This is a genomic window from Nitrososphaera sp. (assembly GCF_036397675.1).
Taxonomy (GTDB): Archaea; Thermoproteota; Nitrososphaeria; order Nitrososphaerales; family Nitrososphaeraceae; genus Nitrososphaera.
Window position 1 is genome coordinate 1 of the sequence record NZ_DASWIL010000032.1, and the last position, 42331, is coordinate 42331.

53 protein-coding genes and 1 tRNA gene are annotated in these 42331 nt (G+C 54.1%); 20 read left to right on the forward strand and 34 right to left on the reverse strand.

The window, feature by feature from the left end:
• The 4 genes from VGA14_RS07390 to VGA14_RS07405 form a co-directional block, all read right to left on the reverse strand.
• Positions 1-267: universal stress protein (locus tag VGA14_RS07390; RefSeq protein WP_331003115.1), on the reverse strand; the 267-nt coding region annotated here is incomplete at its 3' end.
• Between the two features lie 220 nt (positions 268-487).
• A complete protein-coding gene (locus VGA14_RS07395) occupies positions 488-781 on the reverse strand; it encodes a hypothetical protein (RefSeq protein WP_331003116.1) in 294 nt (97 codons plus the stop codon).
• A 360-nt stretch (positions 782-1141) separates the two neighbouring features.
• Positions 1142-2464 carry a serine hydroxymethyltransferase gene (gene glyA / locus VGA14_RS07400; RefSeq protein WP_331003117.1) on the reverse strand — a complete coding sequence of 441 codons (1323 nt, stop codon included), beginning with the start codon at positions 2462-2464 and terminating at the stop codon, positions 1142-1144.
• Positions 2465-2507: 43 nt separating this feature from the next.
• Positions 2508-3470 carry an acetoin utilization protein AcuC gene (locus VGA14_RS07405; RefSeq protein WP_331003118.1) on the reverse strand — a complete coding sequence of 321 codons (963 nt, stop codon included), beginning with the start codon at positions 3468-3470 and terminating at the stop codon, positions 2508-2510.
• A 62-nt stretch (positions 3471-3532) separates the two neighbouring features.
• Between VGA14_RS07405 and VGA14_RS07410 the strand changes: the two genes are divergently transcribed.
• Genes VGA14_RS07410 through VGA14_RS07440 form a run of 7 tightly spaced genes read left to right on the forward strand, consistent with a single transcriptional unit; the run spans position 3533 to position 10523 of the window.
• Entirely contained in the window at positions 3533-4132 is a 600-nt protein-coding gene (locus tag VGA14_RS07410; protein ID WP_331003119.1) for a riboflavin synthase, read from the forward strand.
• 51 nt (positions 4133-4183) lie between these two features.
• On the forward strand, positions 4184-4873 hold the full coding sequence (ribB, locus tag VGA14_RS07415; RefSeq protein WP_349257153.1) for a 3,4-dihydroxy-2-butanone-4-phosphate synthase: 690 nt from the start codon (positions 4184-4186) through the stop codon (positions 4871-4873).
• Positions 4870-5334, forward strand: coding sequence for a 6,7-dimethyl-8-ribityllumazine synthase (gene ribH / locus VGA14_RS07420; protein WP_331003121.1), 465 nt, complete (start codon positions 4870-4872; stop codon positions 5332-5334). The genes ribB and ribH overlap by 4 nt, the downstream gene beginning before the upstream one ends.
• The gene (locus VGA14_RS07425; protein WP_331003122.1) at positions 5312-6061 is read left to right on the forward strand and encodes a GTP cyclohydrolase IIa; all 750 of its coding nucleotides are present in this window, start codon (positions 5312-5314) and stop codon (positions 6059-6061) included. The genes ribH and VGA14_RS07425 overlap by 23 nt, the downstream gene beginning before the upstream one ends.
• Positions 6055-7233 (forward strand): amidohydrolase family protein, encoded by a 1179-nt coding sequence (locus VGA14_RS07430; RefSeq protein WP_331003123.1) that lies wholly within the window; start codon positions 6055-6057, stop codon positions 7231-7233. The genes VGA14_RS07425 and VGA14_RS07430 overlap by 7 nt, the downstream gene beginning before the upstream one ends.
• The gene (locus tag VGA14_RS07435; RefSeq protein WP_331003124.1) at positions 7230-7892 is read left to right on the forward strand and encodes a 2,5-diamino-6-(ribosylamino)-4(3H)-pyrimidinone 5'-phosphate reductase; all 663 of its coding nucleotides are present in this window, start codon (positions 7230-7232) and stop codon (positions 7890-7892) included. Before VGA14_RS07430 ends, VGA14_RS07435 begins: the two co-directional genes overlap by 4 nt.
• 24 nt (positions 7893-7916) lie before the next feature.
• A complete protein-coding gene (locus VGA14_RS07440) occupies positions 7917-10523 on the forward strand; it encodes an ATP-binding protein (RefSeq protein ID WP_331003125.1) in 2607 nt (868 codons plus the stop codon).
• Here the strand turns inward: VGA14_RS07440 and VGA14_RS07445 are convergent.
• On the reverse strand, positions 10512-10712 hold the full coding sequence (locus tag VGA14_RS07445) for a hypothetical protein (protein WP_331003126.1): 201 nt from the start codon (positions 10710-10712) through the stop codon (positions 10512-10514). The genes VGA14_RS07440 and VGA14_RS07445 overlap by 12 nt on opposite strands.
• 75 nt (positions 10713-10787) lie before the next feature.
• Here VGA14_RS07445 and VGA14_RS07450 point away from each other — a divergent pair, with 75 nt between their 5' ends.
• From VGA14_RS07450 to VGA14_RS07460, 3 genes are all read left to right on the forward strand, one after another.
• Entirely contained in the window at positions 10788-12356 is a 1569-nt protein-coding gene (locus tag VGA14_RS07450) for an aldehyde dehydrogenase family protein (protein WP_331003127.1), read from the forward strand.
• Between the two features lie 72 nt (positions 12357-12428).
• The gene (locus VGA14_RS07455) at positions 12429-12785 is read left to right on the forward strand and encodes a cupredoxin domain-containing protein (RefSeq protein WP_331003128.1); all 357 of its coding nucleotides are present in this window, start codon (positions 12429-12431) and stop codon (positions 12783-12785) included.
• A 206-nt stretch (positions 12786-12991) separates the two neighbouring features.
• A complete protein-coding gene (locus VGA14_RS07460; protein ID WP_331003129.1) occupies positions 12992-13843 on the forward strand; it encodes a PHP-associated domain-containing protein in 852 nt (283 codons plus the stop codon).
• A gap of 7 nt (positions 13844-13850) precedes the next feature.
• On the opposite strand, the gene VGA14_RS07465 is transcribed toward VGA14_RS07460, so the two are convergent.
• Together VGA14_RS07465 and VGA14_RS07470 are read right to left on the reverse strand one after the other, a co-directional pair.
• Positions 13851-14168, reverse strand: a complete 318-nt coding sequence (locus VGA14_RS07465; RefSeq protein ID WP_331003130.1) for a hypothetical protein — start codon at positions 14166-14168, stop codon at positions 13851-13853.
• Between the two features lie 55 nt (positions 14169-14223).
• On the reverse strand, positions 14224-15093 hold the full coding sequence (locus VGA14_RS07470) for a proline dehydrogenase family protein (RefSeq protein WP_331003131.1): 870 nt from the start codon (positions 15091-15093) through the stop codon (positions 14224-14226).
• A 64-nt stretch (positions 15094-15157) separates the two neighbouring features.
• On the opposite strand from VGA14_RS07470, the gene VGA14_RS07475 reads away from it, so the two are divergent.
• A complete protein-coding gene (locus VGA14_RS07475) occupies positions 15158-15937 on the forward strand; it encodes an inositol monophosphatase family protein (protein ID WP_331003166.1) in 780 nt (259 codons plus the stop codon).
• An 11-nt stretch (positions 15938-15948) separates the two neighbouring features.
• Here the strand turns inward: VGA14_RS07475 and VGA14_RS07480 are convergent.
• Both VGA14_RS07480 and VGA14_RS07485 read right to left on the reverse strand, forming a co-directional pair.
• Positions 15949-16057: transfer RNA gene (locus VGA14_RS07480), tRNA-Asp, on the reverse strand.
• Positions 16058-16101: 44 nt separating this feature from the next.
• Positions 16102-17094, reverse strand: a complete 993-nt coding sequence (locus VGA14_RS07485) for a hypothetical protein (protein WP_331003132.1) — start codon at positions 17092-17094, stop codon at positions 16102-16104.
• A 159-nt stretch (positions 17095-17253) separates the two neighbouring features.
• Here VGA14_RS07485 and VGA14_RS07490 point away from each other — a divergent pair, with 159 nt between their 5' ends.
• Positions 17254-17544 (forward strand): hypothetical protein, encoded by a 291-nt coding sequence (locus VGA14_RS07490; RefSeq protein ID WP_331003133.1) that lies wholly within the window; start codon positions 17254-17256, stop codon positions 17542-17544.
• A gap of 34 nt (positions 17545-17578) precedes the next feature.
• Positions 17579-17956, forward strand: coding sequence for a helix-turn-helix domain-containing protein (locus tag VGA14_RS07495; protein ID WP_331003134.1), 378 nt, complete (start codon positions 17579-17581; stop codon positions 17954-17956).
• Here the strand turns inward: VGA14_RS07495 and VGA14_RS07500 are convergent.
• The 13 genes from VGA14_RS07500 to VGA14_RS07560 all read right to left on the reverse strand — a co-directional run bounded on the left by VGA14_RS07500 (position 17943) and on the right by VGA14_RS07560 (position 27540).
• Complete coding sequence (locus tag VGA14_RS07500; protein WP_331003135.1) at positions 17943-18593, reverse strand: hypothetical protein; 651 nt, start codon at positions 18591-18593, stop codon at positions 17943-17945. The genes VGA14_RS07495 and VGA14_RS07500 overlap by 14 nt on opposite strands.
• Positions 18594-19169, reverse strand: coding sequence for a proteasome subunit beta (locus VGA14_RS07505; protein ID WP_331003136.1), 576 nt, complete (start codon positions 19167-19169; stop codon positions 18594-18596). It lies immediately after the preceding gene.
• Between the two features lie 59 nt (positions 19170-19228).
• On the reverse strand, positions 19229-19885 hold the full coding sequence (locus VGA14_RS07510) for a helix-turn-helix transcriptional regulator (RefSeq protein ID WP_331003137.1): 657 nt from the start codon (positions 19883-19885) through the stop codon (positions 19229-19231).
• A gap of 75 nt (positions 19886-19960) precedes the next feature.
• Positions 19961-20248 (reverse strand): stress response translation initiation inhibitor YciH, encoded by a 288-nt coding sequence (locus VGA14_RS07515; protein ID WP_331003138.1) that lies wholly within the window; start codon positions 20246-20248, stop codon positions 19961-19963.
• Positions 20249-20291: 43 nt separating this feature from the next.
• Entirely contained in the window at positions 20292-21227 is a 936-nt protein-coding gene (locus VGA14_RS07520) for a S1C family serine protease (RefSeq protein WP_331003139.1), read from the reverse strand.
• 52 nt (positions 21228-21279) lie between these two features.
• Positions 21280-21873, reverse strand: a complete 594-nt coding sequence (locus VGA14_RS07525; RefSeq protein ID WP_331003140.1) for an NAD(P)H-dependent oxidoreductase — start codon at positions 21871-21873, stop codon at positions 21280-21282.
• Entirely contained in the window at positions 21860-22585 is a 726-nt protein-coding gene (locus tag VGA14_RS07530) for a pirin family protein (RefSeq protein ID WP_331003141.1), read from the reverse strand. Before VGA14_RS07530 ends, VGA14_RS07525 begins: the two co-directional genes overlap by 14 nt.
• Before the next feature lie 90 nt (positions 22586-22675).
• A complete protein-coding gene (locus VGA14_RS07535) occupies positions 22676-23353 on the reverse strand; it encodes a hypothetical protein (RefSeq protein WP_331003142.1) in 678 nt (225 codons plus the stop codon).
• Between the two features lie 69 nt (positions 23354-23422).
• The gene (locus VGA14_RS07540) at positions 23423-23557 is read right to left on the reverse strand and encodes a hypothetical protein (protein ID WP_331003143.1); all 135 of its coding nucleotides are present in this window, start codon (positions 23555-23557) and stop codon (positions 23423-23425) included.
• 2 nt (positions 23558-23559) lie between these two features.
• Positions 23560-24099 carry a nicotinamide-nucleotide adenylyltransferase gene (locus VGA14_RS07545; RefSeq protein ID WP_331003144.1) on the reverse strand — a complete coding sequence of 180 codons (540 nt, stop codon included), beginning with the start codon at positions 24097-24099 and terminating at the stop codon, positions 23560-23562.
• Positions 24096-25748, reverse strand: coding sequence for a methionine--tRNA ligase (gene metG, locus VGA14_RS07550; protein WP_331003145.1), 1653 nt, complete (start codon positions 25746-25748; stop codon positions 24096-24098). Before metG ends, VGA14_RS07545 begins: the two co-directional genes overlap by 4 nt.
• Before the next feature lie 34 nt (positions 25749-25782).
• Positions 25783-27000, reverse strand: coding sequence for an adenosylhomocysteinase (locus VGA14_RS07555; protein WP_331003146.1), 1218 nt, complete (start codon positions 26998-27000; stop codon positions 25783-25785).
• A 30-nt stretch (positions 27001-27030) separates the two neighbouring features.
• Positions 27031-27540, reverse strand: a complete 510-nt coding sequence (locus tag VGA14_RS07560) for a hypothetical protein (RefSeq protein WP_331003147.1) — start codon at positions 27538-27540, stop codon at positions 27031-27033.
• Positions 27541-27633: 93 nt separating this feature from the next.
• Here VGA14_RS07560 and VGA14_RS07565 point away from each other — a divergent pair, with 93 nt between their 5' ends.
• The 3 genes from VGA14_RS07565 (at position 27634) to VGA14_RS07575 (ending at position 29760) form a co-directional block, all read left to right on the forward strand.
• Positions 27634-27939 carry a Rieske (2Fe-2S) protein gene (locus tag VGA14_RS07565; protein ID WP_331003148.1) on the forward strand — a complete coding sequence of 102 codons (306 nt, stop codon included), beginning with the start codon at positions 27634-27636 and terminating at the stop codon, positions 27937-27939.
• Positions 27940-27974: 35 nt separating this feature from the next.
• The gene (cysS, locus tag VGA14_RS07570; protein ID WP_331003149.1) at positions 27975-29354 is read left to right on the forward strand and encodes a cysteine--tRNA ligase; all 1380 of its coding nucleotides are present in this window, start codon (positions 27975-27977) and stop codon (positions 29352-29354) included.
• A 79-nt stretch (positions 29355-29433) separates the two neighbouring features.
• Positions 29434-29760: a hypothetical protein gene (locus VGA14_RS07575; protein WP_331003150.1), complete on the forward strand. Its 327-nt coding sequence runs from the start codon at positions 29434-29436 to the stop codon at positions 29758-29760.
• A gap of 184 nt (positions 29761-29944) precedes the next feature.
• On the opposite strand, the gene VGA14_RS07580 is transcribed toward VGA14_RS07575, so the two are convergent.
• Genes VGA14_RS07580 through VGA14_RS07590 form a run of 3 tightly spaced genes read right to left on the reverse strand, consistent with a single transcriptional unit; the run spans position 29945 to position 32857 of the window.
• On the reverse strand, positions 29945-31207 hold the full coding sequence (locus VGA14_RS07580) for an MBL fold metallo-hydrolase (RefSeq protein ID WP_331003151.1): 1263 nt from the start codon (positions 31205-31207) through the stop codon (positions 29945-29947).
• Between the two features lie 43 nt (positions 31208-31250).
• Positions 31251-32051: a hypothetical protein gene (locus tag VGA14_RS07585; RefSeq protein WP_331003152.1), complete on the reverse strand. Its 801-nt coding sequence runs from the start codon at positions 32049-32051 to the stop codon at positions 31251-31253.
• Entirely contained in the window at positions 32051-32857 is an 807-nt protein-coding gene (locus VGA14_RS07590) for a hypothetical protein (RefSeq protein ID WP_331003153.1), read from the reverse strand. The genes VGA14_RS07585 and VGA14_RS07590 overlap by 1 nt, the downstream gene beginning before the upstream one ends.
• A 122-nt stretch (positions 32858-32979) precedes the next feature.
• Here VGA14_RS07590 and VGA14_RS07595 point away from each other — a divergent pair, with 122 nt between their 5' ends.
• Together VGA14_RS07595 and VGA14_RS07600 are read left to right on the forward strand one after the other, a co-directional pair.
• Positions 32980-33213, forward strand: a complete 234-nt coding sequence (locus tag VGA14_RS07595) for a hypothetical protein (protein WP_331003154.1) — start codon at positions 32980-32982, stop codon at positions 33211-33213.
• Positions 33214-33345: 132 nt separating this feature from the next.
• On the forward strand, positions 33346-33639 hold the full coding sequence (locus VGA14_RS07600; RefSeq protein WP_331003155.1) for a 4Fe-4S dicluster domain-containing protein: 294 nt from the start codon (positions 33346-33348) through the stop codon (positions 33637-33639).
• A gap of 172 nt (positions 33640-33811) precedes the next feature.
• Here VGA14_RS07600 and VGA14_RS07605 read toward each other — a convergent pair whose 3' ends face one another.
• The 8 genes from VGA14_RS07605 to VGA14_RS07640 form a co-directional block, all read right to left on the reverse strand.
• Positions 33812-34453 (reverse strand): endonuclease V, encoded by a 642-nt coding sequence (locus tag VGA14_RS07605; RefSeq protein WP_331003156.1) that lies wholly within the window; start codon positions 34451-34453, stop codon positions 33812-33814.
• A complete protein-coding gene (tgtA, locus tag VGA14_RS07610) occupies positions 34407-35927 on the reverse strand; it encodes a tRNA guanosine(15) transglycosylase TgtA (protein ID WP_331003157.1) in 1521 nt (506 codons plus the stop codon). Before tgtA ends, VGA14_RS07605 begins: the two co-directional genes overlap by 47 nt.
• The gene (locus VGA14_RS07615) at positions 35927-36340 is read right to left on the reverse strand and encodes an Lsm family RNA-binding protein (RefSeq protein ID WP_331003158.1); all 414 of its coding nucleotides are present in this window, start codon (positions 36338-36340) and stop codon (positions 35927-35929) included. The genes tgtA and VGA14_RS07615 overlap by 1 nt, the downstream gene beginning before the upstream one ends.
• 42 nt (positions 36341-36382) lie before the next feature.
• Positions 36383-36937: an adenylate kinase family protein gene (locus tag VGA14_RS07620; RefSeq protein ID WP_331003167.1), complete on the reverse strand. Its 555-nt coding sequence runs from the start codon at positions 36935-36937 to the stop codon at positions 36383-36385.
• Between the two features lie 188 nt (positions 36938-37125).
• A complete protein-coding gene (locus tag VGA14_RS07625; protein WP_331003159.1) occupies positions 37126-37542 on the reverse strand; it encodes a zinc ribbon domain-containing protein in 417 nt (138 codons plus the stop codon).
• A 28-nt stretch (positions 37543-37570) separates the two neighbouring features.
• Positions 37571-38062, reverse strand: a complete 492-nt coding sequence (locus tag VGA14_RS07630) for a hypothetical protein (RefSeq protein ID WP_331003160.1) — start codon at positions 38060-38062, stop codon at positions 37571-37573.
• A 39-nt stretch (positions 38063-38101) separates the two neighbouring features.
• Complete coding sequence (locus VGA14_RS07635) at positions 38102-39463, reverse strand: DEAD/DEAH box helicase (RefSeq protein WP_331003161.1); 1362 nt, start codon at positions 39461-39463, stop codon at positions 38102-38104.
• Positions 39464-39742: 279 nt separating this feature from the next.
• A complete protein-coding gene (locus tag VGA14_RS07640) occupies positions 39743-40621 on the reverse strand; it encodes a hypothetical protein (RefSeq protein WP_331003162.1) in 879 nt (292 codons plus the stop codon).
• A gap of 131 nt (positions 40622-40752) precedes the next feature.
• Here VGA14_RS07640 and VGA14_RS07645 point away from each other — a divergent pair, with 131 nt between their 5' ends.
• The gene (locus VGA14_RS07645; RefSeq protein ID WP_331003163.1) at positions 40753-41100 is read left to right on the forward strand and encodes a hypothetical protein; all 348 of its coding nucleotides are present in this window, start codon (positions 40753-40755) and stop codon (positions 41098-41100) included.
• A 4-nt stretch (positions 41101-41104) separates the two neighbouring features.
• Here the strand turns inward: VGA14_RS07645 and VGA14_RS07650 are convergent, their stop codons facing one another.
• The gene (locus VGA14_RS07650) at positions 41105-41281 is read right to left on the reverse strand and encodes a hypothetical protein (protein WP_331003164.1); all 177 of its coding nucleotides are present in this window, start codon (positions 41279-41281) and stop codon (positions 41105-41107) included.
• Positions 41282-41386: 105 nt separating this feature from the next.
• Here VGA14_RS07650 and VGA14_RS07655 point away from each other — a divergent pair.
• Positions 41387-42331, forward strand: a 945-nt coding sequence (locus VGA14_RS07655; RefSeq protein ID WP_331003165.1) for a DDE-type integrase/transposase/recombinase, incomplete at its 3' end; no start/stop codon positions are given.

The window sequence follows — 42331 nt, forward strand, 5'->3', positions numbered from 1 at the left end:
GCCATATTCCTTCTGTGCTCTTTCTGCAAGACTATCAAGGAACTTTCTTGCTTCATCCTCAACTGCTATCTCAAATGCACGAATTGCAGTATGTGTTTCAGGAGCAGATGGCGATGGCTCGACAACATGCAATATTGTTACCTTGGATTCATGTAACTTCGCAAGCTTCAATGTATATTCAAGGGCCCTATTGGAGTTTTCAGAGCGGTCTACAGCAACTAGAATTTTGGAAAAGGGTGGCGATGCTCTCAATGCTAATTCTACCATCAGGTCTAGCTGTCCAGAATGATAAAAAAGCTTTGTTCCATTCTCACGTTGCCATCTTAATCCAGCATCGTCCCTTGGAATTGAACCTAAAAAATAATGAACTTAACGACAAGAAAGAACTTGAAGCTCTGACCGATTATTTGAAGCAAGTTTACTATCAGAATTACAAGTCAGCGTATAACTATGAAGGCATGGACGAACCAAAGTATGATTGCATAATTTAGGGTGCGGCGATCTGTTTTCGTCGATAACGTTGTGAATAAAAGTCAAGTTCTACGCCGCGGGTTTTATCATAGCTAAAGCTGTAGCTTTCATCATTTGAAATAGGGAGTGAAGAAAGCGGTTTGTCACATTCTGGACAGGTAACAGGATCAAAGTAGCGTTGGCATAATGCAGAAGCACACCAATAGCAATCATCGCATATGATGAATAGTCTTTTTTGCTGTTTTACCTGCGGTCTTGCTGTTTCAGTGATCAACAATACGTTAGCGTCAACTTCTACAATAACTGACATCGTTACTAGATGATCTCATCAGATATAACCTTACTGGTGCATGCGGCGGAAATCAGAATCTATCCAACCCAGTGTTCTAAGCGCTGTATTGATTGGTATCGAATATACCATGACAACAATTACAATTATCGGGAAGGCAAGGTGAACAAACAGATAGAAGAGGTAAAGCGAACGCAGCATCATTAATGCCAGTTGCCATTATTTGCGCTTCATATTAAACTCTACCCACGTAATGGTGCTTTAGGGAATCCCACGTTAGTGCCAAATCTATAGTCCTAACTATATCCCCAAGATAGTAGTGGGGCCGTTACAATTTGAACCATGAATTCCGCAGTAAATTCGATAATCTTTGAGTACTCATTACTTACGGCCTGTCAGGCTGATGTACTCGTACGCCTTCACCGCGTTGTCAAACGCATATTGCACCTTCTGGTACTGCTTCCGGAACTCTGCGACGTCTTCCGCTACCTGCGCAGGATCCTTCTTCTCCACCACAACCCTCTTTATGAAATTCGCGATCTCCTTCATCTCGCTTTCCTTCATGCCAAGCCTCGTGACCTCGGGCACGCCTATCCTGACGCCTCCGGGGTGCATGTAGTGCCTGCCGGCCTTGATGTCGCCGGGCAGCAATTGCCTGTTTAGTATGATGCCAGCTTTTTCCAGGTCTTTTTCAATGGTGCCGCCGTCGCCAAACTTTGTCACGTCGACTGCCATCTGGTGCGACATGGTGTAGCCCCTCTTCTCGCCAAGCACGCCAAAGCCGGCCGCTGCAAGCGCCCCGGCAAGCGCCTTGGCGTTTCTTATCACCTGCTTTGCATAGTCCTTGCCAAACTCTAAAGATTCTGCAAGCGCTATCGCCTTTCCTGCGACATGATGCAGGTGATGGCTGGACGTGTTGCCCGGGAATATGCCCTTCTTTATGCCATCGGCGAATTTCTCGTACGATACTATGATGCCCCCCTGCGGTCCCCAGAGCGTCTTGTGCGAGCTCATCGTCATCGTGTCGGCCCCTTCCCTGAGCGGGTCCTGGAACTCGCCTCCGGCTATCAGCCCTGCGACGTGCGCCCCGTCGTAGTTGATGTGGATGTTGTGCCCGTGCATGAACTCTGCCAACTCTTTGACAGGATGCGGGAACAAGAACAGTGAGCCGCCAAACATCGCCAGCGCGGGCGTCTTGCCGTTGCGGGCCATCTCCTCTATCTTTTTCTTTGTGCCGTCGACGTCGATTGTCATCTCCTCCCTCAGGAATGGGTAGTGTTCGATGTTGAGGCCATGCACCAGGCCGGCGGTCCCGGCATGCTCCTTCTTGCCGTGAGAGATGTGGCCGCCAGTCGGTATGGAAGCCGCCATCATCCAATCGCCGGGGTTTGAAAACGCGGAATAAATTGCCAGGTTTGCAACGACGCCCGAAGTCGCGCGGCAGTCGGCAAACTCTGACTTGAATACTTTCCTTGCAAGGTCGTTGCAGATAAGTTCAACCTGGTCAATGTAGATGCAGCCGGCGTAAACGCGCTCGCCCGGCCACCCTTCCGCGTAGCGGTTCGCAAAGTCGGACATGCACGCCTCCCTGACGGCGGGGCTTGGCACGTTCTCGCTTGCGATAAGCGGGATGGAACGGTTGAACCAGTCGTGATGCTCGCGCATCAGCCTAAGAACGTCGTCGTACGCTTTCCTTGCACTCATATGTGTGAGGAGTTTCTAAACCAAGTCCATAATAGTATATCGCTTACCCCAAGTCGGCAAGCTCCTTGACCACTTCTGTCCAAGCATTGCCGATGTTCGTGCGGTTGTAGCCCCCGCCGCCCACCGCTATCATCCTGCCTTTGCAGTGCTTGTCTGCCAGCCTGCGCAACGTTCTGGCAGCGTGTCCGTGGGCTTGTGCAGAATAACGCAGGTCGGTTATTGGGTCGCCGGCAAGGCTATCCGCGCCGCAGTTCAGGAAAATCAGCTCTGGCTTTGCAAAGTCGATGAATTCTTCCACCCTTGCGAACGCGTCGAAAAACTCTTTGTCGCCGGCCTCCGGCATGAGCGGTATGTTCATCTTGGTGCCTTTCGCGTCGCCCACGCCTGTCTCGTCGGCAGAGCCGGTGCCAGGGTACAGGTAACGCCCGTCCTCGTGAATGTCTGCAAAGAACAGCAGCGGGTCGCTTACAAACTCGTAAAACACGCCGTCGCCGTGGTGCGCGTCGATGTCGACATATGCTATCCTCTTTATGTTGTATTTTTTGCGCGCCTGGATTATTGCGACTCCAACGTCGTTGAATACGCAAAAGCCGCCGGCAGAGTTCCTGCGCGCGTGGTGCAGCCCTGCTATGGGCACGAATGCATTCTCTATCTTCCTTCCCGCCCTGTCCACTCCTTTCATGACCATGTCAAGCGCGGCCAACGTCGAGCCTACAACGTAGAGCGTCGCCTCAAATATTCCCCGGAACGACGGCGTGTCTCCCCTGTCAAGCGGGATGCTTCTGCACTGCTTTGACGCCATTTTCACAAGCTCGACATAGTCTCTGTCGTGGAATGAGAGCACCATTTCTTCGTTCGTGATCTCCGGCTGCTCCACCATCACGTTGGCGACGTTTTCGCTCTGCAGCCTGGACCAGAACGCGTATATCCTGTCCCTGCCCAGCGGATGCGAGCCCCCAAATCCGTAACGGGCAAGCTCGTCGCCGAAAAAGACTGCAGTGCCCACGGCGTTTCATCGAAGGCGATGCAAATCAATCTTTTTATCCCGTATGCTGCAATCGCTTTTGCATGTTCACCGGCATCGTGGAGGGGCTCGCAGAGGTGCGTTCGGTAGCCAAAGCAAAAAAGGGGGCCGATACTTTGATGCGCGTAAGACTGGGCAGGATGGCCAGGGGCCTGAAGACAGGCGACAGCGTCTGCATAAACGGCGTTTGCCTCACCGTCACCAAATTGAGCAAGGGCGAGGCTCAGTTCGAGATGGTTGCAGAGACGATGAGGCGCACGTCCCTCGGCTCGGTCAGGCCCGGCGGCATGGTAAACATTGAGAGGAGCATGAAGGTGGGCGACAGGCTCGAGGGGCACTTCGTCCTTGGCCACGTCGACGGCACCGCTACCATAGTCGACAAGATAGAGAGGCAGTCAGAGACCACGATGTGGCTCTCGCTTGACAGCAAGGAGCTTTCAAGCGCGCTGGTCCCAAAGGGCTCCATTGCGGTCGACGGCGTCAGCCTCACAGTCGTCGACGTTGACGGCGAGAAATTCTCGGTGTCCCTGATACCGCGCACGCTAGAGATAACCTCGCTTGGCGCCAAGGACAAGGGCGACAAGGTGAACATCGAGACCGACGTCTTGAGCAAGTACGTCGCCAAGAACCTACCAAAATCCTAGTAATTACCAGCTTTTTAGTAACCTTTTAATAACAATCGCGCGGAGGCACAATTGTTGCTAGGAGACGCCATTTCAGCATTAAAGGCCGGCAGGTTTGTGCTGGTCCACGACGACAAGGGGCGCGAGAATGAAGTGGACATGGTAATCGCCGCCGAGCATGTTAAACCAGAACACGTGGCGACCATGAGAAAGGACGCCGGCGGGCTCCTGTGCCTCGCTATTGCAAATGAAGTGACAAAAAAGCTGGGCCTGGTTTACATGCACGACATGATTGCCGGCATGGGCAAGATAAATCCGCTCTACGCAAGACTTGTTGAAGGAAAGGCGGCGTATGGCGACAAGCCGTCGTTTTCCATTTCAGTCAACCACCGCCAGACTTTCACTGGCATCACCGACAGCGACAGGGCGCTCACAATATCTCTGATGGCACAGGTGTGCAGGAACATCGAAAGCGGCGGCGTCGAGGAATTTGCAAGGGACTTTCGCGCTCCCGGCCACGTTCCGATATTGATTGCGTCAAGGCGCCTGCTCGTAGAGCGCAACGGCCACACAGAACTGTGCGTCTACCTGACAAAACTCGCGGGAATAACGCCGGCGGTCGCGATGTGCGAGATGATGGACAGCGAGACCCACGGGTCGCTCTCGATAGAAAAGGCAAGAGACTACGCAAACAGATCGGGCATCCCGCTTGTCGAGGCAAGCGAACTTAAGGAATCGCACCAGAAGGCCAAGGTAGCATGAGGCTGGCAATCGTCGTTTCAGAATTCAACAGCGAGGTGACCTCCCGGATGCTCGAGAATGCGAAAAGGCACATTGTCAAGATAGGTGCCAAGGCCAGTTACATTTTCTATGTGCCCGGCGTCTATGACATGCCCCTTGCTGTAGAGCAATTATTGAAAAAACGTACGGTCGACGCAATAGTGACCATCGGCGCGGTGATAAAAGGCGACACGCGTCACGACGACATCGTCGCCGAAAACGCGGCGCGGTTGATAGCAGATTTGTCATTAAAGCACGGTAAGCCGGTGGCGCTTGGCATAACCGGGCCTGGCATGACCGACGAGCAAGCAGGGGCGCGCGCAGAGGAAGTCCCGGTGCGCGCGGTCAACGCGGCTGCAAACATGGTTCTCAGGCTTGGAAAGCTAGAAAGAACGGTGAACAAGGAAACAGTGGTAATAGATGATACAGCTGACAATAATTAGGATAGAGGGCTACGGTCCCTGGACGCTCACGCTCGGCTACGACCGGGAGGCGCAGCTCCAGATGCTGCAGGCCAAAATTTACCACGACGTGCAGAGGCTCTTCTCCGAGAAGGACTGCCTTGTGTATTTCAACCGCTTTGACGAGTATTTCGCCATCACAAACGGCCTATCAGTGAAAGAGCACGTTGCCATCCAGCGCGAGCTCGCAGGGCTGTACAAGGACCTCAAGATGTCAATGGCAATAGGCACGGGAGAGACTGCGCTTGCCGCAAGCATGGCCGCATACAGCGCAAGGCAGGAGGCCAAGTTTGCAGACGAGCAGACGCGCATCTTCGGCTCTGCTGCAAATGATGATCTGTCTGCCCAGGTGATGCACATAGATATGGACAGCTCGACCAAGCTATCAGATAGGCTCTCGCCATATGAGGTCACGGCACTTGTCATGAAGGTCTACAGCGTCCTTGCCGAGGAGTTCCTAAAACGCGCTGCGCTCACCTTTTTTCTCGGCGGCGACAACTTTATGGTAATCTCTAACGGCGTGACCGGTGATCAGGTCGACGAGGTAATCAAGAAGGTGACCGCCGGCCTCAAAGTCAAGCTCAACTGCGGCATCGGAATCGGCAGGACGGGCAGGCGCGCCGCCGAAGCCGCGACAAAGGCCCTTGACACCATCCGGGACATGCGGGATGAGGGCAAGATACAGACAATCTATGAAATACGATGCTAGCCATAGAGAACGCGAGCATTCTGATTGGACCCGGTCTAGGGCACGTCGAGCGGGGCTACATAGAAATCGCGGACGGTATTATCAAGGGCGCGGGTAACGGTAATTCAAATGCCCGCAACAAGCTCAACGCAAGTGGGTTTCTCGTCATGCCGGCGTTTGTGAACGCGCATATGCACATCGCGGACTCGATAGGCAAGGACATTGCCGCCGGCGGGCGGCTTGACGACAGGGTGCACCCCGTCTCTGGAGCCAAGAAAAAGATCTTGGAAGGCAGCAGGCCAGAGCACATCAAGGCGCTTGTGCGCAACTCCGCCATCTCAATGCTAAAGAGCGGGATAACCGCGTTTGCCGACTTCCGGGAAGGCGGGCCGGAAGGCGTCCGGCTCTTGCGCGACGCGATTTCGGGCCTGCCAATAAGGTGCGTGGCCCTTGGCAGGGTCGACCACTACGGCGGCCCGTCAGGCGACGGGTTGTCAGAGCAAGAGCTTGCGGCGGCAAAAGACGTACTTGCGATTTCAGAAGGCCTGGGGATAAGCGGCGCGAATGAAAATTCCGACACGGCGCTTGAGCAGTACAGGCAGGTTGCCGGAGAAAAACTGGTCGCCATACACGCCGCCGAGTCAAGAGAGACAGTTGAGTTCTCGCTAAAGAACACAGGCAAGCGGGAGGTCGAGAGGATAATGGCGCACCTGCGCCCGGACATCGTCGTGCACATGACACAGGCCACCAGCGACGAGATAACGCTCGCCTCAAAATCAGGCATAGTCGTGTGCCCCCGCGCGAACGGTGTCCTTGGCGCGGGGCTGCCCCGGGTTGCCGACATGCTGGCGCGGGGCTGCCAAGTCGCCATAGGCACAGACAACGTGATGCTCAACTCGCCCGACATGTTCCGCGAGCTTGATTACGTCTGGAAGGCATCGCACGCCCAGGGCGACTTTATCGAGCCCCGCGAGCTTGTGAAGATGGCTACTGTGAATGGCGCAACGATGCTAAGACTGAACAGCGGCTGCATCGAGCCCGGCAAGAGTGCGGACCTGATATTCATAGACAAACATCATGCCGATCTGTATCCGGTGCACGACCCGTACGCAGCCATCGTGCACAGGGCAAGCAGGGATTCGATAGCGGCGGTAATGGCCGGCGGGCGATTTCTGACGGAGGCCATGCCTTGAGAGTCACGATAAACGCCGCTATGACCCTTGATGGAAAGATAGCGACTGCCGCTGGTGACTCTGCGATATCGTCAAAGGAAGACCTCAAGCGCGTCCACAGGCTGCGCGCGGCCTCGGACGCGGTGATGGTGGGCATCTCGACGGTGCTAGTCGACGACCCCATCCTCTCAGCCAGGCTGGTCAGGGGCAGGAACCCCGCCAGGATTGTGGTAGATAGCCAAGGCCGTATCCCCACAGAGTCGAGGCTGCTGCGCACTGCCTCCGGGACAAGGACTATAGTTGCAGTGACAGAAAAGGCCACAAGCGAGGCCGTCGGGCGGATTAGAGAGTCAGGCGCCGAGGTAATAGTAGCAGGCAAGGAGGCAGTAGACCTTAAAGCGCTCTTTTCTGCGCTGGGGAAAATGGGTTTTCATCGGGTACTGGTGGAAGGCGGGGGCGAGCTGAACTGGTCAGTGCTACGGCTCGGGCTCGCCGACGAGCTGATAGTGACCGTCGCGCCAAGGATAGCAGGTGGTAGGCTTGCGCCCACGCTTGTTGAAGGCGACGGCTTTGACCTGATTTCAAAAGGAATAAAGCTAAGGCTTGCCAGAGTGGAGCACAAAAAGTCAGGCGAGCTCATCCTTCATTACAGGCCGGGGAAAATACACAGCACTTTTTAATATGGAGCTTCACCGTAAAAGCGGATGTCGAGATTGCACGTCGGCAGGGTTGACGACTCGAAGTTCGAGGTTGACCTATCGTCTCTTACCCGCCACACAATAATCCTGGGGGCCACCGGCTCGGGCAAGACCGTGCTCTCAAAGGTGGTGGTAGAAGAGGCAGCACTGCAGGGCATCCCGACGTTTGCCATCGACCCCAAGGGGGACATCGGCAATTTGGCCTTCAAGTCCGCCTCCTTTGACTTTTCAGGATGGTCCGGAAAAGAGGCCGACGCTCTCAGGCTGGACAGGGCAGAATATGCCGCGAGCCTGCGCAAGCTCTACGGCGACAAGATGAAGGAATTTTCAGTCGCGCCGGACGCGCCGGCAAAGTTGGAAAAAATCCTGGTGCGCATATTCACGCCCAAGTCGTCAGCAGGCCTGCCGGTGGGAATATCTCCGGACCTGGCCGCGCCCACGGACTTCGACAAACTTCTTGCAAGCGACGTGTCGTCGGCCGCCGACCTGCTCGACTTGACATCTTACAACCTGCTCAGGCTTGCCGGCTATAGCGAGGGCGACAGGAACGAGATAACCTTCATCTCTGCGCTTCTCGAAAACGCCTGGAAGTCCGGCAAGAGCCTGACTGTCAGGGACCTAATGCGCAGGATAGAGAGCCCTCCGGTGAGCATGATAGGCTCGCTGCACGTGTCAGACGTCCTTGAGGAAAAGGATCGGCGCAAGCTGATAACAAAGCTCAACCTGCTCGTCTCGGACCCGAAGCTCAGGTCGTGGTCGGCCGCGGAGCCGTTCAACTTTACCAAGATTTTCAGTGAGCCTTCGATAAACGTGCTTGACCTGCGCAACATCCAGTCGGAGCAGGAAAAGCACCTCTTTGTAGAATTGACGTTGCAGCGGCTGTTCCAGTGGATGATAAAGCAGGGCAGCGCTCAGACGCTGCGATACCTGCTTTACTTTGACGAGATTGCCGGATACTGCCCGCCCGTGCGCGAGCCGTCGTCAAAAAAACTTCTTTTGCTTCTGATAAAGCAGGCCCGTGCGTTTGGACTCGGCCTGATGCTTGCAAGCCAGAACGCCGTAGACCTAGACTACAAGGTGATATCAAACGCAAACGTGCGCTTTATCGGCAGGTTAGGGGCACAGCGGGACATACAGCGAGTGAGCGTGGGCTTGGAGCTTGGCTCGCACGCGGAAAAAGAGATCGGTCGGCTCCAGGCAGGCGAGTTTTTCTGCAACATATTTGAGCCCAGGTTCCAAGGCGTGATAAAGTCGCGCTGGCCGCTCACTTATCACCGCGGGCCCCTCGAAAACAGCGAGATTGCAGAACTGATGGCGAATTTCAAGCGCGACATGCCCGAGGCTGAAAGCGCCCCCGAGGTTGTACAGGGCCTCAAGGCAGAACCCGAGCCGGATGAGCAGCCCGAACCTGCAAGGCAAAAGGCACGCGCAAGAGAGCCGGACCCTGTCATAGCCGCAAGCTCGCACGACGCGTTCATGGCACTTGAAAAAACATTTGAGCCCAAAGATTTGATGACGTTCATCAGGCTTGGCAGCAATGTCAAAGAGGCAAAGGCAATCTCTGCAGAACCAACGGAAATATTCCATCCGGTGTTCGAGGTCAGCGCGTCGGTATTTGAGAAAAGCTACGCCAAGCAATCGCTTGACAAGGTGGAAGAGCTGGCGGCTTTTGACGGCACCCTTGTGCAGCTGCCGGAGCACAAGCTCACCTCGCAGCGCTTGGTCCCGGCCGAGGTGCGCGCGGATGCAGGCAAGTGGAAGGGCGAGATCGAAAAGAGGGCCGCCGCGCTGAAAAAAGCACTCGTCGCAAAATTCGATGTCGTCATGGAAGACGCCCGGAAAGAGCACCTTGCAGCCAGGACGCAAATACCAAAGGCCAAGATCGCAGGCATCGACGAAAGCATATCAAAGCTGCTGGAAACGCTGGACGCCGAGCACGACGCGCAGAAGCAGCAGGAAAAGCTCTACAAGCAGCTGAAAAAGGAAAAGACCAAAAAATCGCGGTTGATATCTGCAGAGAACAAGATTGACACCAAAAAACACAAGATCCAAACCACGAAGCGCAAGATAGAGCAGCTGCGCACAGACAGGGAGGCGCTGGTGGAAAAGCTGCAAATGATAGAAATAGAGGAGAAAGCGAAATTCCACGAAGCGCTTGCCGAAGTCAAGAGCAAGTCAAGTTTCGAGATAGCCGGATGGCTCGTGGAAACGTTCTACCGTGCCTCGATAACTGTCAACGGCAGAGAGCACTATGGCGACGTAAGGTGGAGCTCCTGGTCGGGCAGGGGCACCTGGGGCAGGTGCTCTGCGTGCTCCGTTCCTCTGGAAGAGGGCTCTGCATGCAGCTGCGGCAACTTGCTGTGCAGCCAACACCTTGCATACTGCAAGATCTGCCTGATGCCGGCCTGCGGCGAGCACAGCGCGCTATGCTACATCTGCAGTTCCACGTTCTGCTCCCGGCACAGCGTCAAGTGCGAGGTGTGCGCCTCGTCTGCATGCTCAAACCACAGCGGCGTGTGCAGCATGTGCAGCAGGAAAGCCTGCGTCAACTGCTCGCAAAAGAAGGGGCTCATCAAGCGCGAGCTTGTCTGCAAGATATGCTCAGGACGCTGAGCAATCTACAAACGCCCGCTCGCCTGTCACGACTGTCATGCAGTTTGTCAGGCCGGCAGGCAGCGTGCCATTGCTGGCAGCCTGCTCGCTTGCTAACGAGGCCGCGACAAAGCTTGCCACAAAGAACACCAGCGAAACGGCTATCATGAGGAATATCAAGAGTTTTGACTTGTTGCTGGTGGCGCTCACGGTACTCATCGCACAAAAGTGGTTACTATTCTTTTCTGATTGATTTTTAAGGTTCTAGAGACAATATCCGGTCGGATGTTCGAAAACGAGCACACGCTGCGCCACTTTATGACCGAAAAGGCGGAAGGGCAGTTCCACGACAGGTACGAAAAGGCACTGGAGCAGGTAAAGCCAGAATTCGGCAGCAAGTACCCGATGATTATCGGAGGAAAAGAGGTAAGGACCGCGCAGGCCTTTTCCCACGCGTCGCCAATCGATACCAGGATTGTGCTCGGCCACTTTCCGGCCGGAACTGCAAGGCATGCCAGGCTTGCGGCAGCGTCTGCGAAAAAGGCGTTTGAGGTGTGGGGCAAGACCGACTGGCGCGAGCGCGTGCGCATCTTTCGCTCCGCTGCAGACCTGATGAGCAGGAAAAAGTTCGAGCTTGCGGCGTGGGTCTCGTACGAGAATGGAAAGAACCGTTACGAGGCGATAGGCGACGTAGACGAGGCCATTGACTTTGTTCGGTATTACGCGGAGGAGATGGAGCGCAACAACGGCTTTGAGACGCCTATGAAAAGCGCCCAGCCAAACGAAAAGAGCAAGAGCGTCATGAAGCCCTACGGGGTGTGGGGAGTTATCGCGCCTTTCAACTTTCCGGCTGCGATTTTGACTGGAATGACCACCGGCGCGCTGATAACCGGCAACACGGTAGTGCTAAAGCCTTCAAGCGACGCGCCTGTGGTTGCGTTCAAGATTGCAGAAATCTTTATCCAGGCCGGCGTGCCTGCAGGCGCGCTCAACGTCGTGTTTGGCTCCGGCAGCAAGGTAGGCGGCGAGCTGGTGGCAAGCAAAGATGTTTCAGGCATAGTCTTCACGGGTTCGCGCGAAGTGGGCTATTCGATGTCAAAGCAGTTCAGCAAGGACGGCCCGCGGCCCCTCATAGCAGAGCTTGGTGGCAAGAACCCCGCAATAGTCACGGACACGGCTGACATCAACAGGGCGGCCGACGGCGTGATCAAGGCAGCATTTGGATACTCGGGGCAAAAGTGCAGCGCCTGCTCGCGGGTATTCGTGCACAAGAAAGTCAGGGACGAGTTTATGCGCCGGCTCGTGGACAAGGCAAAGAGCCTGCCGGTCGGAAACCCGCTCGACCCAAACGTGTTCATGGGGCCTTTGGTGAATGAAGATGCATACAAAAAGTTCCAACAGTACGCCCGGCTTGCCGACAGGGATGGCAAGGTGTTGACAGGCGGCTACGTGCGCAGGGAAGGCGAACTTAAGCACGGCTACTACGTCGAGCCCACTATAGTGGCAGGGCTGCCCAAGAACCACCGGCTGTTCAAAGAGGAGCTGTTCGTGCCAATATTGTGCGTCGCAGACTATGAGAAATTCGATGACGCGGTGAGGATTGCAAACGACGCCGACTACGGCCTTACCGCAGGGATATTCTCCGGCGACAATGGCGAGATAAAGAAGTTCCTCGACCACATAGAGGCTGGCGTCGTCTACGTAAACCGACAGGCAAGCGCTACGACGGGGGCAATGGTGGGTTGCCAGCCATTTGGCGGGTGGAAGGACTCGGGGAATACTGGCAGGGGGACGGGCGGTCCGCACTACCTTACGCAGTTTCTGCGCGAGCAGAGCCAGACGATAGCCGAGTAGTCAGTTACTGCGCGGGTGAGATTTACACTTTCCTGCCAAGGATATTATTTGACTTTGCAGTCACCGCATACATTGAACAAGGTAGTAATCTTAGCAGGCGCAGCGTCGGCGCTTGCAGTCGTCCTTGTGGTTGCGGGTTTAGCGTACATACCGAAGACCGTGACCGTAGAGATTGGCAATGAAGGCACCACCCCTGACGCCGCGCTGTTCAGGCCTGGCACCGTCAACGTGCAACCTCGCACAACTGTGATATGGAAGAACACCGACGCCTCTACGCATACAGTGACATCAACTGTGCCCACAGGGGTCTTTGACTCCGGGGTGATGGGACCAAGAGAGGAATTTGAGTTCATGTTTGCCACCGAGGGCACGTTTGACTATTACTGCAAGGTCCACCCTATAATGCTGGGCAAGGTAGTGGTCCAGTAGAGGAGGGCGCCAGTCTCATGGAGCCAGTCAAGTTGTTCGGCTAGCATCTCAATCGGTACAAGATTTGACAGAACCGCCCATACATCAGTATTTATGCCTGAAGCGCTGACCAAATGCAGAACAGGAGAAGCATCACGACCAGTTTTCTAAACGCCGAACTCCATTGCCATAATACCTTCTCAAATCATCATAATGGCTCGGTCCGGATGCCGTTTGATTGCGGCGTAGAAATGGTAGGCCAGCTGCACAAGGCACTCGAGAAAGAGATCGACATCCTTTTTGTAACAAACCACAACACGCTTGACGGCTACCGCCAGATAATTGACTATCAGAAGCACCACGACAAATTCTCCAGCATCAAGATCTACCCTGCGGAAGAGATCACCATAGAGGGCGGCGGCCATGTCTTGGCGTACGGCATTTACGAGACCATAAAGGCCGGAATGCCCCTCGAAGAAACGCTGGACGAGATCAGGCGCCAGAACGCAGTTTCCTGCGCGGCGCATCCCTTTGCAGTTACAAACGGCATAAGGGAAAAGGCCGCAATGTGCGATATGATTGAATCTTTTAACAGCAACAACGTCGACCGCTATTCAAACGTCGTCGCCAGCGTATTTGCAATAGAAAAAAAGATGCCGGAAATAGCCGGCAGCGACTCGCATGTGCTGGCTACCATCGGCAGGTGCATGAACGCTGTCGAAGCCGACAACAACCTAGACTCCATCCTTCCCGTCATGAGAAGGGGTACAAAAGTTGACGTCAAGGGCTATGCCTCGCGAGCCGAGGTCTACGAGCATGCCCATTACATCATAAACAGCTCGAGGGAGCTGCTACTGGACTACGCTTCAAAGTACCACCCGCGATCTTACCCACTGGCAAAATGGGCCCTGGACTCGTACGCAAGAAACCCGAAGGGTTTCTGGTGGAGGTCGGTCGGCACCTTTGCGCTTTACCTTGCAGAACGCGTATCAGAAAAAGTGAACGTCAGAGGGCACAACCCCGAAGTGCTGGCGAAAAGATCGTGGGCAAAGCTCATTCCGATGGGTCTGATGCCCTAGCTCATTCTCAGGAGGGTTTCAGGGCTACAAGGGCGCGCCTTGCCAACTCCTCCCAATTCTTGCTCTCAGAGTACGGAACGCAGAACCAGCCGGCCATGGGCGGCCTGTTCTTGAACGGGTTGAGAAGATGCCAGTCTTTGACGCCAAAAGCCTTTGCATCAAAGTCCTTGCCGAGCCTGAATATCATCTCTTTTTTGCAGTAGAACGCAAACACTTTTCCATTGCAGGTGACGCCGGGGGCAGACATCATCCTGCCCGGCTTTACTCCCTTTTGCCTTGACAGCTTTTTTGTAATGGCCTCGAAGAGCTCCTGCTCCTTTTCCATGAACATTGTTCGTACGGGCCGGTTAAAAGCAGCAGGTGAAAGAAATGTAAGTAAGTCATTGCTGTACAAGCGAGCGGGCAAGCAGGAGCAGGTTGCGCTTGCGTTCCCTTAACCTGCGAACGGAATAGGGGAGCCACTGGCTGCCGTAGGGGATGTACTCCGCGACGCGCAGGTTCTTGCTCACAAGCTCGCATTTTAGTTCATCACGGATTCCCATGAGCATCTGGAACTCGAAATTGCCTCCCATCTTCACGGTTTTTTCTATCAGGTCAGAGTCGTGGGTTGCGACTGCAAAAAAGTTGTTGCTGTTGGCAAGCATCTCAAGCAGGCGGGCATAGTTCTGGTCGACTTCTTCCTTTGAGGAAAACACGTGTTCCTCGCCTTCGTGGTAAGCGCCCTTCACCAGTCTCACTTTGCCGCCGCGTTCCAGGATGTGCAATAAATCACTGCCGCTGCGCTTCAGGTACGCTTGTATGGCAACGCCCACCTGTTCGTAGTCTTTGAACAGCTCCAAGTAGATTGCGATGGTGTCTTCGGTGAATTTCGCCGACTCCATGTCAAGCCACAGGAATTGTTGAAGCAATTTTGCTCTTGCAGCAAGTGTCTTGTAATTTTGCAGGCACGTATCGTAGTCGATTGCAAGCCCAAGCTGTGTTGGCTTGACAGACACGCAGCCTTTAACGCCTTTAGCTTTCAACAGATCCATGAGGGACAGGTATTCGCCGACTGCTATGTCGACCTGTTTTCTGTCAAGCGTGTCTTCGCCAAGGAAATTGATGATCGCAGACATGCCCCGGCCGTTTGCGTCAAGGGCCGCCTTTGCCGCATCGTCTGCAGAGTAGCCAGCGACCCACTTTTTTGCGACCCGGAAAAGCAGACGCTCCATTAGGCTAGGGTCGTAGCTCTCGGAGTGGACAGTCTGCATGATGTAGTTACGCGTTTCATTGATATAATTATTTAAGAGTAGATGCAGCAGGTAAGTGCCTGCAATGATTGCCGCCCTGAAAGAAGCCTGCCTGCTGGTTCATGCCCGCACGAAGAGGATTGCCGGAACTGTCAGTGGCAACAAACAGATGGGCATGGGGGCAGGAGGCGATATCTCGAGAAGGATAGATCTGCTTGCGGAAAAGACGGTAATTGAAGTCTTGAGAAGGCGCAAGGTGGACGCCACGATAATCGGTGAGGAGTGCGGCAGGATTGAAGGTAAAAACGGGTATGTCGTAATGGACGGCATCGATGGGACCACCAATGCTTCACGCCGGATTCCGTTCTACTGCTGTTCTTTGGCCTATGCGACTAATTTTCAGCTGAGCGCGGTCACCGACGCCGTCGTCATTGATCTTGCTAACGGCGACCTATATCACGCTTCAAAGGGCAAGGGGGCGTTCTGCAACGGCAGGAGGATAAGGGTGAGGGAGGCCGGCGACGACGTCGTGGTGGGGATGAACGTGTCGGGCATAGATCCTGACGTAATCAAGAAACTGTCGCCGGTCATGTCAAAAGCAAATCACGTCCGGCTTTTTGGCGCAGTCGCGCTGGAGATGTGCTTTCTTGCGCGGGGGTGGCTTGACGCGTCTATCGATTTGCGAGGCAAGATAAGGCCGACTGACATCGCCGGCGCATACCTCATCGTGAAAGAGGCGGGTGGAAGAATTCTTGATGGCAATGGGAAAGAACTGGATGCGGATCTTGGCGTGGATACGCGAATCTCGTTTGTTGCAGCAGCGAACAACAAGGCCCAAAAAGAATTATTTTCTGAATTGTTTTGAAATCATGTAAGCGCCCGGGCCGGGATTCGAACCCGGGTCGAAGGAGTGACAGTCCCCCATACTGGACCGGATTGTACGATCCCGACTAGCAGCAGCCGGGAATCACTATACTACCCGGGCGCATGTAATGCAACGCTTGGCAGAACCAATTAAAGTGTTTTGTTTCACTGCGTTTTGTGCCAACAGATGGGGCAAGGCCTGTCGTTATCAACCACCTTTGAGAATACCGCTGTGTCCTCACGTATTTCCAAGAGCGTAAGCGTGACCGTGCATCCGTTGGTCGCCTTGTCGCCAACATGCAGCGTTATAGGCATGCCCTCAGACACGGCAACAGGGTATTCCAAAAAGTTGAGCCCACTGACATAGTCTCTTCCTATCTCCTGCACCAGAAGCGGCCCTTCACGCTGCCCCTCGCCCAGCTCTACAGTTGGCCCCGGCTGCCCGCTTGTCCGGATCCGCTTTATTTCCAGAGTGTAATCAGAGCCACTTGCTGCAAGAAAGAGAGTGTTGCCGGACACCTCGAGGTGGATTGTGTCGCCCTGCCTTATCGCTCCTGTGGCTTGCGCCACCTGACCGTCTATGCATTCCCTTGCCTCCGGGCCGCTGGTGCAAAGCACGGCGGCAGGCGTAAAGCGCGCGACTGACATCCTTATGCCTGCTTCATCGCGGTGCAGCATCACCAATGTCCCTTTTCCCCTCTCAAGGTTCCACCCGGAAATGATGGCCACGCTTCCCGAAACCTGGGCCCCAAATGCCCTGACAAACACGCCGGCCGAGTTTGCACTCACCTTGGAAACGACAAGCGCCGCCACATAGTCGTCCGGCTCGGTCTGCACGCTGCTTTGGGGGTACGGTTCTAGACCGAGCAGCTTTACGGAATACTGACCAAAGGCTGAGGATGGGGATTCGTCTGCCCCAATGGTGAGCATGAACTCCCGCGGGCCGGCCCCGTCCACCTTCACGGAAACGCTGATCGTGGCCTGCCCCTGCCAAATGCACACCACGTCTGACGGACACCTAGAGTCTCCGACAACGTCGGCAAAGCTGACGGCAATATCTTCAGAGTCGATAAGGGCCTGCTGCCCTAGCTTTAGCTCAAAAGGCACCCCAAGTTCTGCCGACACACTCTCCTGTGCGTGGGCCAACGCAGCCGACAAAAGCACAACTGCGGCTAGAACCGATAGGGCGGGCCTTATCAATAGCAGTTACGCGCTGTCCATCCATATAGGCAGTATGGAAAAATACTCTACTCTACCTCTACGCTTCAGGATGATGGAGGAAAAGGTTGACAAGGAGCCTGGAGGCTCTACAGGATAATGTGGCGCCTCGTCAAGTACCTAGAGGAAAACCAGCGGTTGCTTTTTGACACAGTGGACGCAAGAAAGGAAACGCACAGTGAACTTGCGAAAAAGCTGGCCGAATTCCGGCCTAGCGAAGCAAAAGACAACGCAGAGCTGGCAAATGCCGTCATCGTGGCGCTGTGGCTTGGCAGGCGCGCGCAGCAGATAAAAGAAGAATCAGGCGACAAGAGCGCCGAGCAACTCTTCCGCGAGGTGGTTATGGTTGCTTTTGAGACGGGCCGGCGCTCGGCGATAACCGCGCCCTAGCTGTTTATTAGTCGGTAGTTATTTCTTACCAGGTATGACTGAAGCACCACCTGACGGAGGCAAGCAGGTTGTTTCGTGCCCGGTCATCGACATCTGGGGGATACTGGGCAGGCGCTGGTCGCTCCTGATAATAAAGAACCTGAGCACAAAAGATACCATACGCTTCAACGAGCTAAAGCGCGCTCTGTCAGGAATAAGCAGCACCGTCCTTTCAGAGCGACTATTGGAATTAGAGAGGGAAGGCCTTGTCTCGAAAAAGATCTACCCAGAGGTGCCGCCAAGAGTAGAATATAGCCTGACGCCGCAGGCAAAAGAGCTTGAAGTGATAATAAAAGAGCTGGGGCGGTGGGTCAGCCGCTGGAAGAGCCCGGTCGCCCCTGAGGTGAAAAAGGAAGGGGCTACAGCTTCTTGAACTGGCCTTCCGTGACTACGCCCACTTCCACGACCGGTCGCTCGCCAAGCGCTTTTTCTATAGCCCTGTTGCTCAATTGAACCGCCTGCTCAACTGTCATGTCGGCGCTGTACTCGCGCTGAATTACGTCCAGCGCGCTGTCAGCCGACTGCCCTATTGCAAAGCCGGCGCCCCGGAAGTACGTGCCGCTCGGGTCAACCTGGTACATGTGAATGCCCATTTGGTCCGCGCCCGCGATTATGACTGACGCCGCCTGAGGCCTTACCGCGTAGATGGTGTAGTTGTGCAGGTATCCGCCTAGGTGCTTTGCCAATGATCCAACATCGGCAGGGCTCTCAAAGCTCAGCCTGTGCTTTTGTGCCTCCAACCGCAATTCGTCTATGAGCTGCAGTATGTCGCCGATGTAGCCCGAGCCCGTCGCCCCGACGTGGTTGTCGATCGCGAATATCTTCTCCGTCGGCTCCATCAGAGGCCGTATAGGCTTGATGTGGCTTGCGATCAGCGCAAACTTGGGTGTCTTTATACCTATAGTCGTCGAGCCGCGGTTGACTGCTTCGAGCGCGCTGTCTACCAGCACCAGCCTGCCTTCAGGGCCGTAGAACGACGGGTACCTTCCAAATCCTGTGTTCTCTGCCACCTAGACCGCCTCCGCCTTCATGAGCTTTGGAATCACGACGGTGTCGATGCCGTTTCCAGACCCCGGGTCGCGCTCCATTGCCGCCCTTACAGCCTTTGAAGCGACTTCTTTTGCCTCCTCGTTTGTCAGGTCAGCCCTGTACACGCTCTCAAGCACGCCGTACGCTATAGGCGAGCCCGAGCCGGACGATGCAAACTCTTCTTCGATTATTGCGCCGCTCATGTCTGCAGTGTAGATGTGCGCTCCCTCCTCGTCGACTCCTGCCACCAGCAGTTCAACAAAGTACGGCTGGTAGTTCTTCAAGCCCGAGTACGCCAAGTTTGCTATCAGCCTCGCGGATTCCCTGATAGTGAGCGGGAAGCCCCGGCGAAGCTCCATCAGCTTGCGCTCTGCCTTTGCCACTTTTATTAGGTACTCGGCGTCTGACAGTTGTCCGGCGATTGCTATTGCCAGCGTGTCGTCTATTTTTGCGATTTTCTGCGTTATCTTTGACCCGATGAAAAAGCCTTTGCTGGCCCTCTTGTCAGAGCCAAGCACGACCCCCTCACGGGTCTTGATCCCGACTATCGTTGTCATTTGATATATTATACAATAGACCGCATTAATCGACCGGGTTTTTTGAAATCAGGTCACAGCTAGTTGTTGACGGGTGTGCCGAAAACGTAGGCGTTGCCGGGCACGAGCCTGTCCTGCAATGCTCTGGTTATCTGCTCGTATATCGCGTACGAGCCTATCATTGACTGCAGCTTTTGGCGCTCCGTTGACGCGTTTGTCTCTATTACGATGTAGTCGGAGACCATCCAGAGGTTTATCTGGAACGAGCCGTCGTCGCTTGACCACTGCAGCGTAAAGCCTGTGGCGCTTTCTATCAACCCCACCCAGCGAAGGTTCTTGAACCACTTCCCGACAAGCGCATGAACTATCTCAGACGACTTGACGTCCACCGGGATGTAGGTCTGCAAAAGCTGCATGTACTCCTTGCCCTTTGCCTCAACTTTTGCCGTTGCCGCGGTCTCGCCTATCTTGCTCAGGCGATAGCCCACTTTGGATTTCTCTACAAAGCCCATCTCTTCGAGCCGGCGAAGCGCCCTGGCGAGGCTCTGCTGGTGGATGCCCAGCCTGCGCATGATACCCTTGAAGGAGTAGTTCGATCCAGCCTCGTTGAGGAGTGCAAGCACCTTGGTGTCGTTGTTGCGAAGGTCCTCTGCGGAATACTCTTCCTTCTGTATGAGAACGGCCTGTTTACCGCTTGGGATCTCTTTGACCTCCTTTACGGCTCCGTCCTTTTCCACTGGCAAGTATAATGCAGCAACGGGATTTAAACAGTCAAGTTTCCTTCCGGTTAGCAGGTAAGCCGTTTCTTACCACTACATTACTTCGATAGAGTCCTCTGCAAAGCCCATAGAGACGAGCATGCTCTTTGCCATCTGGCGGTGATCTCCTTGCAGCATTATCTGCCCGTCCTTGTAGGTGCCTCCCGTGCCTATCTTCGTTTTTAGCTTTCTTGTAATTTCTGGGGCGTCTTTGTTGTCCTGCAGTCCTGTTATGATTGTGACCGGCTTTTTGAACCTGCGAAAGTCCTTGGAAATTATGATGCGCGCGCTTTCGCGGTCAAGCTCTCTCGTGAGATCGTCCATTGTAAAGTCGTCTGACACTTAGATTGCCTTCACATTCCTATCAAAAAAGTGTTTGGAAAGGTCAGGGGTGCCCGTCCACCTGAATGCCCACCTGGAACTGCCGCCCATACCTGTTGACGGTAACCGTGACCATGTCATCGACCTTCTTTTTCCTCACCGCCCCGGCTATCTGCGACGGGTCCTCTATCCTGTCCCCGTCGACCTGCTCTATCACGTCGCCCCTGCGCAGGCCCGCGTCGTCTGCAGGGCTGTACGGCTCAACCCCCGCTACAAGCGCGCCCTCGGTCCTAGGTAGGCCGTAGTACCTTGCAACTTGTGGGGTCACCTTGACAGACGCAATCCCTATCCATGGCCTGCTAACCTTGCCGTGCTCAACAAGCTCCTTCAGTATCTCTTTTGCAGTGTTGACCGGAACCGCAAAGCCGATGCCCTGTGCGTACGGCATGTTGGCAGTATTGATAGCGACCACCTGACCTTTCGTGTTGACAAGCGGCCCGCCAGAGTTGCCCGGATTTATCGCAGCGTCGGTCTGTATCAGGTCCAAGACGCCGGTCCTTGCCTGAATGCTCCTGTCAAGGGAGCTGACGATGCCTGCGGTGACCGTGGGCCCGCCTGTTAGGCCAAACGGGTTGCCTATCGCTATTACTATCTGGCCCGCCTTCAACGCAGACGAGTCACCAAGCTCTGCGACTGGCAACGAGGCGTCGGATTCCACCTTTATCATGGCAAGGTCCGTCGTCTCGTCGTTGCCGACCACCTTTCCCCTTAGCACCCTGCCATCTGCCAGCGTTACCTTCAACCGCTCCGCGTCGTCGATGACGTGGTTGTTTGTCAGTATGTGGCCCTCTGTATCAATGATGACGCCAGAGCCCACGCCTTCCACGGGAAAGACCCGGAAAAGCTGGTCGTGCATCATGCGCACGCTCGCAATGTTTACAACGCTCTTGCTTACCTTTTCTACCGCGCTTACAAGCACGTCTTCGTCCACCGGTATCATGCCACTTTATACGGCAAGTGAGGCTAAATCGACCAGCTGTACAAAAACCCGGTCACGCCTGCCGGTAGCGCGCCGCAAACGTTTCCTGTTCCTTGCCAGCAAGGTCCTGCGCAAACTGCGTCTTTATCACCCTGCCGTAAACAACAATGTCGCGGGCCATCATCTTTATCCTCTGCTCCATCCTCTCGTTTGTCAGTTTGCCCTGCACAAAGTCCTGCGCGCCGTTTATCGAGACACCATAGGGGAGGCTCCAGCCGTAGCACTGCCTGACAGCTGTCCGCATCTGGTCCATCGCCGTCAATCCTTTTTCGTGCGACGCGACGACGTAGCCAAACAGCTTGCCGGCAAACTCCTCGTAAAAGTGGTCAAGAAAGTTCTTCAATACTCCTGATATCGATCCGTGGTAGTCCGGCGACGCAAGTATAAACGCGTCTGCCCACTCGACGTCCTTTGCGGCTTTTTCAAGCGCCGGCGAACTTGCGTTTGGCGCATACATCGGCAAATCAGCCTCCCTGAGCGCGAGAAGCCGCGTCTGAGCCCCACGTTCTTGAGCTCCCTCAAGCGCCATCTTTAGCACACGCAAGCTGAACGAGTTTTCTCGCATGCTGCCTGCGACACCCAGCACCTTGAGCTCACTGGTTGACACTAAACTCCTCCGGGAGGTCTAGCAATATCAACTCTGATGCTTTGTCTGCCGATATTTCCACTTTGCTTTCGCTCTCTATCATGGCCGCGTCCTTTGTTTCCAGCGGGTGCTCGCCGACTTGCACCGCGCCGTCTATTACAAACAGGTACGCTTTTCTGCCCGGCGCAATCGCGTGGCTCACCTTTACACCTGTTGCAAGCAACGACACGTAAAAGTAGGCATCTTGGTGTATGCGCACAGCTCTGCCGTTCTTGGCATTTTCAGGCACGACGACCGGAAGCAGCTTTCCTTCGCGCTCTTGCTTTCCGAACTTTTGCTGCTCCCACGACGGCTTTAATCCGCGCTTGTCTGCGAGTATCCACATCTGCAACAGCTTTGCCGGCTTGTCCTTTGAATGATTGTACTCCGAGTGCACTATACCCGAGCCGGCAGTCATCCTCTGCACCTCGCCGGCATGGATTACGCCCTGGTTGCCTTGGTCGTCACGGTGCTCAAGCTCGCCTTCCGTGACGTACGTGATTATCTCCATGTCGCGGTGCGGGTGGAAACCAAAGCCCTTGCCCGGCGCTATCACGTCGTCGTTGAATACCCTTAGCGGCCCAAAGTTCATCCTGTCAGGGTCGCGGTAGTGGTCGAATGAAAAATGCCAGTAGGTTGACAGCCAGTCTTCTTCGCGGTGGTAGTGTTCGCCAGACTTTGTTATCTTGATCATGTATTTCTTAACCGCGAAATTCTATTTAAACGTGGTAGCAATTTCTGACTAAGTGGGTTTGTCAAACCTTGCTTGGTAAACCACGGCTAACTAGTCGTCCATTACCTCGGCGTTTGGCAGCGGGATCGCCACTCTCTCTTCTTCGCGCTTCTGCTCCGGTCTTGGCTGCGGCGGCTTGCTCTCCTGCGTGAGGGGGACGGTGCCCGCAGTTATCTGCCTACTCTTTATCAAGAAGTCACGGAGGATCTTGCTGCGTTCGTCGGCCATCTCGCTCGTCTTCACTTCAAACACGCCGTGTATGACGAGCCTGTCATCCTTTTGATACAGCCCGACGTCGATGAGGCCGTGGCCGTGGCTTACGATGGCGTCCTTCATGCTCTCCATCAAGAGTAGCGAATCCGGGTAGGGCCTCGGTATGTACGAAACCACTTCATCGATTATCGTGTCGCCGTACACCATTACAGGGTTGTTGATGAGCATAAAGTTTGGCACCTTTATCAGCCTGCCAGTCCTGACCGAAGGCAGCCTCTCGCCGTCGCCCACTTCCATGAGTGTCGTGCGCAAAAGCCCCATGTGCATCACGTCGCCTTTTGTCGTGATGCCCGCCGCCGTGATCTTGATCCTGCTCCCAATCTTTATGTCCTTGGTCTTTTTCACCACAAAATTGGCGAGGATGTCCGCGATATAGTCCTTGAACACAAATGACATTCCCATCGAGCTGAATAGCACACCCAGCAGTGGGAGGTAGGTAAGTATCTCCTCGGACATCCAATGCTGGTTTGCTGAATTAGGGTTAAGCCGTTGACTTGAAAACTTCTAACAAGCAATGAAAAAGTGTTAGACTGTCATCCTCTTTTTGCATGAGACGCATTCGACCGTCACCCTCGCCTCCTCGTCGTTGCGCCCGATTATCCTGAACTTTTTAGAGCCGCAGGCCGGGCAAATGGGGCACGCTCTCAGGCCCCTGGCCACGCCTACCACCTTGCCGGGTTCGTGTCGGACTTCTCAAGGATCTTAATCCTCTCTATGCCGCCGACTGCTTCAATCACCTTTGCGACCGCGCCGGGCACAAGGCGCTTCCAGGGCCCGCCAGAAGCGATAAGGCGGCGGATGTTGGTGCCGTTGTACTCTTTTTTCTTCTCAAATTTTGGTTTCCTTACAGCAAGCGACTTGTCCAGCGCTGATGCGAGGTGCTCGACAAACTCGTTCCCTGAATAGATGGCGTCAAAGGGCGGGACCTGAGACCTGAGGTACCCAAGCCACCGGGCGTTGTTCTCGTCGTTGTGGTAAGGAATGATGTAGCAATCTGACAGGTCGACGCCGGCCTCTGCGAGAGCGTTGTGGATCATGAGCACGCGCTCGCCGGCCGTGAACGGGTCCTTGCCGATAAAGTTGAACTGCGCGCTTCCAACGACTATGACGAGCTCGTCGCATTCAGAGAGCGCCTGCCTTGCAAGTGCAAGGTGTCCGTTGTGGAACGGCTGGAACCTGCCAGCCATCAAACCGCGTTTCATTTCACACCCAGCTTTGCCTTCTGCTCCTCTATTTCCTTTGCCTCTATCTTCTTGAACAATGGCTCCACTCTGCCCAGTGCATGGCCCGCGGGGATGGCAAACTCGGAAGCAGAATTCCAGCTTTGTTTGTGGACGCTCCCTTCAAGGCTGAGCTGCTCCCACATCTTTTCGCAGGAAAACGGTATGAACGGCTCGAGCATTATCGCAAGCGACCTTGCCGCGTTCACCGCGACATGGAGCGTCGTTCCGGCAGTCTCCTTCTCGCTCCAGGGCTTTTTCTTCTGGAAGTACTGGTTGAGCTGGTTGCTGAGCGCAAGAATCCTCTTGAGTGCCCTGTCGGTCCCGTTCGCAGATAGAAGCTCGCCTGTTTCTTTTACTGCGCTTTGCACCGCTCCCTTGATCTCCTTGTCGTCTGGCGAAAGCTCGCCTGCCTGTGGAACTTTGCCCGCGAATGATTTCTGCGTAAACGACAGGGCGCGGTTGACAAAGTTGCCGACGTTTGCTATCAGCTCGTTGTTTATCTTTTCAGCAAAGCCGTCATAGTCAAAGTTCAAGTCGTCCTGCGAGTACGTCACTATCGACGCGACATAGAACCGCAAATAGTCCGGGTTGAACACTGACACAAAGTCCCTGAGTCCTATGTACCAGTTACGGCTCTTGGATATCTTTTGGTTCTGGAGCATCAGGTGCCCCCGAGTAGGGATGTAGTCGGGAAGCTTGTACTCCTCGTTTATGCCCATCCTCATTGCTGGCAAAAACAAGTAGTGATGATAAACAATATCTTTGCCAATAAAGTGGTAGATTTCTGAGCCATTCCAGAATTTCCTGCCGTCGCCGCCCTTTTCTTCCACGAACTTGGACGCGGTGGATATGTAGCACAGGTGGTTGTCAAACCAGCCATAAAACACCTTGCCCTTTGCCTCGTCGAGCGGTATGGGCACGCCCCACGCAAGGTCGCGGGTGATGTCCCAGTCCCGCAGCCCCTCGTTTATCCAGTTGACAACATAGTTCCTGACATCAGCCTGCAGGTTCTCATTCCGCAGGAGCCACTCTTTCAGTTGCTGTGAAAAGTTGGATAGCTTGAAGAAATAGTGCGTGCTTTGCTTTTTCACCGGCGGCCTGTTGCATATGGCGCACTTGGGCTCCAGTATCTCGTCGGGCACCCTACCGCACTTTTCGCACAGGTCGGAATACTGGTTCTCTGTGCCGCAGAATGGGCACTTGCCGACGACGTACCTGTCGGGCAGAAACTTGTCGTCAAACACGCAGTAGAACTGGACGATGTCCTGTTCGTATATGTGGCCGTTTTCCCTGAGCTTTTTGAAAACGTGCTGCACGAACCTGACGTTTTCAGGCGAGCTCGTGCGGTAAAAGAGGTCAAACGAGATCCCAAGCGACGCAAAATCTTCCGCGTCGCGCGTGTTCCAGTGGGCGACGTAATCCTGCGGCGTCTTGCCTTCCTTTTCCGCCTTTATCAGGATGGGCGTGCCAAAGTCGTCGCTTGCACAGATGTGATACGCATCACGCCCTTTCAGCCGCAGAAAGCGCGTGAATATGTCTGCCGGCAGATATGTCGAGGCGATGTGGCCCAAGTGTATCTCGCCGTTTGCGTACGGGAGGGCGCTTGTTACTATCGCGCTTGCCGGCATCGGCTTTCCAAACAGCGCACCAGATTTTAAGGTATTACCCGCGCTGGTATTTTTTCTGCTTCGCAGTCGGCTTGTCGATCTCGACGCTCATCGCCACAAGCGCGAGGCGTGCAACAGCGTCGTCGATGCTCTCTGGAACGGGATGCACCTTTTTCTCCATACTTGCGTGGTTCTTGGCCACGTGCAAAATGGAGGCGAGTTGGTTTGCAAACGAGAGCGCCATCACCTCAGGAGGGTGGCCTTCTGCAGCAACCAGATTGACGACCCTGCCCTTCGACAGCAGATACAGCTTTTTGCCTCCAAACTTAAAGCACTCGACGTTTGGCTTGACCTCGACCGACCTGCCGTTTCTGTAGAGGAACGACGCGTCTATCTCTACGTCAAAGTGGCCGGTGTTTGCCAAGATCGCGCCATCCTTCATTTTCGCAAAATGCTCCTTTCTGATGACGCCCGTCTGCCCGGTGCACGTGATAAAGACGTCGCCCTGCTCTGCGGCCTTTTCAAGTGGCGCGACCGCAAAGCCGTCCATCTTGGCCTCCAGCGCTTTTATAGGATCAACCTCCGTAACGGTCACCGCCGCGCCCATTCCATGCGCCATTGCGGCCACGCCTTTGCCCACCCAGCCGTAGCCGCAAACCACGACGCGAGAACCGGCAAGGAACATCCCCGTTGCCCTGAGGATGCCGTCAAGCGTGCTCTGGCCCGTGCCATACCGGTTGTCAAAGAGGTATTTCGTGCGCGCGTTGTTTACCGCAATGACTGGGTAGCGCAGCTTTTTTGATTTTTCAAGCGCCGACAGCCTTCTGACGCCTGACGTGGTCTCTTCAGTCCCGCCCATTATGCCACGGGCCTTTGCCCCATGCGCTGCATAGTGCAAATCGCCCCCATCGTCTGTGACAATGTCCGGCTTGAATGCAATCACGTCGCGTATGCATTTTTTGTATTCTGCCTGCGTTTCATTGCGCCACGCGTATACTGCAACACCCTCGCCGTGCAGGAACGCGGCAATGTCGTCCTGCACGGAAAGCGGGTTTGCCGAGCACAGCGCGACCTCTGCGCCCAACTCCTTTGCGGCCATCACAAGCACCGACGTCTCCTTGGTCACGTGGAGGCAAAAACCAACCCTGAAACCCTCAAGCGGCTTCCGCTTACCCTTCGCTATTCTCTCGATAATTGACATCCTGGTGCGCGCCCACCCGTACGACAGTTTTCCACTTTCAACAAGCGTGGCGTTAGCTATCTTTCCCGGCACTGCAGTGAAATGGAAGAGCGTGTATAAGAGTTACTGACTATCCAATTCTTGGAACCGGGACTTGCCGCGTCGCATGACTGTAAAGAGGCCCAGAATGATTGCAATCCACACTGCACTTATGGCCATGTTGGTGGTGCTGACGTACATGTAAGGTATCGCATCTATGATGTCTTTCTGCATTGCGAAAAGCGTCACGTGGATGTCGCTCATGCCGGTGCTGTAGGCGCTGCTGTGCGGCTCTAAAGAGGCTATCGAGTTTGCCCGCGAAAGCACGCGGTCAAGCTCAAGCTGAATTAGCCCAAAGTCCGTCCTTGCCGTCGGGAACGCCCAGACTGGGTTGCCGCTTTTTGGCAGGTCTGTCTTTGCTGCACGAATATAGTCTGCCAGCTCGTAGGGCGTCTGCGTCGATGCCGCCCTCGCAAGGTTGCCAAGCGCCCTGTCTACAGGGTAGACGGTGTTCGCATAGCCATAGTATGACAGGCCTGCAGCGAGCACGAAAAGCCCGATAATCCCCACCGTCGCCGCCTTTAACGCCGACATTTGGTATCAAGGCATCAAACGCCGTATTTAGGTGTGGCGGAGCCTGATTCCTTCCGATGCCATTTTATAACCAAAAAGTATAGTGCATCTAAATTGACACTGGTCAAGGTCGCCCGGCAGGGAGAAATCGGGGAAAACACCGGCAAGGAGATAAATGTCAACGGAACCAGAATCGCGCTATATTACGCTAGCGGCAAGTACTACGCGATGGAGGCGCTCTGCCGCCACCAGGACAAGCCCATCGCGCCTGGTAAGGTCGACGGCGAGGTCGTCGAGTGCCCATGGCATTCGTGGCACTACAACATCCGCACGGGAGAGCTTTTGGACTACCTCTCGGGCGTCAAGATGACCACCTACAAAGTGGATGTCAAGGGCGGCGACATATACGTCGACGTCTAAAAAGGTAAATAGCGCCATTCTTGGTTGAAAGTCCAGTGAAGCTATACAACACCCTTACCCGCCAGCTCGAGGAGATTGTGCCCCGCGACAATGCGGTAAGGATGTACGTCTGCGGCGTGACTGTCTACGACAGCTCGCACATAGGCCACGCCCGCACCGTTATCGTTTTTGATGTTTTCAGGCGCTACCTTGTGTCCAAGGGCCACAAGGTAACGTTCGTGCAGAACTTTACCGACGTGGACGACAAGATAATCAACCGCGCCAAGGCGGAGGGCAAAACGGCGGAGGAGATATCCGCAAAATACATCGATGCTTATTTTCACGACTTTGCGGGCCTGAACGTGCTTGCCGCCGATGTGCACCCCAAGGCCACGGAGCATATTTCAGAGATGATAGACCTCATCAAGGGGCTGTTTGAGAAGGGCCATGCCTATCTCACACTAAATGGCGTGTATTTCCGGGTCAAGTCGTTTCCCGGCTACGGCAAGCTTTCAAGAAAGCCGGTCGAGGAGCTTGAAGCCGGCGCAAGGATAGAAGTGGATGATACAAAGGATGACCCGATGGACTTTGCGCTCTGGAAGTTTTCATCCGAGCCTCCGACGTGGGATAGCCCGTGGGGCAAGGGGCGCCCCGGCTGGCACATAGAATGCTCGGCTATGGCGCTAAAGTACCTTGGCAGCGGCTTTGAAATACACGGCGGCGGCCACGACCTGGTATTCCCCCATCACGAAAACGAGATAGCCCAGTCAGAGGCGTTCACGTGCAAGCAGTTTGCCAAAATCTGGATGCATTCTGGCATGGTCACGATAGACTCGCAAAAGATGAGCAAGTCGCTCGGCAACATTGTGACAATAGAAAAGGCACTTTCTGACTGGGGCATGAACACGCTGAGGCTGTACTGCCTCTCTGTGCACTATGCAAAGCCTCTCGACTATACGGATGATCTCTTGAAAGAGTCTGCGCAGCGGTGGAGGCAGATAGAGACCTGCGCGTACGAGCTGCGCGCTGCCGCAGGACCGGCAGGTGATTCTACCATGATGCCTGCAGAGGAGTTCCAGGCGTTCGAAGCTGCCATGGACGACGACATGAATACGTCGCTTGCGCTGACTGCGTTTCTAAAGTTCGTGACAAGGTTGAACCAGCTTGCGGCGTCTGACAAGTTGACAGCCGGGATGGCTAAGGCCGCGATGATGCCGTTTGACAGGATGATGGGCATTCTGGGGCTGAGGGTAGTAGAGGCAAGCGAGCATGAGCGAAAAGAGATCGAAAAGCTCATTGAAGAGCGGAACCGGCTGCGGGCGGAGAAAAAGTTCAAGGAGGCCGACGACATACGCAAAAAGCTAGCAGAGCGCTCAATAGAACTCATGGACCACAAGGGCAGGACGGTCTGGAAGAAGGTTGAAAAGCCCGAGTAGCAGGTTTTTCACCTCTTTGTGCATTTCCATGCACTTGCGTGTTAATGTCGCTTCTCGCTGGAACGAATGAGTATAGACAATGAAGATACTGGACGGTAAGCGTGTAGGATCGGTCACGTTTGACGAGGAGGGGATGCTTATTGGCGAGGTGGCCGGCGACGTCATTGTCAATGCAGGCTATCTGGAGTTGAAGGGCAGCGTTCTTGGCAACGTGCTTGTCAGGGGCGGCTCGTGCAGGCTTACCGGCATCGTGAGGGGCAACGTCGTGAACGAGAAGGGCGACCTCGAAGTATTCGGCACAGTGCACGGCAAGGTAATCACGAAAACGGGATACACGTACATCAACCCAGGAAGCAAGGTGGGCGGGCTCGAGAACGCGCCACTAAAGAGGGAAATGAGCGCCTAGCCCGACTTTATCTTCTCGAGGTCTTTCTGCAGCGACTCGATGGTTTTCGGGATCTCCTGCTCTGCGCAGGCAAGGCACATTTGCTGCAGCGAAAGCGGGTAGGCGAAATATCGCTCGTTGAGCGTGATGTCCTTCTTGCACTTGACGCACTTTTTTAGCTTGTAGGGGTCGGTGTTCTTTACTATCAGACCTCGATCACTTCGCCCTGCTCAGGTGCACGCGCGTCGTAGCCGTACTTTTCCTTTATCTCAACCGCAAACTTTTCGCACGAAGGCCCATCGCCGTGGACGCAGAGAACCTTGGGGTTGCCCTGCACGCCGTCCAGGATCTCGAAAAGCTCGCTCCTGCTGTTGTGACCCGAAAACTCAAATCGCTTCACGTCAGCGTAGCACTTGTGCATCTTGCCGTCAAAACTGGCCACGCGCTTCTCAAGAAGCATCCTGCCCGGCGTCCCTTCGCCCTGGTAAGAAACAAGCGCGATGCCGTTCTTTTCGCTATTCATTACCGCCTGCGTGTAGAATATAGCAGAACCGCCGACGAGCATCCCTGCCGGCGATATTATGACGCAAGGCTCGCTTGCCACCTTTTTGCGCCTGCTCCAGCCGGTTATCCACTCTGCGCCGCCTATTGCGCGCTTGAACATTTCGGGATCGCGGAGGTACGCAGGGTGCCGGCCCATTATCTCGTTGGCTTTTAGTGCCATGCCGTCCATGACCACCTTGTGCTTGAAATCGTAGGCTTCAAGCACGCATGCAATCTCCTGCGCGCGCTCGACAGAGAACGACGGGATGAACATCGTGCCGCCGCGTCCTATCACTTCGTAGCAAGATTCCACAAGCTCGCGCTCTGACTGCTCGCGGGGCGTCTGCTCGGCCTGGGAATACGTGCTCTCGATTATCATCATGTCAACGGGACCGATATCGAGGTCCGCCGGGCGCAAGAGCTTTGACCCGCGCGTGTTGATGTCGCCCGTGTAGAACAACTTTTTGCCTTCGTGCTCCACGACTACGGTCGAGCCGCCCACGACGTGGCCGGATTCATGGAGCGTCACCTTGGCGTCCTTGACCATGTACGGCTCCCTGTACTGCAGTTTCTTGGAGCTTTTCAGCATCGTCATGACGTCAACGTACTCAAAAGGCAGGTAAAAGCCTGACAGCTTTATCATATCTTCAATCAGCAGTTCTGACAGTTCGAACGTTGGCAGCGTGGCAAGAGTAGGTATGTCCGTCGAGCCCGAGAGGTAGAGCGCCGGCACGAAACCCGAGTGGTCGAGGTGCGCGTGCGTTATCACGACCGCGTCAACCTCTTTTGGCTTGATGTGCATCGGGAACACAGGCTCGCGCCTGAGAAGCACGCCGTAGTCCATCAGTATGTTCGTTCCATTACAGCTTGCGAGAAAAGCAGAGCGGCCGACCTCTTTTGCGGCCCCCATAACCTTTACTTTCAATTTATTGCAGCTGCGATTTCTATGCAAGGCGCTTTAAATCTTGCTAATCAAAATTTACCTGCCAGAGTGGTTCAGACGCCGCAGGGTTTTCCAGCTTTTGCAGGTAGCCAAACCCACACTCATCAAGCACCGACTCAAAGTCATAGCGGTCCCGCGGGTCTTCCTGCGCAAGCTGGGCTTGCAGGGCATTTTTCACCCTGACAGCCACATGGGGCCTTGCATACGCGTACCAGAGGTTGTGGGCTCCGCGCATTCTTGCCAGTTCGGCGCGCTTGTCCCCGCTCATCTTCGTGTAGAATTTGTTCATTATCTCGATGTTGACGTCCTCCCACGAAGGCGTGCGCCAGTGTGCCACGCAGTCAAAGCCGTGGCCATCAAACTCGGCGGAGAGGCTTATGCCCTGATCTAGTGTCGTAATTATGACATCCGTGCTTTTTGCAATAGGGTCGCGGTAGTCCTGCCCCGGCTCCATCCAGGCCACGAATATTACGTCATAACGTTTATCGATCCAGTGCGCGTCCGATATTACGATATAGTCTTGTTTTTCGATGCCAAGGCTGTAAAAGATGCTAGCGTCCCTCTCCATGCCCTCTGCTCCCGGCAGAAGTTCTCTAACGCGCTTCAAGAAATCGCCATAGCCGCAGCCCACGTCAAGGTAGCTCGGGCTCTTGTTCACCGCGGTGGCGATTGAGACGACGCGCCTGACATCAATCTTCCTGTAGGAAAAATAGGTTCCGGAAAAGAAAGGAAAGCTGTACCTCTCATGGTGAGGCGAGATTGCGCGTGCCCTGTACTGCTCGAGGGACTTTATCGCATTGCGCAGATCTTGTGTAAAAAACGGCACTAGTCAAACATCACTTCCCAGAGCTTTCTTGCCTTGGTGAGCGTGGATAGCTCTTCCATGTAGCCAAACCCACACTCATCAAGCACCGATTCAAAGTCATAGCAGTCATTTGCGTTTTCAGCTGCAAGATGCGCCTTCAGTCCCGCCCTGACGCGCTCTGCAAGATCGGGCCTTGCGTAGACGTACCAAAAGTTGTGGGCGCTTCTGAGCTTTGTTAGTTGTTCATTTCTCTCTACAGTGAGCGAAGGAGTGTAGTACCTGTTCATGAGCTCCGCGTTGACGTCGATCCATGACGGCGTGCGCCACCACGCGACTTGCTCAAAATCAAACTCGTCGTACTCACAGCCGCCGTTTATCCCGCATTGGCCGCCCGCGTCAAAGGTCGTTATCACGCATTTCGCGGCCTTAGCGATTCGGCTTCTAAAGTCCGTGCCGGGCTCCATCCACCCGACAAACGCCACGTCGACTGCCGGGCACTGCTCGGCGCCGGCAATCTCCACATAATCGGGCTTGCGCGCAAACTCGAATATGCCTCCCTCCTTTTCGATCCCTGTTGCCTGCGGCAGGTATCCGCGCACTTTTTCAAGAAAGTCGCCATAGCCGCAGCCCACGTCAAGGTAGCTCGGGATTTCATCGATTGCCCCTGCAATGGCGACGACGCGTCTCACGTCCACTTTGCGGTACGTGAAATACGACCCCACAAAGAACGGGAAAATGTAACGCGCGTGACGGGCAGGAGGATTCTTGCCCAGAAACTCCTGGTAGGCGGTGTACGCCTGTCTTAGTTCCTGAAGCTTGAAGGGCACACCATGCACACCATGCGATCCCTATATTTTACTTGGCGCGCAGCAAACGTCGATGTGCACCACATAACACCGTTTACAGAACCCCAAAACGCTTATTAAGTTGCGAACATAAAACTTGTCCTATGGTTAGGAAATTCGACGACTGGTGGAAGACTGTTCCAGCTGACTTAAAAGCAAAAGCTCGCAAGGGCGACGAGGCGAACAAGCCATTGCTCAACCAGATTAACTATGTTCTTCTGCACCTGCATCTGGCCGGCAAGCACGACGCCAAGCCGAGCCATGAAGAACTGAAAGACTGGCTGCACAGTGGTCAGGTCGACGTCCTGAGAGCAGCAGTTAAAACTGGCGGAAAGTAACTCTTTTCTCTTTTCTCTTTCTTTTTCATCCTTTCAATTCTTCCAAGCTCAACGATTGTTATAACAGCGTTTTGAGAAATGCATAGGGTTTAAATAGTTTCGAGCATTGTTCTTCGATTAGTGATTTAACAGATGCCAATTGCTATACTTCCAGACGTAGATGAGCAAAGATGCATCGGTTGCGCACTTTGTGTAGAAATCTGCACCGCACTCGGTCCAGACGTACTCAGAGTCAAGCCGGTGGAAGGATGGAAGAGGGGTAAGGCATTCGTGTTCTATCCAGAAAGATGCATTTCTGACGGAGCTTGCATCGGCGTGTGCCCAACACACTCTATTTTCTGGATGAGGCCAATGGAATACACCCCCGGACAACCAGTCGCGCTGCACAAGAACGGTGTGTTCAGCAAGGGCTGGGAAGAAGGCTAAGCGTCCCATCCACTCTTTTCCTTTTTCCTTTTTCAAACCTTATCTAGTCGTATGTCGATAATTATCGTAATGTGCGACTACATGCACTATGATTTGCCGCGAAAATACAGGGCCAGAAAACAGGTCGAACCGGAACCTGAATTGGAACAGGTAGAGGAAAAACCGATACTGATCAAAGCCTAGAATAGGTGTCTGCCAGCCTGAGAGGCTCGGGCAGCCACTCTCCTTTCTTTGTCATGCTTCTGATTATGGCTACCGCCGATTCGAGGGATATCCTGTGGCCGACACTCACGTACAGCTTTTTCCTGCCCGTGACGACGCAGCCCAGAATCTCGCCCCCGAGCTTTATCTGACCATTGCTTTCCGTTCCGCAGAGCATGCTCTTGGCGACGCCGATTGCCGGCTTGTCCAAGGCAACACCCAGATAGCACGCAAGGCCGCACCTGCGAGGGTGTAGCCGGCCGTGACCGTCAACCAGCAGCAGGTCGTAGCGCTTGAGCTTTTTTAGCGTGCGCAAGGCCGGACCTGCCTCGCGCAGCATGAAGAGCCCGGGGATGTACGGGTGCCTTATTGCGCTTTTAGTGGTTGCGCGCTCGACGACGTTCAGCTCGCGATCGACTACTACTGCGGCGCACTGCGCCACGCCGCTACCATACGAGACGTCGACGCCGCACACAAGATCTATTTCCTCAAAATCGTCATGCGCGACCACCTTTCCTGCAACCTTTAACTGCTGCGTTGTCGCAGATTGCGGGGTGGATGGGAGCCTAAAGCCTTTCAATGACGTGGTCAGAATAATCTTCGACGCGGGCATTTAGCTTTGCTTCCGCCATAGCCTGTTTCATGAAGGCGTCGGCGACTGTAATAATCTCGTCAAAGTTGTTATTTGCAGTAAAGCTCTTCAGCGACTCAACGAACGTGGGGTAATTGCTGGAGTCTCTTTCTACCCTTGCAGTCACGTTGTGGGACGCCGGGAAAACGTCGGATATCTCTGCCGGGATAACGCCGAGGAATGGGTTGTAAGTCGCAAGCTGCGCTCCAGGGAATTTCTTTACAAGCTCTCGAAAACCCCGCGTCGAGTAAAATGGATGGACCTCGCCCTCCGGGAACAGCATCAGGGTTTTTTTCTGCGACCTAAACTCTGAAGTAAGCCGCCTGTACCTTCGCGCCTCGGGCCTGTGCTGGTCAATTGCATCGAAAAAGAATATCGCTTTTTCCTTGAAAGCCGCCGTGCCTTCTGCAAGGTACCCGAATTCGTCGCTTGCAAAAAGCTGTACTGCCTCCATCAGCTTGGGATGCGCGCGGGCCTTCTGCATGACATACTCCCACAACCGGCCGTCCATTATCGCCTGCTTCGTCGCGTCCACCTCGGCTTTCAGCACGTGCAGGTTGTGCTTTGCCACCTCTAACATCCTGCGCTCCTTAGGAAGGGCGCGCAGCTCATCTGCAGTGTACGAGACGCACACGGCGCACTGGCAGGGAAGATACGCGAGTTCGCCGAGCCTCACGGTCCCCCCAGGATGCATGTACCTATCATCCTTGGCGTAGAGCATGTAGGACGCCGAGTCAAACGTGTCGCAGCCCAAAGCTATTGCAACCGGTATCGTGAGGGGGTGGCCCGCGCCAAATAGATGGATGGGCTTTGACGGTACGGCCTTCTTTGCCCTTGCTATCATGCGTGCAAGTGTCGCAAACTCGTACGCCTCCATCAGCTCGACAGGACTACCAAGAGCCATGAACTGGAACCCCATGCCGTCAAGTGCCATTGCGGACTTTTCCACCAAGTCGAAATGCTCGGCGCCCTGCACCGGCCCGACCCACACCGCGTCCGTGTCGCCCACTACACGCAATGTTTCTTTGCTATTTTCAAGCGTAATGTCCACATACTCCTTGGCGCGCTCGTAGGGCAAGCCGTAGCCGGTAGGCTTGTCCAGCGGAATCGGTATGTCGCTTTTGATGTCCTTCTCAAACTGGGCCATCGTGGCCGGCTCGACTTCTACGGATCCATATTCCAACACCTGGTAGCCGCCCGAGTCCGTCATCACCACCCCGTCAAATCCGATGATGTCGTGTATGCCACGCCTACGGGCCTCGTCGCCGTACTGCTTGAGCGTGATGTACGCATTGGTGATGACAAGGCCAAAGCCCATATCTTTCAGAAACTGCGGGCTTATTGTCTGTCTTACAGGGTGCACCACGGGTACGAATGCGGGCGTCTCCACGACGCCGTGGGGCGTTTCGAGCCTGCCTATGCGGGCCGCAAGATCCGTGTACCGGACCTCGAACACTACTTCTTTGTCTCCCTCATGAACTCGTCAAAGACCGACCTGACCCTGTCAGCAGAGAGGCCGGTTCCCTCCTCGACGCCCGCCTGCGTCACCTTTATCTTGTCCATCACGATGATGGCACCCACGTCCTCGCGGATCCTGACAAGCCCGGGGAACACCCGCGCAAGCCTGTCCGCAAGTGCCTTGAAGTCGAACGGCTTTTCCATCAGGCGTATCTCCTTCACGAACGCGCCGTTCAGGATCATCTTCCGGATGCCGTGACCTTCCACGTTGTCCAGCACCACGTCAAGTTTGTCGTCCACACCTGCAAGCGTGCCGTTGTAAACCTTGTTATCAGATGTCTCTACCGCGACTTTCTTGCCAACGAACTGAAGCGTCTCTTCACCAAATTTTCTTGCTACAACTGCTGCCATGACACTCTCAACCGCTCGGTTGTATATATACGAATTTTTGGCCTAATATGCAAAAAACCGCTGCACTTCCTCTTCAGAAACGACTGCAAGCCAGTCAACCGTGCCCGCGCGCTTGGGCTTTTTCTTTTGCACCGTTGCAACAATGTCGTCGGCAGTCTGCTCAGGCTCCTTGCCCGTCGTGTCAAACTCGGCAACTTTGCGCTTGCCAAACGCCTTTACCGAATCGTACAGTGATATCCCGAGGATCTCGGCAGAGACATTCTCATTTATCTTTTCCCGCGCATAGCCGCGCTCTTTCAGGGTCTCCTCGAGCCTAGCCGGCGAGCGCCTTAGGACTACGACCACGTCGATACCCGCAGTCTTCAAGACATAGGGCGCAAGGTGGCCCACTACCACAAACTTGCCTTTCTTTTTCAAAATGCCCGCAAGCAATCTGCCAAGCTTTTTCAAATCAACCTCTAACCCCTTGGCAGTCTTGGCAGCGATCGCTTCGTTGTCAATTGCTAGCTTGTTTATGTCCACCACCTCTGCCTTCAATCGCCCTGCGACGAGGCGGGCACTCGTATGCTTGCCCGTGCCCGGGTTGCCCGTTATCACTATCTTCAATCAGGAACCCCTCCGCTCGCCCGCTATTTTTCGCTATAGGTTTATCCACACGGTCCTTGAAAATACACTGTGAAGACGTGCGAGTCGTGCGGCAGGGTCTGGTTCTACTCTCTCAACTTTATCTTTTCAAAAACGATCTGCAACGAATGCTATCTGAGCTTAAAAGAGAGAGAGGAGCGCTAGCCTTGCTGGTTTCCGCACTTTGTGCAAAACCGCGCATTTGCCTTTAGCTTTTGGCCGCAGCTGACACAGAACCTGCCTTCCGGCTCCAGCGTCTCCCTGTCAAGGGGCGTCAGCTTGGGGGGCGCCATCTGTTTGGTTGGACCCGAAGACGCGCCACCGTACATGTCAGTTACTGCACCGGTGGGCCTGAACGTGTCGTCGGTGTCTGGCACAAACTCGGAATTGCTCTTTGCACCCTTTTCCTGTATGTACATAATCAGCCGGGGCACCTGCTCCTTTCCGCCCTGCGCACTGACCTGCTCGCCAAGCCAGAGCGCGAACTTGCGGAGTGTCATCTCGGGCGTCGAGAACGTGAGAGTATGTGTGGACATGTAATCATCAGTTGCTGCCCTGCCGTTGAAAACCTTGGCCATACTATCCGGTGCAGAAAGTCGCTATTAATTATTGCGACCTGCCGCACTTGCTGCAGAACTTGGCCTGCGCCGGTATGGCTGCCCCGCATATTATGCAGTTCTTGGTCGATTTCTTGGGGAGCTCGATGTCCACCGGCTTGAACGTGGGCTCGACTTGGGGCGACGGCAGAGTGTAGCCTGCAGACGGACCTGCTGTGCCACCTGCGCCTACAAATCCACCTATTCCAAAGCCGGCCTGCTGCGGCGGGCCTGCTGCAAAGCCCCCGGTCGGGCTCTTTATCGGCGTTCCCTTGTCAAGCACCCCTTTTATCTCGAAAATCACCCTAATGGCAAGAAAGTTCATCGCCGAGGTCGCGACGAGGTAATCGCCTATCTTGGCGAAATACTCTTTCTCGTTCATCTTGCCCTGTTTGTAAAGCTGGGTGACGTCTAGGAATGCCTCGTACATGTTCTGCGTGTCATCTGACAGCTGCTTTAACTTCTCTGAAAGGCCGCCAAACGTGTCGACGCCAAAGGACATGACAAAAAAGAGTCGTGTGGGACTTAAAAATGATTCCCGCTAGTAGTGGCCGCGGTTGCCGCCATAGCCGCCCCTTCTCTGGCCGCCATAGCTCCTGTTGCCCCCGTAACCACTGCGCCTTTCGCCGCCATAGCCGCCCCTTCTCTGGCCGCCATAGCTCCTGTTGCCCCCGTAACCACCGCGCCTTTCGCCGCCATAGCCCCCTCCGCCATAGCCGCCACCGTACGACCTGCGGTAGCCTCCGACGGTGGCGATGCGTGGTTGCGCTGCAGGAACTGCGATGCCAAGCTCGTCGTTCAGCCTGCGTATCGGGAGCGTAGTCCGCTCGAGTATCCGCTCAAAGTCGGCCGTCCTTTCAGCTGAGACAAGCGATACGGCCTTGCCTGCACCGCCAGCCCTCGCAGTCCTTCCTATCCTGTGGAAGTACACGTCGGGCTCGTCCGGGACGTCATAGTTGATGACGTTGCCCACTGCCGGCACGTCGATGCCCCTTGCCGCAATGTCTGTTGCTACCAGGATGTCTTCCGTGCCCTTCCTGAACTTGAACATGGCGTTGTCGCGCTGGCGCTGCGTCAGGTCACCGTGTATTGCGATTGCGGAAAAGTTTTCGCGTCTGAGCTGGTACGCGACCCTGTCTGCCCGCGATTTCGTTGCGGCAAATACTATGGTTTGCGCCTTGGCGTCCTTGTTCTGCTTGATAAAGTTGCACAGGTGCTTGAACTTTTCTCGCTCCTCGACTATGAGGTACGACTGCTCTATTGTGTCAAGCGTCACTTCCTTCTGGTTGAGCCTGATGTGCTCTATCTCCTTCATGTACTCCTCTGCCAGCCTCAAAATCTCGGGCGGCATGGTGGCGGAGAACAGGCACGTCTGCCGTTCATCGCTGACGTAGAACAAGATGAACTTGATGTCGTCAATGAATCCCATGTCAAGCATCCTGTCTGCCTCATCCAAGACTACGAACTTGACGTCGTCAAGTATTATCGACCCCTGCTTAATGTGGTCTATGAGCCTGCCAGGCGTAGCGACTATTATCTGCACGCCCCGCCTAATCTTCTCCATCTGGATGTTAATGCCCTGGCCGCCGTATATGGCGACCGTCCTTATGCCTGTGTACTTTGCAAACCGGCTGATTTCGTTTGTCACCTGCACCGCAAGTTCCCTTGTCGGCACAAGCACCAGTGCCTGGACGGGGCCCTCGTTGCTTACTCGGGCCAAAATGGGCAGTCCAAATGCTGCCGTCTTGCCGGTCCCTGTGTGGGCCTGCCCAATCACGTCCTTGCCTTCCAAGACGAGCGGGATAGCTGCTTCTTGGATGGGGAAAGGCACTTCAAATCCATTCTCGCTGAGCGCCTTGGTTAATTCTGCGCTCAGACCCAATTCTTCAAACGTCTTTGTCATATTTCTCACTTTTTCTGTTTGTTTTGTCACAAAAGTCTGACGTCATCGTTTCCTGCCGTAAAACCTTTGTCTGTACCTTTGTAGATTTTACAAGGATATAAGGCTAGCTAACCACGGTTCTGTAGCATCTGCGGCAGTTGAGGGGGTTCTATAGGGATGTAACAAAGCAGCAGGTATTCAGCTATTGCGTAATTCATTAATAGCTAGCTAGTTGGGTATCCTCATATTCCTCATCGGAAAGGTGCACTTCATACCTCTCACCAACGAGCAACCACTCCATCATAATCCGCTCTTGCTATCGTTGGCAGGATTACTATCCTTCTTGCCTTTTGCCTGTATTGACTCGTCCATCTCGTCCAACCCTTCGTTAAAGTCTGACGGTTCAGACTTTGGCTTCTGCTCTTTGTTTACGTAATCCTCTATCGACATGTTTGTGTGCTTTGGCTCTGGCGGAGGAGCGTCCGAAAGACGGTAAAGGACGCTGTTCCCGCGCTTCTCTACTTTGACGATCCACCCTTCTCTTTCAAAAATCGCGAGCAAGATTTTACCTCGTCTCTTGGTTCCGCCTTCAAATACACGGTTGTCTCTCTTTAGCAGCTGCATCAGTGAGAAAGTTCCGTCTGCGCTAGCACGCGCCAGCTCATTGATGATCTTCCAAGCCTTGGCAGCCCAAGAATCAGGGTCATGTATTGAGCCAGTATAATACAATTCTGGGTCAGGGCTGGATTGAGACCTTATTCTCGCAGCGTAATCCTGTAAGTCTATGCTGCCGCGAAAATAATCATAGATGCTTTTCTTCTTAACACGACTTGGATTGTCAGGCGGCGTGAACCAATATTCAAAACCCTCAGGGTCAGGGAGATAATTTTGGACTACTTCCGGCGTGCTTGGCGTATTGATGATTGGTACATTGTTCGCGATGTCCCTTGCCTGCGCAAGTTTTTCAGAAGTCTCTGGTATGCTGTAAGTCCTCTGCCGTTCCGTTTCGTCCAACTTAAGCACGCCCATGTCCATCAGTCTGCGCAACGCCAAGTCGAGATTTCCATCAGCGTGATGCCCTGCACGCGCCTTCAACGTCGATTCTAACATGCATGGGGAACCCATTACCGACAAAATTTGAATAGCAATCCATTGCATCCATTTCTCGACCGAAACCATGCTGCCAGTAAGCTGACTGTCGTATATATTAAGCTATGCCATATACGGCATTCAGATGCCACTATGTAGTATTTATATGTGCCGTATATGGCATAAGTTTATATAGCTACAAGCTGCAGCTATGTATCCACATGGAATCTTCGGATAGACAAGAGGTGGAATACAACAGAGATACACCGCTGGAAGGAATATTCCGAAATTCTGTAGCTAGAATCCTAGATTTCCTTATCCTGAATCAGGATTTCGACTATTCGCCAGCAGAGATGAGCCGTATCACAGGAATACCTCTACGAACCGTACAAAGAGCTGTCGCGCATTTGGTAAGCAAGGATTTGATCAAAGAAAATCGACCGATCGGCAATACCACAATGTATATTCTCAATTTGAAATCACCAATGGCTCTAGCACTTCGAGATTGCATCAGGACTGCAATAAACCAAAACGTCGATCGACTCATTCAGGCCAAAACTGCAAAGTAAGGTCTTATGGAGACTGCGCCGCCATCACTTCCACTTTTTTTCCTTTGACAATAAATTTGATATTTTCAGGCTCGCCTAGAGCCTCCATAACGGGTTTTGGAATAGTACTGGAATAACCTCTTTTATCGACAAAATTAACGCCTACTTTGAACTCAGTGGCATCTTTTTTCCATTTTGGCATGGCTAAACTTTGTCACCGTGGTATTTATTAATATCTACGTATATAAACATATCTACGTAGACACCAAAAGGTTTATAGCTTGGGCTATTCTATATCTACGTAGATATGATGAGCCGACTGACCCGCGAACAAAAGGCTGAACAAATCGCCCAGATGCAGGGCGCGGTGACTAGGATAAACGAAAACACCTACTCGGTCAAGTCGCAATCTGGCAGCGGCGATTATGAGGTCATTTGCGGGATATTCGGCTTTGCTTGCTCATGCCCCGACCACACGTATAGGAGCGTGAAATGCAAGCACATCTTTGCTGTTGAATATAGTCTGAAATTAAGAGAGCAGGTAAAGGCCAACACTGTAATCGCTGTGCTCAATCTGTCAGCATGCCTTTTCTGCACTTCAAAGAATATCATCAAAAGCGGCATAAGGCACAACAAGCACAGCGGCGACATTCAAAGGCTGTACTGCAAAGACTGTGAAAGGTACTTTACAGTCAATCTGGGATTTGCAGGAATGAAGGCACCGGCGCAGGTTATCACTGCGGCAATGCAGCTTTACTTTACTGGCGAATCCCTCAGAAACGTGCAGAAGTTCCTGAGGTTGCAGGGCTATCAAGGCAACCACATGACCGTGTACAGGTGGATAAAGAAGTACGTAAAGCTGATGGAAAACTATCTCGAAAAGATAAAGCCACAAGTGTCTGACGTTTGGCGGACTGATGAAATGTACTTGAAAGTCAGTGGCAACCTGAAGTATTTGTATGCTATAATGGATGGTGAAACACGTTTCTGGATTGCTCAGCAGGTAGCGCACACCAAATACACGGAAGATGTCAGGCCATTGTTTAAAGAAGCGCGTGAAGTCGCTGGTAAAAGGCCAATGACATTGATAAGCGATGGAGCGCGGAATTTCGAGGAAGTTTGTAGGCGAGAATACTACACTATGGCCATGCCAAAAACCAAGCACATTAGGCACATACACATCTCAGGGGACAAAAACAATAACAAGATTGAGAGGCTGAACGACGTGGTACGCGACAAGGAAAAGACCACG

What these genes read in the sequence shown, in the direction of transcription:
- VGA14_RS07395 (WP_331003116.1), bottom strand. Translation starts at nt 781, where the DNA reads ATGTCAGTTATTGTAGAAGTTGACGCTAACGTATTGTTGATCACTGAA.
- glyA (WP_331003117.1), bottom strand. Translation starts at nt 2,464, where the DNA reads ATGAGTGCAAGGAAAGCGTACGACGACGTTCTTAGGCTGATGCGCGAG.
- VGA14_RS07410 (WP_331003119.1), top strand. Translation starts at nt 3,533, where the DNA reads ATGTTCACCGGCATCGTGGAGGGGCTCGCAGAGGTGCGTTCGGTAGCC.
- ribH (WP_331003121.1), top strand. Translation starts at nt 4,870, where the DNA reads ATGAGGCTGGCAATCGTCGTTTCAGAATTCAACAGCGAGGTGACCTCC.
- VGA14_RS07425 (WP_331003122.1), top strand. Translation starts at nt 5,312, where the DNA reads ATGATACAGCTGACAATAATTAGGATAGAGGGCTACGGTCCCTGGACG.
- VGA14_RS07430 (WP_331003123.1), top strand. Translation starts at nt 6,055, where the DNA reads ATGCTAGCCATAGAGAACGCGAGCATTCTGATTGGACCCGGTCTAGGG.
- VGA14_RS07440 (WP_331003125.1), top strand. Translation starts at nt 7,917, where the DNA reads ATGTCGAGATTGCACGTCGGCAGGGTTGACGACTCGAAGTTCGAGGTT.
- VGA14_RS07450 (WP_331003127.1), top strand. Translation starts at nt 10,788, where the DNA reads ATGTTCGAAAACGAGCACACGCTGCGCCACTTTATGACCGAAAAGGCG.
- VGA14_RS07460 (WP_331003129.1), top strand. Translation starts at nt 12,992, where the DNA reads ATGCCGTTTGATTGCGGCGTAGAAATGGTAGGCCAGCTGCACAAGGCA.
- VGA14_RS07465 (WP_331003130.1), bottom strand. Translation starts at nt 14,168, where the DNA reads ATGGAAAAGGAGCAGGAGCTCTTCGAGGCCATTACAAAAAAGCTGTCA.
- VGA14_RS07470 (WP_331003131.1), bottom strand. Translation starts at nt 15,093, where the DNA reads ATGCAGACTGTCCACTCCGAGAGCTACGACCCTAGCCTAATGGAGCGT.
- VGA14_RS07475 (WP_331003166.1), top strand. Translation starts at nt 15,158, where the DNA reads ATGATTGCCGCCCTGAAAGAAGCCTGCCTGCTGGTTCATGCCCGCACG.
- VGA14_RS07490 (WP_331003133.1), top strand. Translation starts at nt 17,254, where the DNA reads ATGTGGCGCCTCGTCAAGTACCTAGAGGAAAACCAGCGGTTGCTTTTT.
- VGA14_RS07495 (WP_331003134.1), top strand. Translation starts at nt 17,579, where the DNA reads ATGACTGAAGCACCACCTGACGGAGGCAAGCAGGTTGTTTCGTGCCCG.
- VGA14_RS07505 (WP_331003136.1), bottom strand. Translation starts at nt 19,169, where the DNA reads ATGACAACGATAGTCGGGATCAAGACCCGTGAGGGGGTCGTGCTTGGC.
- VGA14_RS07520 (WP_331003139.1), bottom strand. Translation starts at nt 21,227, where the DNA reads ATGATACCGGTGGACGAAGACGTGCTTGTAAGCGCGGTAGAAAAGGTA.
- VGA14_RS07530 (WP_331003141.1), bottom strand. Translation starts at nt 22,585, where the DNA reads ATGATCAAGATAACAAAGTCTGGCGAACACTACCACCGCGAAGAAGAC.
- VGA14_RS07535 (WP_331003142.1), bottom strand. Translation starts at nt 23,353, where the DNA reads ATGTCCGAGGAGATACTTACCTACCTCCCACTGCTGGGTGTGCTATTC.
- VGA14_RS07545 (WP_331003144.1), bottom strand. Translation starts at nt 24,099, where the DNA reads ATGAAACGCGGTTTGATGGCTGGCAGGTTCCAGCCGTTCCACAACGGA.
- metG (WP_331003145.1), bottom strand. Translation starts at nt 25,748, where the DNA reads ATGCCGGCAAGCGCGATAGTAACAAGCGCCCTCCCGTACGCAAACGGC.
- VGA14_RS07560 (WP_331003147.1), bottom strand. Translation starts at nt 27,540, where the DNA reads ATGTCGGCGTTAAAGGCGGCGACGGTGGGGATTATCGGGCTTTTCGTG.
- VGA14_RS07575 (WP_331003150.1), top strand. Translation starts at nt 29,434, where the DNA reads ATGAAGATACTGGACGGTAAGCGTGTAGGATCGGTCACGTTTGACGAG.
- VGA14_RS07595 (WP_331003154.1), top strand. Translation starts at nt 32,980, where the DNA reads ATGGTTAGGAAATTCGACGACTGGTGGAAGACTGTTCCAGCTGACTTA.
- VGA14_RS07600 (WP_331003155.1), top strand. Translation starts at nt 33,346, where the DNA reads ATGCCAATTGCTATACTTCCAGACGTAGATGAGCAAAGATGCATCGGT.
- VGA14_RS07605 (WP_331003156.1), bottom strand. Translation starts at nt 34,453, where the DNA reads ATGCCCGCGTCGAAGATTATTCTGACCACGTCATTGAAAGGCTTTAGG.
- VGA14_RS07615 (WP_331003158.1), bottom strand. Translation starts at nt 36,340, where the DNA reads ATGGCAGCAGTTGTAGCAAGAAAATTTGGTGAAGAGACGCTTCAGTTC.
- VGA14_RS07625 (WP_331003159.1), bottom strand. Translation starts at nt 37,542, where the DNA reads ATGGCCAAGGTTTTCAACGGCAGGGCAGCAACTGATGATTACATGTCC.
- VGA14_RS07630 (WP_331003160.1), bottom strand. Translation starts at nt 38,062, where the DNA reads ATGTCCTTTGGCGTCGACACGTTTGGCGGCCTTTCAGAGAAGTTAAAG.
- VGA14_RS07635 (WP_331003161.1), bottom strand. Translation starts at nt 39,463, where the DNA reads ATGACAAAGACGTTTGAAGAATTGGGTCTGAGCGCAGAATTAACCAAG.
- VGA14_RS07640 (WP_331003162.1), bottom strand. Translation starts at nt 40,621, where the DNA reads ATGGTTTCGGTCGAGAAATGGATGCAATGGATTGCTATTCAAATTTTG.
- VGA14_RS07645 (WP_331003163.1), top strand. Translation starts at nt 40,753, where the DNA reads ATGGAATCTTCGGATAGACAAGAGGTGGAATACAACAGAGATACACCG.
- VGA14_RS07650 (WP_331003164.1), bottom strand. Translation starts at nt 41,281, where the DNA reads ATGCCAAAATGGAAAAAAGATGCCACTGAGTTCAAAGTAGGCGTTAAT.